Origin of the sequence: Lysinibacillus mangiferihumi (assembly GCF_003049665.1) — a bacterium.
Taxonomy (GTDB): Bacteria; Bacillota; Bacilli; order Bacillales_A; family Planococcaceae; genus Lysinibacillus; species Lysinibacillus mangiferihumi.
Window position 1 is genome coordinate 54,887 of record NZ_PYWM01000019.1, and the last position, 45,730, is coordinate 100,616.

Sequence of the window (45,730 nt, forward strand, 5' to 3'; positions counted from 1 at the left end):
GCATTACTTTTCAATGAGAATAAGGTTTTTGCAAATTTTACGGAAGATGGGTTTATCTATAATGATAATACAACGGGTATAGTACCAGAAATGTATTATCCAGGTGGGGTAACAATTTACGGAGATAATAATCCCAGTCGAAAAGATTTGGTCATTCCAGATACGCTAGGTGGTAAGCCTGTCACAAATATATGGTATGAAACATTTAATCATAAACAACTGACCTCCTTAGTGCTATCAAATAATGTAAAATTAATAGGCTACAATGCATTTGATAATAATTTACTAACTTCAGTAGTATTCCCGAATCAGCTTGAATGGATTGGAGATTTTTCTTTTGCGAATAATAAGCTATCCAGTATAACAATACCTGATACTGTAAAAAGAATCGGCCAGGGTGCATTTGTTAATAATGATTTACAGACAATAACGATTTTAAGTCGAAATACAATTGTATTACCAAATGCTATACCTAAACAAACGAAGATTTTGGGAACAATTCCATCAAAGGCAAAGGAGTATGCTGATCAAAATGGAAATCCATTTGAGTATTTAGGATTTACAATTACCTACGATGGAAATGGCCATACAAGTGGCAGTGTTGCAGCAGATTATATAGACAAGACAACACAATCATTTACTGTGAAAAAACAGGAGTCATTAAAGAAAGATGGTTACGTTTTTACGGGATGGAATACAGAGCGGGATGGTAGCGGCACTGATTATCATGTAGATGAAGTAAAAACAATGACAGGAGATTTAACACTTTATGCTATGTGGTTGCCGCAGCAACATGTAACGTTTAACACGGATGGAGGGAGTAAAATTCCACCACAATTCGTGAACGATCAAACATTAGTGGTGGAACCACCTGCTCCAACAAAACAAGGGCATACATTTGAAGGTTGGTATAAAGAGGCAGCACTAACAAACAAGTGGGATTTTATGAATGATGTAGTAAGCAGTCCAATTACTTTGTATGCGAAGTGGAAAGTCGTTCAACATGAAGTGACGTTTAATACAGGTGGAGGAAGTGCTATGCCATCACAACTAGTTGATGACAACACAGTACTGATAGGGCCATCTGTTCCAACGAAACAAGGTTATATATTTGCTGGTTGGTATAAAGAGGCAGCGCTGATCAACCAATGGGATTTGACAAATGATGTAGTAACGAGTGCAACAACATTATTTGCCAAATGGAAAGTCGTACAATATGAAGTGACGTTTAATACGAATGGAGGCAGTGGAATCCCCTCACAGATGGTCGATATTAACATGAAGATAAATGAACCCACTATCCCAATAAAACAAGGTTATACATTTGGTGGATGGTATAAAGAAGCAACATTGACAAATGGGTGGGATTTTAAGAAAGATACGATAACAGGTAAGACAACGCTTTTTGCAAAGTGGTTTGTTAATAGTTCTCCAGATAGTAGTAATAATAGTAGTCATTCATCACCGCAAAATGTTACAGTATATTTTGAAACAAATGGCGGGAGCGTATTAGGTCACTTGTCTGTAGCGCATGACACAAAGATAGCAACGTTACCGATTCCTAAAAAGGAAGGTTATACATTTGGCGGCTGGTATAAAGAAGCTGCTTTAATCAATGAGTGGGATTTGACAAAAGACCGTGTGACGCAAGAGACCAAGTTGTATGCGAAATGGATTGCAAACATAGCGTCAGAGCCGACACCAGAACCAGCTCCGGAACAACCGAAACCTGAACCGGAATTACTAAAACTGTCCTTTCATGATATTGCTGGTCATTGGGCAAAAGAAATGATAGAAGAAATAGCTAGTCAAGGGATTATAACAGGGTATCCAGACGGTTCGTTTCGTCCGAATGAATTCATTCAACGACAGCATGTGGCGCTGTTATTCTACCGTGCTTTTGAGTTCGAGCCCACACGCAATGCTATTACATTTTCGGATGTAAATGCAAACCATCCATACTATGAAGCCATTACGACATTACAACAAGCAGGAATAGTCGATGGTTCACAGGGGAAATTTAATCCTAATGCTTTAATGACGCGTGCACAGTTGGCAAAAGTCGTGACGCTTGCGCTAAAGATAGCATTAGGAGGCACTAGCACATTCCAAGATGTTCCTCCAACGCATTGGAGCTATGCGTATATCGCTGCATTAGCAGAACTTGAAATTGTAATTGGCGATAACGGTAAATTTAAGCCAGATGAACCCGTTACGCGAGCACAGATTGTAGCCATTCTATACAGAGCATTGAATCTTCGTTAGATTCTACTAAACTCATCGACTAATGAAGTAAATGAAACTCGTATTTTGATTAAAGTTTTATCAAAATACGAGTTTTTGCTTTACTTGTAATGATAGGTTAGAGTTCAAATATAAAATGGAAGCTATATATATAATTTACAATAAATGTGTTATACTTATTTTGTTTTACAAAAAAAGAAAAAGGGGGAAATAACATCTATTTGGTGTGATATGTATGAGCGAATTGAAAAAGGTTTTTGGGAAATTAAATAAAATCGATATGTTTTCACCGTATTTCTTTTTGCCATTTATTTTACTGCTATATTTTTTTATTAGCTTATTTGATTGGCATAAATTTGAACAATTCGGTATTCATGTATCTATTTGGTCGGCTGTAATTTTAGCCGTTATTTGTTATTACATAGGTGTATTTTTAATCGATAAACTAGAGTGGACAATTCCATCGTTCGGTCTGTCGTTTTTAGGAAAGTATGTAATTCATTTTATCGTGGCCTTAACAGTGCTTGGGTTAGGCTCTTATTTCTTGATGATTTATAATGGTAACTTGGGGATTACAGATGAAGCCAATCGACGTAATTTAGACCCGAAGTTAAGCTTCTTTAGCCAATTATTATGGTTTGGTGTTTTATTGCTGTTATCTTATAAAATGATAATGGAAAAAACGATGACATGGAAGAAAGCAATAGTATACGGCCTGATTTTTGCTGTTGTAATGTTTCTATTTTTATTAATGGCCTATCGTACGCCGCTCATTATTATGCTATTTACAGGGATTATTGTTTTCCACTATGTTGTAAAAAGAGTGAAGTTAACGTGGTTTTTAACGGCAATATTCGTTATTGGCGTAGGTTTCTCATTGTTTGGTTTTATTCGTGTGATTACAGAGGATACGTCAAATGATTTTAATAAACGTGAACAACCGAATGTTGAACTAACGGCTGAGGAAGAAGAAAAACTATTAACGGCTGAACAAAAAGTAAACTTAACACCGAAATGGGTGCGTGCATTAAATGCTGAAGCAGTGACAAGTCATATCGTGTTAAGTACCATTATCGAATACACAAAAGAAGAAGGTTACTTAAAAGGTGAAATCCATCAAGGCATTTTTAGTACAATTTTACCTGGCGAGCAAATCTCACCACGTATGAAAGTTACCGAGGTCGTTAATTCAATTACGGTCGAACGAGGTATATTGGTCACACGTGAACAGCGAACAACTACGCCAACTTTTATTGGTCAATTATTTTTAGACGGAGGCTATTTATTAGTAGCAATTGGCTTCCTATTATATGGCGTATTAATTTCTCTAATTTATAATAAAGTAAAACAAAATGGCATACGTAGTTTCCATACGGTTGCTTACGCATTCACGATTACTGTGTTTACAGTATCCATGCACACCGGTTTACTGGATTTAATATTTGTTCTAATGCTTGGGTTCGTTATTATAGCATCATCAATTTTGCCATCTAATAGGCAAAAGTTGAATAATTAAAATAAATAAAACTATCCGCTAAAGTTAATGGTAATAACTTTTTCAGGATAGTTTTTTTTGTGCGTGATTCGCTTAATACAAAAATGGTGGCTGGGGCATAAGAGAAAAAGTGTTAGATTGAACCCAATCAATCTAACACTTTTTTGCTATGCCGTTGTTGTCCGCTACGGCGGTGCTTTCCGCTCAGCACAGTAAGCCGCAACCCTCGCTACGCGCGGAATGCCCGCGTCTTACATTATGTGCTGTTCCCGCCGGAGTCACCTCCTCCGCTACCAACAACTAGTGAACATTTCTAATTTTTTTAATTGCAAAATCAAGAATAGCTAAGGTCTCCATATAGCAAAAATTTATGAACAGCTTTCCTCTGTTCCTTAAATTTTTTTAGTTTTGTCCTAGCCTCTTATTAATAATCAAGTAATGCGCTCAAAAAATGTAATAGTCTTATCCATATCTGTCACATGTTGATTACACGAATTGCTGTCTGCACAAATGTAATTGCTGTGATTTGTATAAGTGCCGACGATATTTCCTTTAATGGATGTAGTAAATAGTCCAATATCAGCATGACGATTACAGATTGCGCATATGCCACGAATTGTATGATGGGCGAAAGTGCCTTTGATTGCCTTTAATTTATCGTCTTGCTCTATAATGACATATTTTCGATTGGTACCATAATCATCCCAAGCGAAATAGCAAATTTGTTGAAAATCGATTTGTTCAAGATTCGGCAATTTTAGCTTCTTTTCTTTTTTAAACAGGTTTTTGATAGTGCTTGCTGTAATTGGTTTAAATGGGATAACATACGATTTTAAGTCATTTAAATAGGCTTCACCTGTTCCACGTTCTGTTACAGATAAAATAGGCTCTATGAGTTGTGCTTGCGCAGGCGTCATGACAACTTTTTCGGTAATTTCTGTTTGTGCAAGACCACGCACAGTCAGAATGACGTTTTTATCTTGTGTAGTAGCAAGTGTTTGTAAAATTTTATTCATTTGTTGCTCAAGTAAATGATAGTTAGCAACCGTTAAAAACGGCTGAATTGCTTGTTCTTCCATGTGAATTCACTCCTGTAAATTAGGCTTTTTTTATTTTAGGCCTAAAGAGATCATCCATTTGTGGGGTTTACCTAGACCTCTTCGACCTGATAATTAATGGGTCTAGAGCAGGCATTACAAAAGAATGCGACCATTTCGATTCCTCCTTGTAAAGCAAACTATAAATATTTTAACATTAAAAGGGAACGAAATAAAGAAAGAGCGGTGGGGGAAGAAATAACATGCTATGTAAGGGGAGATAAACTTGTGCATTCAGGTTTTTACAACACGCAGGCATAAAAATTTGGCTCATATAAAAAGAGCTACATTTAGGTAGCCCAACTTATGTCAGCATTGACATAATAAATTTTCCACATAGCATAAATATTGCATAGACAAGTAAAGCGCTTAGTACGGCAATGCTAGGCTTATACCAGTTTGTTAATAGAAAAGCGAGCACAGTGAAAAGTAACATGCCTACCGCACCAAAGACCGTATTTTGTAAAACATTGTGAAAGGTGTCAGCTTTCATATGCTTCATTTGCATACCCATGTTAATAAGTGTGAGGATTGGCAAGGCTGTAATAATGCCCGATAAAAATAAATACTTAGACTTACTTAAAAGTAAGGCTAAAACCATAATGGTCCCGCCAACAATAAAATAGATCAAATATAGCAATTGTAACCCTCTGTTTCGTACTCTCTTCAAGTTTAGTAGTGTAATAATACTGCACATAGCTCCTGCTTACAAGGTCCTACCCATGTATGTAGCAAAAAGCTAGTAAAAATAGATGTTGATTTGAAATAAATAGCGAAATTCAGTAGTAGGATGGTAGGAAATGCAAGAGTGTATACCATAATATAGGTTTGATGCAGATTAAAAACATCCAAACACGAATGTGGCGGGGGGTTTGTACTGTAAGCGCAGTAATGAAAACGTTTCAAGGTCAGTAATAAACAGAAAAAGACAATGATTTGATGTTGAGAGGGATGGGGTGTGTTAGATTCTAATCCTGTGTAAAATAAGTGAACGATTGCAAGTATTAAAAATTTTATCTCTTTACTAGAAATCTCTTTTAATATATCGTTGTATACGATATAATCGTGAGTGACGATATATTAAAGGAGTAAAAAGTATGATACAAGATATAAACTATTATTTTACAAATATTTTCTATCATCTCCATACAACACATGAAGATAATATTTCCCATCAAAGTGTGCGTATTTTACAGATGATTCAAAAGGAAGATGAAGTGACGGTTCGAGATATTGCAAAATTATTAAATATCTCGCAAAATACTGCTTCAGAGCATGTAAAAAAGCTAGAACGACATGGCTGGGTTGAGAAGATTCGACTAGCCAATGATCAACGTAAAGTGAAGCTTTTTCTTACAGCGGATGGATTACAGGTTGTAAAGAAAAATACGGAATTAGATGATAACAAACTAAAGCAGGCGCTACTTCTTTTATCAGAAAAAGAACAACAAAGTGTTTTAGAAGCATTTCAGCTATTAAGCGAGGTGTCGAAATGATTTATACAGTTGTAAAAATTATATGTTCTGCTGCGATTATTGCAGTTGTTACAGAAGTTGCTAGAAGATTTCCTACATATGGTGGTATGATAGCCGCACTGCCACTTGTCAGTATTTTAAGTATTATTTGGCTAACCGTTCAAAGTGAACCAAATGAGCATATACAGCGATTTACGGTTGGTGTGATAGTTGGACTTCCTGCAACAATGGTTATGCTATTTGTTATGTATTTGGCAATGAAATCGTCTATTCATATTGTCTTTGCTATAGGGCTAGGAGTAATGTCATGGGCAATATGTTTAGGTATTCAAAAAGCCATCGCTGGTGTATTTCATATTTCAATTTAAAGTAGGTAGATTATTATGCCAATCATTCATCGTTCACAAGTTTCAAAAAGGATGTTCAAGCGTTTTTTCAAACACATTGGGGAAGTACGGAAATGGTTATTTCCAGTGGTATCTATGATTGTAGTACATTAGAAGGTTTTATATTTGTAAATGACAATCAAACAATAGTAGGTCTAATAACCTGTGAAATTTGTGGAGCTGAATGTGAAATTATTTCACTTGATAGTATGGAAGAAGGGAAAGGAATCGGTTCATGCCTTGTAAAAGCCGTGGAAGAACAAGCACGTCAGCATCACTGTACTGTTGTTTCACTCATCACTACGAATGATAATTTACATGCACTAAAATTTTATCAAAAACGAGGCTATTCCCTCGTAGAAGTTCTACCAAATGCGGTAGAGAAAGCAAGAGCATTGAAACCGGAGATTCCTTTTATCGGCCATGACGGTATTCCCATTCGCGATGAAATACGGTTGCAAAAAACATCTGTCTCCATATAAGACAGATGTTTTTTATAGTTCACGCATGTATTAGTAAAAATTCTGTTCCGCTGCCTTATTTGTCGTTTATACTAATGGTGAAGGTTGAAAGTGAGGAATCTAATGAAAAAAATATTATTTACCCTATTTTTTAGTGTGTTAGTAGTGGGAGCGGCTTTTATCATCTATTTGAAAAGCAATCCACCACTTGTTGTCAATGGTTATACAAGCGCTGATGGTAATCCGTCTATTCGATTAATAGAAATTGAGAATAAAGGGCTAAGAGAGCTACAACTACAATCGATACTTGTCGATGAAAAGTTGCCAGACAATGCCAAGCTAGTCATCAGTAAATCAGAACCGTTTGAAGTTGGCACAAAAATTGATAACAATGCTAATATGACATTTCATAAACTAACACAAGTGCGTATTTTTCCTAGTCAATACATAGATCGTCAGGCAATTGGTAAACAACCGCAACATTACGCATTACAAGTACATGCGACAGCAATTCAAAAGATTACGATTCAATACAAATATTTAAACATACCATTTACATTAACGGCAGAGCTTCAATCAAATGCCTAACAAAGAAACGGTGACATATCGAAATCGTCATCTATCAATGGGTTCATCCAATTGTTTTTTTCTCAAATTTTGTCATATCTATTAGGCGCTTGTCTTTTCATAAGATTGTTTGATGAAAAAAACCTGTTATTCCTAAATTGTGGTAATCTAATCGTAATAGTTACTGGAATGATAGGAGGGGTCTAATGGGTTTAGTCATTGTTGGCATCATGGCTGTTATTAGTATTTTAGTGTCCATCTTCATAATTGTTCGGAAACAGTCCAAAGGTGATATAAGGCTACAAGTTGAAGCAATCTGTGAAGGGAAAAATGAATTAGATCAAGCAATAATGAGAATCTACTTTACATTTTCGATTGGCAAACTAGCTAGCAGAAGTAAAGAAATTATTGGCAGTATTGATTGGTCAGAAGGCTGGATGCCTGTTAGCTACAATTTGAAAGAACATGGGAGCTATCAAGAAGAACGTATCCCTACTTTGACAGAAGATAAGTACACTACTTTTGAAATAGATGCGACAAATGCGATAGATGACCAAGGGAGCGGTGAGGGTTACGTCGTTTTAGTGTTAGAAAAACCGACACAGACCATGCTATCAAGAGCAGGTGTGATGTTAGTCGTAACAGCTAACTTAGTATCCTATCAATTATCAGATTCTATCAGTTGGCATAATGAAGTAATAGTGAACCATATTTAAATTAGAAAAGCTATTCGTAAGGATTAAAACTTATGAGTAGCTTTTTTGTTTAACAAAATGCGTAAAGACAAGACGATAAAAATTTTTTCAAAAAAATGTATGCGTTTTACATGTTGGTACGCCCATATTTTAGGGATTTCGAGAATGGAAAGAATTTTTTTCAATTATTGACAACTTTTGAGATGTCCGATATAGTGAATACCAATTTCATGAAACCATGAAAACAGCTATGATAAGGACGAGAGTTTTGATGAACGATTTACAGAGAGGGGAGCCTAGGCTGAAAACTTCCTAATGCAGCGTCAATTCTTACTACCTTTGAGCAGTGCTAGGAAACTTGCACCGTTATTTGCAACGTTACTGCAAAGACAATGAGCCGCTAGTGCATCTAGTGGGAATTTGGGTGGAACCACGGGTAAATTACACATACTCGTCCCTATTTTTGGGACGGATATGTGTTTTTTTAATTTTTCAGTAAAGGAGAAAAGATCATGTCAAATCAAGTTATCAGCATTCAGTTTCCAGATGGAAAGCAACAAGTATTTACAAAAGGTGTTACACTAACCGACATTGCACAGGCGATTAGTCCAGCGCTGCGCAAAAAAGCAATTGTAGGAAGTGTCAACGGAACCATCACTGATTTGACGCGCCCTATTTTGGCAGATGCCCAAATCAAACTATTTGATGCTAGCACACACGAAGGAATTGAGGTTATTCGTCATTCCACAGCTCATTTATTAGCACAAGCGATTAAACGCTTATATCCAGAAACACAATTTGGCGTAGGACCAGTAATCGAAAACGGTTTTTATTATGATATTGAATTATCACATTCTCTTGTGCCAAAAGATTTACAAAAAATAGAAAAAATGATGAATCGTATTGTGCAAGAAAACATTCAAATACAACGAAAAGAACTAACACGTGAAGAGGCAATCCGGTTGTTTCAACATGATAAACTGAAATTAGCATTACTAACTGATATTCCAGAAGATGACTTAATAACGCTTTATGAGCAAGGTGATTTTTATGATTTATGTCGTGGCCCGCATGTATCCTCAACAGGTAAATTACAGCACTTTCAATTAATGCATGTATCAGGGGCATACTGGCGCGGCGATAGCCAAAACCAAATGCTTCAGCGGATTTATGGTGTTGCATTTGCTACAAAAGAAGAATTAAATGATTATTTTATCTTTTTACAAGAAGCAGATAAACGTAATCATCGTACATTAGGAAAAGAACTCGAATTATTTATGTTTTCAGAAGAAGCTCCAGGTATGCCATTTTACCTAGCTAATGGCCAAATACTTCGAAATGAATTAGAATCTTTTTTACGAAATTTACAAACAAAATATGATTATCAAGAGGTTCGTACACCATTTATGCTGAACCAGCGTTTATGGGAACAATCAGGACATTGGGACCACTATAAAGACAATATGTACTTTACACAAGTAGATGCCCAAAGCTTTGCATTGAAACCTATGAACTGTCCAGGACATATGCTGATATTTAAAAATGCAAGACACTCATACAGAGATTTACCGATTCGTATGGCGGAATTTGGACAAGTGCATCGACATGAGTTTAGCGGAGCATTAAATGGACTGCTACGAGTTCGAACTTTTTGCCAAGATGATGCCCATATTTTTGCCACACCACAGCAAATAGAAGATGAAATCAATTTAGCGTTGCGAATCATCGATCATATGTATCAAGTATTTGGCTTCCAATACGAAATTGAATTGTCGACGCGTCCTGCTGATTTTATGGGGCATATTCAGCTTTGGGATGAAGCGGAATCGGCATTGGAAAATGTCCTGAAAAATGCGGGTTATTCTTATAAAATAAATGAAGGAGACGGAGCGTTTTACGGCCTAAAATTGACATTCATATAAAATAAAGGATGCTATTAAACGAAGTCATCAATGTGCAACGATTCAACTGGATTTCCAACTGCCTGAGAAATTCGATTTAACATATTTAAACGAACAAAACGAAAAAGTAAGACCTGTCGTAATTCATCGTGCTGTTTTCGGTTCGATTGACCGCTTTTTAGGTATTTTAATTGAACATTTTGGTGGAGTCTTTCCGACATGGTTAGCACCACAACAAGTTATGGTGATAGGAGTGGCTAAGATTCACCAAGAATATGTTCAGCAAGTAGTACAAGCACTAGAAAAAGAACATATACGGGTGAGTGAAGATAACCGACAAGAAAAGTTAGGGAAAAAAATCAGAGAAGCTCAATTGAAAAAAATACCGTATATTCTCGTATTGGGCGATCATGAATGCAACAATCAAAGTGTAACAGTGCGGAACTATGGTCAACAAGTGTTGAATGAAAAACCGTTACAGCAATTTATTGAAGAAATTAAGCTCGAAATTAGCGAAAAAGCGTTGCCCAATAATTAAATGCAATAAAATAGAAGCCTGATGAGATAGTTCAATCAGGCTTTTATTATTTTTCATAAAATGATTTAGTATGCACATGTATTAAAGTAAGAATTTTCGTATAGATAGATACAAAAGTATAATCGTTACTTCTAGATATGTTTTTTCATGCATATTATATAGTGTAGATAGAAGATTAATTCATTTATTATTATTGAGTAGTGGTAGATTTTATTATTGGTGAGTAGGTACTATCCCCTATAAGTAAATTTTTTGTTTCTGCATCAATCACTGCATATTTATAAAATTCTTCTTGTGCATGTTGGCGATAGGAAGCCAAGAAATACACTTGTCTGTTTGGATGAATCATTGTGTGATTAGAGAGATCCATTTCTTGACTGACAGTATTTGTTTTCGTATTAAAAAATTTACGAGTTTCTGGCACGTCTTTAAATAATATTTTTTCACGCATGCTGAATGTTGCACCATGATACTCTTCATAGAGTGATTTATCTAATTGCTTATAAAATTCGTCTTCTACAAGAAAAGTTTGAAAGTGATTACTAGGGTATTTTAGCGTAGTGTTTGTTGTTGTGATTGGTTCACAAATAGTAACTGTCGACTCTTTTGGTATAGGCTGTGAGTGTGAAAATAGATTAGAAAAAACGACCATGGTTAAAAGAAGTACTTGCACAATTTGGCCTCCTATAATTAAGCGTTATAGGTAGATTTCCCAATTTCTTGTTATATATACGTTTCATGACAATAACATACAGAATTCAGGGAAAAGGCGACATAGCTTTTTAACTAGTGAAGAAATTGAATGAAAAACCAGCCAAGAAAATATTCTTTTTGACTGGTTTTATCCAAAATGCGCGTTTTTTATAAAATGTATTGATAACGCCCCCTCCTTATTAGGAAGCTTGTTTAAAATATCTGTTTAGCAACACATCTAGCTCTTGGCTATAATCAACTACAGCGGGGTGTGTAAATCCTAAATCTTTTGCCTTTTTATACATAATTCTCCTTTTAATCTCGATTTCAAACTTCAAGAATTGTTTAAACAATAAATTTACCAACTTTTTCTCCTCCTAATTTTTTCTACATATTCTTGATTTAAAATTCTCATGGCTTCGATTCAGCTTTTTCATTGTATATCAGTTAAAACAAAAAAATTGTCACATTGTGTATAGGAAATGAAATTCGTAATTTAGTCACATATAAGTCTATATATGGATCATAATAATAAAGGATAGACTATATTCATTTCTCCATATTTTCAGCTTTTAAGTTACATAATTAGCGAGTATAACGACTTTTTCTTTAAGAAATCGTTAAGAACTTAACGCGTACGATGCATGTCTTTTTTACTAGATGAATTATTCTTCCTACCTAGAAAAGAAATTGCTAATAGTTACATTCATTCATATATTGTCGCAATTTATCAAATCCTATTATTTGCTGTTTAATTATTAGGGATTTTTCTTTTTTAAAATATTGAACTGAACAGTTTATAAACAAATGTTCATAATGTGATGGTCTTGGGAATCGAAATGCTCAAAATACGATAAATAGCAAATGAGTAACGCACACATTCATTGAATGTGTGCGCTTTTTTAGCTACTTGGGGGCCATTCTTCACGTAATAGGCCAAATAAGAGAATATCGTGAAATTTGCCAAAGCGGAAAATTTCATTCCGTAGTATCCCTTCTTTTGTAAAGCCACATTTTTCATAAGAGCGAATGGCTCCTACATTAAAGCTGAACACTTGTAGTTTAATTTTGTTGATTGCAATGTAATCGAATATGAAGGTGATAAGTGTTTGCATTGCATCTGTTCCTAATCCTTTCCCTTGCCATTTTTCACTTAATGATATGCCTACTAAGCAAGTGCTGTTTGTCCAATTGATAGAAAATACACCACATGATCCAATAAGCTGTTGCGTCGTCTTTTCAAAAATGCCGAAGAAAAATTCTTCTTTTTTTTCACTAATACTTCGAAAGAATGAAGAATGGTCTTCAACTGTATGTGGGAATGGTATCTCGTCATTAGCAAGTAATAAAGTAGGCTTTTCATTCTCTATTTTTATATACTCTTCTAAATCAGAGGATGCCATTTGTTTTAATATAATTGATTGTCCATTTAGAAAATCTTTAAAATATTGTTCCATATAAAATCTCCCTTATCTAAGGGTGCAGTTTGTGTACTATCCCTTTGAAAATTAGTTTTTTTCAAACAACGTATCTACTGCATTGATTACAATCATATTCACAGCTCCTTTAATTTGAATAGTATAATAATAGCATAGTTTGGAATTTTAAGTAATTACATGAAAAAATAAAATGCAATCGAGCCCTGTCAAATGATGGTTGGGCTCTGCTCGTGATTTCTAAAATATGTTAGAATTTAATGATAAATAATGTACTAGTTGGAAGAAGGGGGATAATGCGGTTAAAGTTTTATGATCCATCAGATTATTATTCATTAATTGAACAATATATGTTATCACAGGAGCAACTTCTCTATACACTGTCACCAATGGCGAGTCTTAAACTCTCTGAAACAGATGTCAATCGGCATGCCATTTTAGCGAAGAAAGGTGAGAAGCTTGTCACTTTTTTTGTTCTTCACGAAAATGAAGGAGTAAAACCTTATTCTGAAAATAACCAAGCAATTTTAATTCGTGGATTTTCAACAGATATGCATGAACAAGGAAAAGGGTATGCCAAAGAAGCATTACAATTATTGCCTACATTTGTACGACTCCATTTTCCGACAATTAATGAATTAGTGTTAGGTGTTAATTTTTCGAATACAGCAGCTCAGGCGCTATATAAAAAATGTGGCTTTGTGGATGAAGGCATATGTGCAGTTGGCATCAAAGGCGAGTTGAAAGTGATGAGCTATTATTTACAAAGTGATCATTGAAATGAGGGAGAATGCGGATGCACATAATAGAAGCAAGTATGGAACACTTCACTCATCTCTGTGCATTGGATAAGGAAGTAATAGGCGACTATTCAAGAAGTGATCGCATTAAGCATGCAATATTAGAAAGACGATGCATGATATACAAGATACAAAGTTGTATTGCAGGATTTTTAATTTTTACAACGGATTTCTTTGATTGTAGTTTTATTTCACTAGTTATAGTCAAACCGTCTGAACGTAGAAGAGGTGTTGCTACAGCACTATTAGCAGATTTTATTGAAAGAGCACCCACTGCCAAAATTTTCTCTTCCACGAATCGTTCCAATACAAAGATGCAAAACGTATTTAACGCTGCAGGATTTAAAAGAAGTGGCTATATAGAAAACTTAGATGAAGGTGATCCAGAAATTATTTACTTTACATTAAAATAGAAATCTTCGTATTATCAGTTCTTTACGAGCGTTAGGCGGGGTACTAGCAAAATTCGCTCCCTTTATCTCTGTCATAATTTTGTAACATTAGCTATTAATTAGTAAGGATGCGCTTAAAAAATGGGCACTTAATGTTTGACGTGACGTTCTATTATGGAGAGGCAATTTACAGCTTCTACAAAAAAAGGATGTTGGAGGTCATTGTGTTGAGTACTGAAAATTTAATAAGCTTAAGTGGGTATTCGTTATTTTTTGCTTTTATCTTGCTGTTAATTGCGATTTTACCGTTAGGATTAGCAGTAAAATCTGCAGGGCGTTCGTTTAGGAGACTAGGTCTTATACTTACATATTCTGCTTTCATCTTGCAATTAGTGTATTTTATTTTAAGATGGATTGCAGTCGAGCATGCACCTGTTAGTAATATGTATGAGTTTATGATGTTTTTTGGCATTATGCTAACAGCTAGCTTCCTCATTATTCATTACTTATATAAACAAATTGTCGTAGGGTTATTTGTAATTCCAGTAGTCCTAATTATTTTGGGCTATGGAAGTGTTTTTACAAATGAGGTGAGACCTCTTGTACCTTCGTTACAAAGTAACTGGTTAACAATTCATGTTATGACAGTAGCGTTTTCAAGTGCTATTTTATCGATATCATTTGCAACAGGTATTATCTATTTACTGAAATCTTTGGATGTTCATAAAAGGACGATTAGTACTGTTGCGTTAGAGTTCGTTATGTACTGTTTGATTGTGGTAATTGGATTTAGTGCTACAGCGACGGTATTTAGTGTAACGACGGAAGAAGTACACATTCAATTTGAAAATGCGCAAGGTGTGAAGGAAAAGGCAGTCTATACGATGACACCACTTATTGTTAATAAAGGTGCGGTCTCAGAAAGTGGAGAGACAATCGGCTGGTTGAAGATTACGCCATCAATTGATGCCAAAAAGTTAAATTCCATCGTATGGGCATTTATTGTAGGGACCATCTTGTATGGTGCCATCCGACTGTTCTTTAGAAAGCCACTCATCGTGCTATTAAAACCATTAACAAGACGTGTACAACCCGCTTTAATGGATGAAATTTCATATCGGGCGGTAGTGATTGGCTTCCCATTGTTTGCCTTAGGCGGTTTATTATTTGCTATGATTTGGGCACAAATTGCATGGGGAAGATATTGGGGGTGGGACCCAAAAGAAGTCTGGGCGCTCATTACTTTTTTATTTTATGCGGCTTTTCTGCATCTTCGTCTGTCAAAGGGATGGGAAGGAGAGAAAACAGCATGGCTATCTATTGTAGGTTTTGGCATCATTGTCTTTAATCAAGTTTTCGTTAATTTAGTCATTGCTGGTCTGCATTCTTACGCATAAAAAATAAGGAAATGAAAAGAGACATCCGTAAAGGATGTCTCTTGGACTTTGAACTGTTAATTCTTGAACGAGAATTAAAGTTTTACAACGTTTGTAGCTTGAGGGCCACGGTTACCTTCTTCAACGCCGAATTCTACTTTTTGTCCTTCTTCAAGTGTTTTGAAACCTTCAGATTGGATAGCAGAGAAGTGTACGAATACATCGTTTCCACCTTCTACTTCGATGAAGCCAAAACCTTTTTCTGCGTTAAACCATTTTACTGTACCTTGAGTCATTTAAAAAACCTCCAAAAATAAATTCAACAATCATATTCCTTCAATCAGTATAAAATAATACCATAATCAGAAGCTCGCTAGAACACGTTACTATTGAATACGTGGTTTCATTGTTTACGATGAAGCAATTTAATTATTACTTTCATTATATAACAGATTCATACATTTATCCAGCAAATGCCGTTTTTTAGTAAGAAAAAATTACATAATATCGTTTTTAACTATAATGATAATAAAAAATGCTAAAAAACAAAGGTATAAAGTGCTTGATATACTAAAAAAACACTAAAAATCGTTTTATATTACCGTTTATTTGACTTTTGATATAACTTTATAAATGACATGTAGAAGTTATTGGAAAAATCTGAGTGACTGTCACCAATCAATTAGTCGATCCATGCTTTTTCTTTGGCAACAATCACAGCTTCAGCACGTGATTCCACATGTAATCTGACAAAAAGTTTTGATAAATAATTTTCCACTGTACGCTGGGTAACGCCAATTGCAGAGGCGATGGCTTTATTGGTACATCCTTGAGCGACCAGCTGCAAAATTTCCTGTTCTTTATGACTTAGTAATACTTCCTGCTTAGCATTGGAACGATTCGAGTGCTGTTGGACAAAGTCTAAAAAATCTACTGATAATAAAATTTCCCCCCGCAAAGTGGCTTGGATTGTTTGAATTACCTGTTCTTTTGTAGCGAGCTTCGATAAAAGTCCATCTACTTTTTTTTCTACAAGAAGCTCGTAATAATCGGATAATTCGTAGCCTGTATAAAGAATAATTAGCGCTTCAGGCTGTTGTTTCTTAATCATTTCAGCCAGTTGAATGCCGTTTAACGGTTTCATATTAATATCAATTAAATAGAGCTGAAAGGGGTGTGATTCCATTCTAGCCAGTACATTGGCGCTTTCTTGTTCTGTTTCAATATGGACATTTTCTAGATCTTGTAATAATGTTTTTGTTCCGTCTAAAACGACTGGGTGATCATCTATTATCAATATTTCAATCATTTGTATGGTTCCTCACATTCCTCTTGAATTTGAATATAAATATGCATGCCATCATTTGGTTTGGAGGTAATGGTCATATCTCCGTTAAAGGCTCGAACACGTTCTCGAATGCCGTTAATGCCCATAGAAGCGGAGGATTGCATTAAATCTTCAATATTACAGCCGATACCATTATCATCGTATTGGAGAACAAAACCGTGGTTTATAGCAAGTAGTTTAAGTGAAACTTTAGATGCATCGGCATGTTTAATAGCATTATTTAGCAGTTCTTGAACTAGGCGATAGACAACTAAATGTAAAGTTGGATCTTGGAACTGAACCCGATCAATTTGTGTATTTAATAGAAAGTTTGCACGTATTTTCACTTTTTGTACCAGTTTTTTTAATGCCATTTCTAAACCGAAAGTATCAAGTAAAGGAGGGCTCAGATTTTCGCAATACTCCCGTAAATCTTTCGAGGCATTTAACAGTTGTTCCCGAATATCTAATACTTTTTTTTCCTCAATAATAGGAGAGCTAGCGATAACATCTAATTCTCTCGCTAAATGTAATTGCTCCTGTAAAATAGTGTCATGTAATTCCTGTGCTAAAATACTCTTTTCTTTCTCAATAATATTCCATAATAATTTATCAAGCCAAGGAAGTTGGGTGTTATGGGTGTCTTTCATATGCTGAATATCTCGTACTAAATCTTCAATTAGTTTTAAACTATCGATAAACATAGAGACGTATAAAGCTAGTAACTCCAACCATAGAAGTTCTTCTTTATGCAAAGTGTGTCTAATTCGTAAAAGAATCTTTTCATCTACTGTATCATGGATCAAAAGTTGTGTCAGTTGGCTCTCTACTTGAATTTCACCGCGAGAAAATGGGACATCTTCCACGATTGTTTCAAGCGTAAATGCAGTTGTCCCGAGTTTTTCAGTAATTTCATATTTGAGACTTGTAAGTAATTCCTGTTGGCTTTTAGCTTTACTAATACGTTTAACTGCTGCATATAAATTATGGACATAATCACCAGATGATGAAAATATAATTTTTCGATGTTTAAAGTCAAGTTGCTCCTTTACATAAAAGCTTGCAATAAAACCAATAAAAATAATGATAAAGAAAACAATCATCATTTCAATTGAAAGATGGTCCAAAAACAGTATAGCTAATAAAGACGACAAAATGAATGAACTGAAAAAAGCGAGTGATGAATAATAGCGAAAACGAGATAATTGGTATTCAATATCAAATAAGCGTTCGTTCACTTGAATAAAAATAAAGGAAAAAGGTATAAACAAAATAAATAAAACACTAATTTCAGGTCGTATTATCGCGTTATACCCTAAAATTTCGGGTACAACAAACAACAATAGAAATGGCAAAAATGGGACGATACAAGAAATAGCGATTAAGCGTATTTTAGCTAATCGGGTTTGTAAATAGCTCGTTAATAATATATAGATTGCATAAAGTACCAGTACTGCAAATAGACTGACCGTTACAATAGGGGTAATAACACTAAATTGTGGAATTAGCATTTCAATGAAAAAACAACATAGAATAACAAATGGAAGAAAATAGAGCCACTTTACATCTATATACTTCCATTTTATGTGTAAAAAACGGTAATATTGTTGTAAAAAATGAATGATAAGTACTAAGCATAAAACTAAACAGATACCGTTTATAATCATACCAATGATATTTCCTCTACTTGAAGCCCCTACACTTGTATAAGCTAAAGAGCAGGTTAATAAAAATAGCATTAGTAATTTCGTAATTAAAGTATGGTTATTTCGCTGCCATAAATAGATGGCAACGCTTAAACAAAGGATGAAATAAAACATTGGAAAAACAATTTGTAAATATAACTCTTCAGGTAAATCCCGATGTTTAATTTGGACTGTTTGAACAGTACCATCTGGTTTTAAAAGTGTTAGCTCTTTAGCGGTTGTAATATAATTATCTGCTTGGGAAGAGCCAAAACCTTTAGCGGGCTTTTGATCGATTGACAGGATAATATCACCTTGTTCAATCTTTTTTTGTTGAGCCCATTCTGAGTAATAAGGATGAATAATAACAGGTAGTGTACTAGACGTATCGACTAAAATACTAATATACGGACCACGAATGGCAACACCAAGTACATAAATGCCAAGAAGTAGATATGTTAAAAAAATACTAAAAGTTAATTTGCTCATAAAAGACGCTCTTTAATTTTCATAATCATAGTATAGCGCTCCGTTTCATCATGAAGTATCTACTATATTATCCATAATTTTTAATTTTTTTGGAATACCGAAATAAAGTGTTTCGGAAAACCACTAACATTTTTTCGGAATAACGAAATAGTGTTTTCGGTATAAGTTGTGATAATGTGAATCTAGCTTAAGTGACGGAAAGGGGGAGCATGTGTGAAATGGAGTGTGCTGTCACTAATCCTAATTTTCCTAGTCGCCATGTTGGCGTACCCAAAAACGACATTTGCTCAAACTTTAAATAAAGATGCAATAGAAGTAGATATTTGTATCATTGGAAGTGATAATCATTTTGTCTATAAAATCCCGAAACAGTTACATAATGATACACCTTATTATGAAATGAAAAATGATATCGAAGCTTCCTTAGCTAGCCATTGGAAAGTGCAAGGTGGTCATGTTGAAACGAATCATTCGAATGTAGCGTATACATTTTTTATCGAGGATTTATTTCAAGAAAAACAAGATGGTCATTTGAAGATATCTATTCCATATCGCACTTTAGTAGGGATGTTTCGTGAAGATGAAGCGATTCAATTACGTATTATGGCGAGTAAATTAATGAATTGGCAAGTAAACGCAAAAGAGTGGGCAACACTTGGATTTGTTCAGCCACTGACTTTTTTGAGTGAAAGTGAATATGTCTACAATGGGGCTGTTAACGAATTGTTGCAACAACGAGTTGCCCATTTTGATGGGGCAATCGCTAAGCGTCAAATGTTGTTACGCAGTGTTATGTATTTTAGCTTTATTATTGTTCAAATTTTTGCATGCTTGATTTTATCGAGAAGTTTAAAAAAACGAATCATCCAACACCCTGAAGAAATGCATCAATTTAGAAAACTAAATTATATGTACCAAATCATTCCTTTATTTATTGTTATTGTGCAAATTATATATTTAGTGATGTCTGGACTGCTAACAGCATTTGGCCTTTACTTTAGTCCTGGCATTGATTTGTTGTTTATTATTGGGCCAATTCTTTTTACAATTATACTGTTGCCGATGTTTTTTGTTCCGACAGAAAATGAAATTGCAAAAGAATTACAACATAATAAAATGGGTTCACACTTAGAATAGTATCGCTGTTTGTAATTGATACAATAAAATGCGATGTAGCTGTTGGAAAGTAGTTTGTTTTTGTAATTCGACGTTCACACCTCAATATTAGATGGTATAATGGTCAACAGCATATTTGAAGGAGCTGGTGACAAATTGACGCATCCAGAGACTGCGTATTTAAATTTACTGCAACATATTTTAGAAAATGGGATTAAAAAAGAGGACCGTACGGGGACAGGTACGTATAGCATCTTTGGCCATCAAATGCGTTTTGACTTAAGTCAAGGCTTTCCGCTTTTAACGACTAAACGCGTACCATTCAAACTTGTGGCTAGCGAGCTTCTTTGGTTTATTAAAGGAGATACAAATATTCGCTACTTACTAAAACATAATAACCATATATGGGATGAGTGGGCTTTTAAAAAATGGATTGAATCCGATGAATATAATGGACCTGATATGACGGATTTCGGTCGTCGATGCTTAACGGACGAAGCGTTTAATATTGTTTACCAAGCTGAGCTCGCATCATTTTGCGACCGTATTTTAACGGATGATGATTTTGCAAAAAAGTACGGCGATCTTGGGAATGTCTATGGCAAGCAATGGCGCAATTGGACAACGTCAAACGGGGAAAGTCTTGATCAATTACAAGATGTTATTCATCAAATTAAGCATAATCCAGATTCGCGCCGTATTATTGTCAATGCATGGAACCCTGAAGATGTTATTAATGCAGGTGCTAAAGGGAGTAAAGCGGCTTTACCGCCTTGCCATGTCATGTTTCAATTTTATGTGGCAGAGGGCAAATTAAGCTGCCAATTAATGCAACGTAGTCTAGATACATTGCTTGGCTGTCCATTCAATATTGCCTCTTATGCATTATTAACACATTTAATTGCCCATGAATGTGGGCTTGAAGTCGGCGAATTTATTCATAGTATTGGCGATGCACATATATATGCAAATCATGTGGAGCAGGTGAAAGAACAGCTTTCTCGTGAGCCGCGGGAACTACCAACCTTGAAAATAAATCCAAATAAAACGTCGATTTTTGACATAGAACTTGAGGATCTATCCATCGAGGGCTATAACCCACATCCAGCAATTAAAGCACCGATTGCCGTTTAGTCAAATGTAAGCAGCAGCCATTTTGGTTGCTGCTTTTTTTGTTGACATGGATTAGGTCCAAATAATCTATTTTGATAAATAGGCAAGTTGGTGGATGTTTCGATAGGTGCCTTCTATTATAGTATTTATGGTATTATAAGGTATATTTTCTAATAAAAGCTTTAGGGGTGGCTGGGTTGAGAGAAAGAATAGTGCTACAAACGACAACAAAAGCAAAGTTTCTTCGATTACGTGAAAATATACAAGGGGAGTCCTCGTCCCCAAAAGATCAGCAGCCTCAACAGGATAGTCCAGCTATTACCACTACATTAACACAAGAACAATTAGTAAAAATGATGCAAATTATTGAGGAAATCCGTGTGAATGGTACTAAATAAAAATGTAAGCGCCTTCGATAAATGAAGACAACGCTAATTACCTTAACTCTTGTCCGGTTTTATCATAAAAAGTAAACAATGCAGGAAACGTATTTTCTGCATTAGGAGGTAGTTTAAATGTTTTCATAAATGGTGCAGAAGTATCAACTTCGACTTCTTTTTCAAAATTCATCCAGTTTGTTGTCAATTTGATTTTGGCAACATTGCTGTCTAATTCGTGTACATATAGTGTGCCATAGTTGCCTTTATTGGTTTTATATTGTCGATAGGTTACTGAGGGAGCTGTTGCTAAATAAATAAATTTAAGTTTGCCATTCCACCCTTTATTAAAGCGTGCATGACCATACTGACTATCGTTTATTTTCAACTGGACTAACCACATATTTGTTTCTTCTATTCGTTCAAAATGCATGATTTGTATGCTACTGTCGATAAATTCTTCTAAAAATTCTTTCACTGTTGTTTCGGATGATTTTAGATGATAGTCGTTATAATAAGAATTTCCGTAAATGAAAAGTCCTAATAATAGTAATGGTGAAAATGAGCATATTACAATTAATATTAATTTGATTTTCATGCAAAAAATCCTCCTGTCAATAAAAGTTTTCACATTTAATCTTTATTCAATTATATCGATTTTTACTTTTACTCGTCTATCGATTATATTTTGATGATGATTTCTAACTTGTGTAGTAAGAAATCATCACTATAAATCCAAGCACCTTCTAAGCTATAATAGCGAAGGAGGTGTTTTTAGATGAACGTAATTTTTATAGAAACAATGACAGGGACAGAGCTTTTACAGATGGTATCACATGATGTGGCTGGCATACTAGCTGCAGCTCAAGGAGAAAGTGTAACGTTCCCCGTTGGTCATTATAAATATGAATTTCACAATCTAGATTTCTATGAAGAAAATGGTCAAATCCAACAAGAGCTCGTTATTTATATGACAAAAATTTAAATTCGATAGCGGGTGTATTTTTGTGAATAATGAACAGGTTAAGATATGAGCAAATGACTTGTGATTATCTTAACCTGTAACTATAATAGTTACAACAGGTGGTGATTCGTATGGTCAATAGTCGATTTTCAGTCGCTATCCATATACTTTCGCTCATTGCTACAACATCTGATAAAAGTCAGCTTACATCTGATTATATTGCAGGTAGTGTCAATACGAATCCCGTAGTCGTACGACGAATGATTGGGAAATTGAAAAAAGCAGGCTTGTTAACATCTCAGTCGGGTATCGCTGGTTATGGCCTTGTTATTGAACCAAAGGATTTGTCATTGTTAAGCATTTACCGAGCGATTGACGGTCCAGAGCAACTATTTGCAATACATGATGAACCGAATCCTGCATGTGCTGTCGGCCGACAAATACAGCATACGTTGGAAACGGTTTATCTAGATGTTTGGCATGCAATGGAAAAACAGTTACAAGCACAAACGTTACAAGATGTGCTAGATCAACTTCGTTAAACGTAACGAGGTCGGTCTTACTGTATTCAACCTGTAACTAAAACAGTTACAACTAATTGTAGGAGGAATTTATAATGAAAATAGGCGTTATTGGAGCAACAGGAAAAGCAGGGCAAAAAATAGTGGAGGAAGCATTACAACGTGGTCATAACGTTACAGCCATTGTTCGTTCAGCTTCTAAAGTAAAAGAGGATATTCAAGTGATGGAGAAGGATGTATTGGATTTAACACAAGAAGATGTAAAGGGTTTTGATGTTGTTGTGAATGCGTTTGGTGCACCACTTGGACAAGAAACATTACATGTTGCTGTAGGTCGTCATTTAATCGCTACCTTTAACGGCATTGCCACAAAACTATTCGTAGTGGGGGGAGCAGGCAGCCTATTTGTAGACCCAGAAAAAACGATTCGTGTTATGGAGACGCCTGATTTTCCGGAAATGTTTTTGGCAACTGCAAAAAATCAAGGTGAAAACTTGCAAGACTTACAAGCATCTAATATTTCGTGGACATTTTTAAGTCCTTCTGCTCTATTTGATCCAGAGGGGCCACGTTCAGGTAGCTATACAACAGGAATAGATCATTTGTTAGTGAATGCTTCAGGTGAAAGTTATGTCAGCTATAGTGATTATGCGATTGCTGTGTTAGATGAAATAGAAAATCCGCAACATAGTAATAAACGTTTTACTGTTTCTTCAATGAAATAATCATGGTACCGAGCGTGCGAATTGCGCTCGGTTTTTATGTTTTATCAGATAACTAATATAAAGTTTGGTTAAATTAATAAATCCTTTTTCTGTTCCATCAAATATTTACTTTTGTTAATATATAATTTTATACCTTCCTTTCTTCACTAGACAATGACATTTATCTTTTGGTACACTGTCAATTGGAATGAGCTTCCAAGAATAGACATTTTGGTTGCTTCGAAAAGTTAAATTCGTGAAGATTATGATGCGATATGTTACTTACACCATTCTGGATATGTTTGGAGAAACAATTAAAGGTCATCGTAATATGAGCAGCTCCTATGTACTTTATTGTAAAGTTATGAACATCTTAAATACTGATGAGTACAGGAGGAATTTGTCTCAACTGTCAAAGCCTTTGAAGATATCAAAGGGATTGAATAGTCATTCTGATTTATATAGGTGGAAAAAGCAGTCATTTATTAGAAGGTAACTACTTTGTAAATAATTTGTGAAATGGAAAGGACTTTGAACAAGCAAATGCAAGATAATACGAAAAAAAAAATTATAGCAGTAGCAACTAATTTATTTTTAACGAAAGGTTATGAAGATACAAGAATATCAGATATTATAGAAGGCTTAGGTCTTACAAAAGGTGCTATTTATCATCATTTTAAATCAAAAGAAGATATATTTAATGCGGTTGTTGAAGAAATAGGAAATAAAAATATACAGTTATTTGATGAAATAAAAAATGATTCAAGCTTAAACGGAGTAGAAAAATTATCAAAGATTGTGCATACGAGTTTTAGTAATAAGAATATTGATATGATAATAGGCATATCACCAAATTTATTAGATAGTCCTAAATTACTATCATCATTTATTAATGAAATAAATGATGTAACAATACCCAAATATATTTATCCGATTGTTAATGAAGGCGTTGAAGATGGGAGTATTCATACAAAACATTCTGCTGAATTAGCAGAAATGATAGCTGTATTGTTAAATATATGGTTAAATCCACTTATTTTCAAAAATGAGACTTCAAGTATATTTAATAAGATTGAAATTATGAATGCAGCATTAGATAAATTTAATATACAACTATTTGACAGCTCATTAATTGAAAAAATAAAAAAAGTAGAAAATAAAAAAATTTAAATATAGAAACGCATAAAATTAGTTATTTAATGCTAATTTTATGCGTTTTTTATCGCTATAATAACTGTAAATATTACCTAAAAAATTGTTAGGATTATTGACGCGCATACCAAGAGTATGTTATTCTACCTAAAACATACTCTTGGTATGTGTATGGAATTTTATAAGAGTGTTGTTAGTAGCAATGTTTATAGGTGCAATAATAACAATTGTGGTTAATTTAAAAAATGACTTTGCGTGGAGTAGCTTGAATATATTAAGCTTTAATACTAATTTATTTTCTTTATATTCTATTGGTTTATTATTTTCTTTTATTACTACTATATTACACGAATGTATGCATATGATATTTGCCAATAATATTAGTAACATCAAAGGCGCATTAAATTTATCAATAAAAAAATCAACAGCATATGTCTCGCTTACTCATATATGGACTTGGACTCTACCATCTAGAATCATTGCAATATCTGCCGGCGTAATACTTGATACTATTATATTAGCTTGGTTAGTTGCTTTAAGAACCATTTTTGACAGTGAAATTTTAGAACTATTTTCGATTATAATGTTTTTAAGAATAATTTGGCAATTCCGATTTCATAAAAAGTCAGATGGAAAATATTTTATCATGATGTTAATAGACAATCCGCTTATCGATATAGATTATAGAAATAATAGATACTTATTAGATAAGTATGAAAAATTCTTGTGGAAAACATGTTTAATAATAGGCGTATTAGTAGATTTATATTTATTAATATTTTGGTTATTACCTTTTATATATCAATTATGTTTATTGATAGGGGATTTATTATGCTGGATACAAATTTAAGTGTAAAAAATGTAAGTAAGTACTTTAAAAATAATATAAAAGCAAATAACAATATCTCGATAGAATTTCAAACTCACGAGATAACAGCATTAATAGGACATAATGGAGCAGGTAAAACTACTTTACTCAATCAAATAGGTGGATTAATTATTCCGTCAGAAGGGCAAATTCATATTAACAATATTGATGTAATTAAAGAACATTCAAAAGTAAGAAAGTTAGTATCTACTATGCCGCAGTTCCAAGTGCCACTTAAAGGAGTTTCTATGTTGCAAGCGATAGAAAGTATAGCTATGATAAAAGGATTTTCGAGTAAAGTATCCAAAAAGAAAGCGGAAGAAATAATTTCTAGTTTGCAACTTGATAATTGGAAAAATATCGAAGGTGAAAAGTTATCGGGTGGATTACAGAGGCTTACATCATTTGCTATGACTGTTATTGATGAAGCACCAGTCATTATTTTAGATGAACCTACAAATGATGTTGATCCAATTAGACGGATTCTTATGTGGAAATATTTAAGGAAGCTTGCTGATAAAGGTTCTATTATCATTATCGTTACACATAATCTTTTTGAAGTAGAAAAATACGCTGATAGGTACATATTATTAGATAAAGGTTGTGTAAAAAAAGATATTAATATTTCGAATAGATACTCACAAAATATAAAACATATGCTATGTGTTTATGATATAGACAATATTGATATATCTATGTTTTCTAGTGATTTTGTGACGAAATACGATATAGAGCAAAAAAAATTAACCGTATCACTGAAGGAGGAAAATATTTATAGAGCTATTACTATAGTGCTGGAAGTATTAAAAAATGGAAAAGCAACAAGTTATGATTTGAAAATAGAAAATTTATATGATAATTACGAGGATATGATAAATGAGTAGATACAATAGTTCTATAGGATTATTGAAATGGAGCTTAATCAGACACAAATTTTATATACCAGTATTTGTAATTGTGCAAGTTGTATTATCATTAGCTGTAATATACGGTTTTTCTTTTATAACAAATGCTAAAGATTATATTTCAAGGTCTTTTCTTTGCACTGGTGCGATAACGATAAATATATTAGCGGTAACTTGTGTTTTAGCACCACAGATTGTTAGTGAAGCCAAACAAAATGGTGTTTTTAATTATCAGAAAACTTTGCCAATATCACGCGTTGGTATATTGCTATCAGATCTTTTGATATGGGGGTTAATTCCACTACCAGGTATTCTTTTGTGTATGTTTATTGGCGCAATTAATTTCGATATGAAAATATACTTAGATTTTATAGGTGTGTTTAGCTTATTATTTGTTATTTTGTCATTGTTACTTCTAGGTTTTGCAATCGCATATTTACTTCCTCCGAATGTAATGACTTTAATCACACAAGTTATTATGATAGTAGGACTATTATTTTCACCAATTATTTATTCGGAAGACAGACTACCAATATGGCTATCTTATGTATATAATGTTTTACCCTTTGTTCCAGTCAGCAATATTATAAGAGCAAGTTTATTTCATTTAAATGACTATAATATGACACATTATCTAGTTGTCATGGTGTGGGGAATAATATCTTTTGTAGGTGCTATGTTTATAATTGCAAGGAGGAAATAGGTGCATGAAAACTCTGTTAATAGAAAATTTAAGTAAAAATAAAGGTGCTAAATCAATATTAAAAGATATAAATTTATCTATAGAGGCAAATAAAATATATGGGATTATTGGGAATAATGGAGCAGGGAAAACCACGCTATTCAAGGCATTGTTAGGACTAATTAAGTATAGCGGTTTAATAACTATAGATGATTGTGTATTAAAATGTAATAATTCAAGAGAATATTTAAAAACAACGGGCTTAGTTATGCCGTTTCCAGATTATTATGATAAACTTTCCATTCGTGAGGTATTTGAAGAACATTTATTTTATATGAATTGTAAATTAGATAAAGATATAGATACAATACTTAATGATGTTGGTTTAAAAACATCGGTGGAAACAAAAATAGAAGAATTATCACTTGGAATGAAACAAAAATTAAATATAGCTTTAGCTTTGTCGCATAATCCGGATCTATTGGTACTCGATGAGCCATTCAACGGACTTGATAGAAAAGGAATTACAATGCTTAAAAGTATAATTATTGCGTTCAAAAAACAAGATAAAGTGGTTTTGATATCTAGCCATTCTTTTGGTGAACTCGATGATATTATTGATGAAGTAATCGTTTTAGATAATGGAGAAGTATTAGCCACAGATAGCATTCAAGTATTAAGACAAAAAGCTATAAATAGTTTAGAAGATTATTATTCGCTGTTATGGAAAGGAGATAGAAATGCAAAGTAGTTTTAAATATGAAGTTAGGAAAATGAAAAAAGTCTTCAATAAATTATTTTTATGGATACTAATCGTACAAATCTTTTCCCTAATCTTTTTTACAATAGTAGGTAAATTTGAAGTTAATGACTCGGATGACATATTGCAAAATGGAAAAGGTATTATTACCTTGTCGATAACGGTAACTTTGACAGTAGTTACAATATATGCAGTAATGCTTATTAACAGAGTATTAATTATAAGGTATATAGGTAATTTTAGGGAAAGAACCTATGCCTATCCAACAGGAAGAGATCAAATGTTCAGAGCTAAGATATATGCTTTTATTTATAAATATATGATTGTGTTTGTTATATCTACCTTGCTTATTAATACAGCGTTTTACCTATTTTGTATTATAACATCTTTTATTAATTTCACAACACCAGTTTATGTTTTTTTACCTAATATAGTTTTACTTTCGGTGTTTGTAAGTATTGCTATAATCTTAATATCTGGTATATGTGGAATCTATTATCAATCTACTAATATATGCTTAATTACATCTATAATTTTGATTGTTTTGATTGGTAATCTAGTGGCAAATGCTTATAATTTGGATGCTTTATTTGTGCTAATCATAAATGTTGGTTTATGTGTGATTAATTTTAGCTTAATTAAATTTTTAGAGCATCATATTCGGGTTGATGATTTATTACATAAATAAAGTATTTGCATTAAGTGGTAATTTTTATATTACGTTATGTACGAATGAAGTTTAATTGAGATATGGCAGTAAGTTTAATTTATATGGTCTTTATAGTATTTGACAGTCTGTTCTACGGTGGCTGTCGTAGTATTTTGTCAATTATCTAAGTAGAATGTTCTAGACTTTAACACTTAGCGGGCATCTTTTCCTTTTATGATAGTGATAATATATATACACCGCGTTGGTCACTGTTCAGCGTAATCCCTTTGAGTAAATAAGTAAGTTGGGCTACCGTATGCAGCTCAAAATGAGTATCGTAAGTAATATTGGTTTCGAGCCTCTGGAAAGGCGCGCTTGCTTCAAATCAGGATTTAATAAATACGCTGTGCTTGTGTGAAGTTGTCCTGTTTGTTTCCGTTATTTCACTTTCATGCGACTTTGCCAACCATACTTTTGCATGATGCGATGAACGACTTTATGATTGAAGCGACTAACTGTACAGCTACTTTTCCAACAACTCCTCAGCAACTCTGCGTACTTCTTTAGATTCTCCTTAAAACAACGGTTTATTTACCAATGATAATTTCGTGTATTCATTGTCAAGTTCTAATCTATATGCAAACAGCAATTCTAAAATTCAAATTAGAGTATTTATTTTTTATTACAATTGCACAACATCCATTAAGAGTGTATTTCAAGGCTCAGTCAATTGTGGTAATTTCGTGATATTATAAATAATTTTAAGTTGATAAATGTTAAGGAGCGCCGTTTTTCACAGCTAATCGCCATTTACAGATAAAATATATTGTTAAAATTGAAGGGATTTTTGTTTTCTTGAGAAATGACTGTTTACAAGACGGCATTTATTAGCTACTATCAGTGTGAGTATTAGTTCAAAGGAGACGACAATAATGTCCACACAACGTATAGAAAAAGATTTTTTAGGTGAAAGAGTATTACCAGCAGATGCTTATTACGGGATTCAAACGCTTCGTGCAACAGAAAACTTCCCAATTACAGGCTATAAAATTCACCCAGCCCTAATTAAAGCAATGGGTATTGTAAAAAAAGCAGCAGCATTAGGTAATATGGAAGTACACCTATTATCAAAAGAAATTGGAGAGGCTATTGTCGAGGCTGCACAAGAAGTCATCGATGGTAAATGGGATGCTGAATTTCTAGTAGACCCAATCCAAGGTGGTGCAGGCACTTCTATTAATATGAATGCGAATGAAGTTATTGCGAACCGTGCTCTTGAAATTTTGGGTAAAGCAAAAGGGGACTATCAAACGATTAGCCCGAACAGTCATGTTAATATGTCACAATCAACAAACGATGCCTTCCCTACAGCGATTCATATTGCTGTATTAAATTTAATCGATGAGCTTCTGGTGACGATGGAGAATATGCAAGCCGTATTCCATCAAAAAGCAGAGCAATTTGCACATGTTATTAAAATGGGACGTACGCACTTACAAGATGCTGTACCAATTCGCTTAGGACAAGAGTTTGAAGCTTATTGTCGTGTAATTAACCGTGATATTGTTCGTATCCGTCAAACACGTCCAAACTTATATGATGTCAATATGGGGGCAACAGCTGTCGGTACTGGGCTAAACGCTTTCCCAGACTATATTAAATCTGTAGACCAACATCTAGCTGAAATTTCTGGCTTACCATTAAAAGGTGCTACACATTTAGTAGACGCTACGCAAAATACGGACGCTTATACGGAAGTGTCAGGGGCACTAAAAATTTGTATGATCAATATGTCTAAAATTGCGAATGACCTTCGTTTAATGGCATCTGGTCCTCGTGCAGGTTTAGGAGAAATTATTTTACCAGCACGTCAACCTGGTTCATCTATTATGCCTGGTAAAGTAAATCCTGTAATGCCAGAAGTGCTAAACCAAGTTGCATTCCAAGTAATTGGGAATGACCATACAATTTCTTTAGCATCTGAAGCGGGTCAATTAGAATTAAACGTAATGGAACCAGTGCTTGTATTCAACTTAATTCAATCAATTAGCATAATGAATAACGTTTTCCGTGCATTTACAGAAAACTGTTTAAAAGATATCGAAGCAAATGAAGAACGTATGAAGGAATATGTAGAGAAAAGTGTGGGTGTCTTAACAGCAGTCAATCCACATATCGGTTATGAAGTAGCTGCTCGTCTTGCACGTGAAGCCATTCTTACAGGTCGTTCAATTCGTGAACTTTGTATTGAAGCAGGTGTCTTAACGAAAGAGCAATTGGATTTAATTTTAGATCCATATGAAATGACACATCCAGGTATTGCTGGTTCTAGTATGATGAAATTAAAATAATTTTTAAGAAGCACTTTGTTTTATGCAAAGTGCTTTTTCTGTAGACAAAGGGCATCGTTATGCCCTTTGTCTTTTTTAGTATACCAATATACATATAAAAGATGGGCGTATTTCTATCAATCTTAGGATAAATAAACTATAATAATGGTATTATAGTAATATTATAGTTAGGGGATTTTGGTATGACTTTACGAAAAAAAAGTATTTTTGGGTTTTCATTATTAAATTTAATAATGATTGTAGTATTAATTATAGATCTTGCTAATTTAACAGCATTAGCATGGCTATCTACAATATTAACGATCATTGGTATCTCCATTACTTTATCCTATATCTTCTATGTTAAATATAAAGTGATTCAACCTATTAACCAATTATCTAATGCTGCGAAAGCAATTTCAGTAGGTAACTTTGACGCTGTTGTTATTACAGCACAAGACAATAGTGAGATTTCGGAATTAGCTAAAGCTTTTATAGAAATGAAAGAGCAATTGCGTACGATGACACTAACAATTGCCAACAGTTCGACAGATTTATCTGCCAGTATCGAAGAGTTGTCTGCAAGTACAAATGAAATTACAATGGCTGTGGAAGAAGTTGACCATCAAATGGAAAAAACGTCAAATGGCCTTAAACAAGCCGCACAATCGGCAAACAATAGTGCTGTTGCAATGCAGGAAACAGTAGATGGCATTGAGCGTATTTCGATTGCCACACAGGATGTTTTCAACCACGCGAAAGAAGCGAATGATATCGCAGGAAATGGTGTAGAAATTTTGCATGTTGCGAAAAATCAGATGGAGTTTATTTCATCGTCAACAGATAAAACGAGTACCTTAATAAAACACTTATCAAATAAAATGACAGATATTAAAAAAATGACAGAAATGATTACAACGATTACAGATCAAACGAATTTACTTGCTCTAAATGCTGCGATTGAAGCGGCACGGGCTGGAGAACATGGGAAAGGTTTTGCGGTTGTTGCGGAAGAAGTTCGTCATTTAGCAGAGCAATCCAAGCACTCTGCCATTCAAATTGTGGATCTTGTAGTAGGTATTGAAAATGATACGAAACAAGTTGCTGTGGCTGTGGAAGAAGACTTAAAAAATGTTCAACAGGGGGTCTATGTCATTGATGAAGCAACAAAATCTTTTGGCAATATTTCGCAGCACGTTAGCCAAATGACCGACCAACTCGAAGGCATTTCGTCAACTGTAAATTACTTGTCAAATCGTGCAAATGAGGTAGCTAATCTCGTGTCAACAATTGCAGGGGGTATGGATCAATTGTCCAGCTATACAGAAGTTGTGCTACAATCAATGGATGAACAAACGGCTTCCATGCAAGCAGTCAATCAAGTTTCGCAGGAATTAACGATACAGGCTGATGATTTACAAAAGATTACAAATCAATTTCATGTATAAATTAACAACGGATAGTTATTTAGGTGATAGACAGTCATTTTAGCAAGCGAACATACATTTAGGCTGCTGTTTGACTTTAAAATACCACTACTTTACAATATAATGTAATAGTTTAGTAGGGATTTACCAATAAATTCCTTAACAACTGAATAGCGTGTAGTAAGAGGTGTAAATTGCATGCAATTTACTTAAAAGGGAAGTCGGTGTAAATCCGACGCTGTCCCGCAACTGTGAATGTGAGCGTCTTTTCAAATTATGACCACTGTCAAACGACGGGAAGGTGAAAAGAAGCGATGACCATAAGTCAGGAGACCTGCCTGTTACGAGTACACACCATAAACCTACGAGGAATAGGAGGTGGCATGTTGACAAAACAGAATAATCTGTTCGTCACAGTACGTCAAACGACCAACACCAAAGGATGTAAAGGGATACGGCATCTAGCCAGATCGCTTCCATTGGTGCACTGTTTGATGTTATCGGATGAATGATATTTTTAAGTACGATAGCCATAATCACGGATTTCCTCTACATTTTTAGGAAATCCGTATTTTTTATGTAATCGATACCTTTGTTTTGAAAATATGTACGAGAAGAGGTGCAAGTATGACAAAAATTCAGGTATGTTCAACACGAGAAAAGAAAAATGTTGATATGAAGATTTGTAAGCAACCGCGCATGGAAGTTGCCAAGCAACGAAAAACGAGAATGGTCATTGAGGCGCTAGTTGATCAGTTTTTAGCCACAGGGCTTATTCCGCACGATCGATTGTTTGACTGCATTTTTTATAATAAAGACATTATTTGGATTCAAAATGATGTCTATGAAGGATACCTATTTGCAAAAGCAAGTGTGGCGGATGAATTGAAAACAAAAAAGAATGGTTTTATGATGTATATGCCGACCAATCCGATTGTTTACGAAGTAAATGAGGAAGCCTATCATTTAATTACACGCATCGATTCAATTCGAGCTAAACCCAATTTGGATCGCCTTAATGCAGAGCCAAAACCTATTTTAAGTGCGGCAAGAGTCAATGATTTACTATGTTCGATGGTAATGCGTTTTTATCAAACGTATTTGCAAGATTTATCGTTATTAATTCAGGAAAATCAAGATTATAGTAAAATACAACATTTAATAGACTATGTAGAGCGTGAATATGCTCAGTTTTTACAAAGTGTAAAAGAATTAAATGATTATCATTTAAATTGGCATCCGCGTGGCAATGGTCATCAATTGTTGCTGCAACGCATTGAGCAATTACAGATTTTAAAAAGTAAACCTGGGTCGGTTCTTGTGGATTTCTCAAATCATCATGGGTATGTGATTGTGGAGTCAGCGAATTCTTTGAATAGGAAAACGAAAAAAGCGTTGTAAATTTTTATATCTGTATCGATATGCATACTATGCAATATTCGATTTTTTCTGAAAGGCATCGAGAAAATTCGATGCCTTTTTATTTTATAGACAATGCATGGCTGCTTTTGCCTCATACCATGGAACTGAATAGCCTTTTCCTTTCGCACAAAAAATACTCGACGACGTATAGTCAGGATCAGCCTGTTTATTATAATTGATTTGTGCAATTATTGCCTCGCTATTATGACATATATCATAGCCATCGAATTGTAAAGATAAAGAGCCTTTGCCGTTTGTGTAAGTAGCAAAAGTAGTACTATAGTGCATAAATGTTGCAACCGGTACACGTCCTGTTAAAATGACTTGCTCCTCTGACAAGATCGGCGAGTCGAAAGTACCGTCTGCTTGTTGGATATCGTTCATCATTCGACCGATAAAATCATTGGATGCTTTCATTTTGAAGCGGTAATAGGGCTCAAGTAAGATATTTTTGGCTTGTTCTAGCCCTTGTCTTAATGCACGGAAAGTAGCTTCCCGAAAATCTCCTCCTTCGGTATGCTTAATATGAGCTCGTCCTGTCAACAGTGTAAAGCGAATATCAGTAACAGGAGAACCAGTTAATAGACCGTGATGCTCGCGTTCAAATAAATGTTTTTCGATAAGGCGTTGGTGACCTACTGATAAATCATCAGCATGACAGGCATTAACAAACGTATTCCCAGTTCCGCGGATGTTCGGCTCCATGAATAAGTGTACCTCGGCATAATGCTTGAGCGGTTCGAAGTGTCCGTAGCCTGTTACAGTCGTTGCAATAGTTTCCATATACAAAATTTGAGGTTTATCAAAGTTAATAACAAGTGAAAAGCGATTTTTTAATACTTCAGCAAGTACTTCAAGTTGTATGACACCCATAATATGTACATGAATTTCTTGGAATTTTTCTTGCCAAACGACGCGTAACGATGGCTCCTCGGCTTCCAGTAAACGAAAAATCTGTAAAATTTCCTTTATATGCTGTTGCCCTTCATACAGTACTTTTGCTTGTAATGTAGGCACAAGTTCATAAGGTTTAGGCATTACTGTACTTCCTAAAATGTCTCCTGTCTTCGCCAGGCTAAGCCCTTTCACTGCAAAAATGTCTCCTGCTTGTACGGCTTGGGTTGTCTGAAAACGGCGCCCATTATACAGCCTAATTTCAGTTATTTTTTCGGTAACATCGCCAAATGTAAAGTCATCGCGAGTATGTAATGTTCCTTGTAAAGCTTTTATAAAAGTTAAGCGTTGTGTGCCATCATGGCGAATTTTAAATACTTCCCCTTGAAAGGGTGCTTGATGGTCGAAGTGTGTCTCTGTTAGGAGGGGAAGCTGTGATACAAATTCCTTGATCCCGATATCTTTTAAAGCAGCACCAACAAAGCAGGGAAATGCTCGCTCTTCTTTAATCATCTTTTGTAACTGTGACAGGCACGTTGAGGCATCGAGTGTATCTGTTAAAAAGGCCTCGAGAAGTTGTTCATCGCGCTCGGCTAACCACTCTGCAATATTGCTTTGTACAAAATCATTGCGTAATGGGGCATCGATTAACAGGATGTTGTCGGAAAAGTCCTTTTGTAGTTGGTTCATAACCGCATTGATATCCGCCCCTTCACGGTCGATTTTATTAATAAAGAAAAAGGTTGGTATATGGTATTGACGGAGCAACTGCCAAACCGTTTCTGTATGACCTTGTACACCCTCTACTGCACTGACAATAATGATGGCATAATCCATTACACGTATGGCACGTTCCATCTCAGGTGAAAAGTCTACATGCCCAGGTGTGTCAATCAGTGTATATGTATCATTTTCTATTTGCATCCGTCCTTGTTCCGCAAAAATGGTAATTCCTCGGGCTTGTTCAATTGCATGATTATCTAAAAATGTATCTTGATGATCGACTCTTCCACGAGATTGGATACTATTTGTGTGAAATAATAATTGCTCACAAAAAGTTGTTTTTCCTGCATCGACATGTGCGAGCACACCAATCGTTTTATACATAAAAAATCCTCATTTCTAATGTAGTCTCTTCTCATTGTACCAGAATGATCGCTCAAACATTTCGTGACAAATAGTTCGCATTCATGTTTAAATAGTGGTAGTTTATTAACAAGTATCATTTATGGATTTTTTTGTGTGATTGAAATCAAAAATACCTTCTGCTAGTCTATTTTTATAACTAAAAACTGCTATATATTGGTGCAAATGGCTTTAGTCATTTGCTTAAAAGGGAAATCGGTGAAATTCCGATGCTGTCCCGCAACTGTAAATGGGGAGTTTATACAATAGTCACTGTAGTTGAACTATGGGAAGACGTATAAGCGATGAACCTAAGCCAGGATACCTGCCAATATGTATTTTTTACTTAACACCACGAGGATGGTGATAGTGATTGTTTAAATACCCAATGTATTTATCACTATGACACCCTCTTGGAAACAAGAGGGTTTTTTTATGTGCTAGTAGCAAGGAAATCATTGATTTCTTACTATAACAAATGACAAATTACATAATCAAAGGAGAAATGAGACCATGAACAAATGGAAAGCCATGTGGCTAGTTGTTGCCATTGCGATTATAAGCATTTTAGGCGCTTGTAGTGCGAAAGACAATTCGCAAAGTGCCGCACAAAGTGAGTATATCGAACCTGCACAAAGCGAGACGACAGAAGTAACCATTGACAATAATGGTACTACACAAGTTTATACAGAAGCACCTAAAAAGGCGATTAGTTTAAATCAGCATGTAACGGAAATTATGTTAGCTTTAGGCTTAGAAGATTCAATGGTTGGTACAGCCTATTTGGATGATAAAATTTATGAACCTTTACAAGCTGCCTACGAAAAAATACCAGTAATAGCAGAGCAGTATCCAACAAAAGAACAAGTGATAGATAGTGAAGCCGATTTTTTATACGCTGGATGGAAAAGTGGCTTTAGTGAAAAGGGTGTTGGTACACCAGAAGAATTAGAGACACTTGGTATCCACACATATTTACATCAATCTTCAAGTATAACGAAACCAACGTTAGATGATATTTTTATGGATATTCGCAATATCGCAAAAATTTTCCGTGTTGAAGATCGAGGAGAAGCATTAGTCGATCAAATGACAAAAGAAGTTGATGCAGTGCGTGCAAAGTTACCGCAAGGAGAAAAGGAGCTACGTGTGCTTGTCTATGATAGTGGAGATAAGGAAGTCTTTACTGCTGCTCAAAATTTTATGAATGAGCTTGTCACTGTCGCTGGTGGTAAAAACATTTTTGGTGAAGTTGAATCTGGATGGACAACTGTCTCAAAAGAGGAAACAGTAGAACGCAACCCGGAAGTAATTGTCGTGATTGATTATGGTTCTCAAAGTGCTGAAGACAAAATACATTTCCTGAAAAATGATCCTGCATTAAAGGAAACAGATGCTGTGCGTAATGAGCGTTTTGTCATTTTACCACTTTCAGCTGCTTCAGAAGGGGTTCGTGCGGCAGAGGCTATCAAAATTTTGGCTAAAGGATTCTATCCAGAAAATTTTTAATAACTTCAGAGAGCTAGCTAGATGCTAGCTTTTTTAAGGAGAATAAAAAATGAATGCATTTCGTTCAAATATACCAGAACGTACATTTGAAAAATTAAATATAGATGGTCAATTTACTCGTCTAGCAGTAAGTCCAGGTATTATCAATAAACATTTTACACCCGCGCAATTTCAAAAAATTGCAGAAGTCGTAGGGGACAGTGGGGCCATTAAATATTCAGCATCCTATAATATAATGTTGTCTATCCCTACGCAAACAGTTCAAGACGTTATAAGTGAACTGCAAGAAGGGGGCTTATATATGACACCATCAGGCTCCATCGTTGCGTTCAAGGCTTGTGATTTTTGTGATGGAGAGAGGATGGAAGCGGCGGAGATAACAGAACAATTATACATTGAGTTGCAGGGACAAACGGTGCCTTCAAGACTGCGTTTAAATGTCAATGGCTGTGCATCCGCTTGCTATAATGCTGTCTATGATGATATTGGACTTGTCTATCAAAAAGATAGCTTCGATGTTTATTTAGGTGCTATTCCAATGGGGGCAAAAGCACAGGCGGGTACACTATTTGCTAAAGGCGTTTCCGTGCAAGAAATAGCCAGCTTTTTACAGCGTATAATTGGGGTATATCAACAACATGCACGGCCAAATGAGCCGTTCTATAAATTTTATCGCAGAACGAATACTGCTGAATATTGGCAAATAATGCATAATGTAAAATAAAGTAAAGTTATCCTTTTCGTTGTTTATGTACGATGACAGTATCGTTATCCAAAATGATAGATAGACTCTATGGAGCGAAGAACGGGAAGCAACTTGTACTCAAGTGTTAGATTGACTAATGTCAATTTAACACTTTTTCTTTTTCTTAAATTGGACATATATACCGGCAGTTTAGTTGAATAAATCATATGCCATGTGCTCACGCTAAGTCGATTACATTTTAAGGGGATGTAGAAATCTTTAATCGTTTATCAGCACAAAATGGTGTGTTTCGATTACCGCCAATACAGCGCAAAAATAATAAAGAGTTAGATGTTGCTATTGCAGATCTTGAAGCAAGAGGATTTCGTTTAGTAAGGCGTGGAATTCAAAATGAGAAAAAGCAACCCCATTCATCATACAATAAAGTTTGGGCTATTATGGAAAAATTGATGACTTGAAATATAGGAAAAAATAACAAAAAGCTGCTTTGATTTCTCTCAGCAGCCCTATAAGTAGTGAAACACTACGAACTTATATTTTGTGTTTTTATTGTCATTCTATACTTTAAATAATGCATAGACATAATTAAAGATTTTGACAAACTATTTTTGAATGATAGTAACTGTTACGAACAGAAAAAATTACGGGTATCCACAAAAGAATGAATTTGTATTGATTGATGCTGGCATGCCAAAAAGTGCAGAGAAGATTATTTCAGTAGTTGAAGAGTGTTTTGGTCACGATTGTCAACCTAAAGCAATAATATTGACACACGGATATTTTGATTATGTTGGTGGTATTATCGAACTAATAAAGCATTGGCATGTGCCTGTTTATGCACATAGTTTAGAACTTCCATATTTAACTGGGAAACAAAACTATCCATATCCAGACTCTTCTGTCAGCAATGGATGGATAGCGAAAATGTCACCTTTTTTCCACATGAAGGGATTAATTTAGGGGGAAATATAAAAGAAATTCCTGCTGATGGTAGCATTCCTTAAATGCCGGGTTTTCGTTGGATTCACACCAGGACATATCTTTATTTAGAGAGGGAAATCGCACACTAATTGTTGGGGATGCTTTTGTTACTGTTACCGAATATGTTTTCAGCGCATTCGAGTAATAATTTTTGATAACAACATTGGGAATTATTACAAAACATGGCGTCTGTATGCTCGAAAAAGAGTTAGATTGACTGAAGGAAGGTGATTTAACACTTTTAATTTTAATGAAATGGGCGTCATAAAAAGTGCACCTTTAGTATTGAGAATTTTCATATTATTTAATAAAATATACATATAATTTGTTGTTCAATAGTATTATAAAGAGTTTACTATCAACTTAATAATATTAAAATATTGTTCCTGCTGTTTTTTCCTGCCATTGGGATTCCACTCTGATTAAAAATAAAACTTATACTTTCACTCTTGCTTTTGGATGTTGAGTCAAAACTTATAGTTTTTTTGCCGAATAAAATATGGAAAGGAGCTAAGATTAGATGAAAAAAATTGTTTCATTCTTTGTAGCATTGTCAGTTTTAGTTTCTTCACTCTTTTTTGGGGGAGGTACAAAAGCTTTTGCAATGTCAGATGAAGAACTTTTAAATGCTGAACAACAGTTAGGAGCTTACATTTATTATCAAGACAGAAAACCATTTGTTAATATTGAAAAAGTAAAATCAGATGGTTTAGCAGAAGAATACATAGAAATTAGTATGATGGTGAATCACATTAGTAATAGTTACGCGAACTATCAAGCAAACACTACAATGAATGCTAAAAAAGGGATACCTATTTGGGGAAATTGGTGTGGTCCTGGACATGGTTCTGGTACGCCACAAGATGTATTAGATAGAGGTTGTCAAATACATCATAAGTGCTATGAAGATAAAGGTTATTTTAGCTGTTCTTGTGATTGGGAGCTTGTCGCTTATATAAATAGAAATTTTCATAGAATGGGACTCAAAGAAAAAATAGCTGCAGCTGCAATAAAACTATATTTTAGTAACACCGTATGTAATCCTTTGAAATAGGGAATGGTTAAATTGGTGAAAGCTTTAGCTGCTTGTATGATTATTATTTCTTTATTACTTTGGGTTCCTAATATAGTGTTTCAAAAAGCATCATTTTTCTGGATTTTCACGTTTGTTTTCTCCGCAGTAGGTATTGCCTTATCTGTTTATGTTAAATCAAAAATTTTAATTATTGGGAATATCCTCACATTCTTTAGTTTTTTTATCCTAATGTTTTTAGGTTATCTTTTCGTTTTCTTGACAAAGTAATGGAAGATTGATTCAAGAAAAAAATAGTAGACAAAGTTGAAAGGCTTGGCTTTGTCTACTGTCAGCGAGTGACTTTACTAGAGTCACTCTTTTTTAGTTTAGCTTTTGAATAAAAACAACTTTTAAGTAGTTGAATTCAGGATGCTCACGTGGTACACGGAAATCCTTTGGTAAACCATATTCTTCAACGATTTTATAACGAATATTCGTTTCTTTAAACGCTTGATCGATAAAGCCTTTAAACTTTTTCATACCAAAGCTTGCATTGTTTGTAGAGGCAACAATAATACCATTCTTTTCAGTAATCGCGATTGCATCCTTCAATAATTTAGGATAATCTTTGGCAGTTGAAAACGTAATTTGTTTTGTTCGTGCAAAGCTAGGAGGATCTAATACAACAAGGTCAAATTTTAACTGATGGCGTTGTGCATATTTGAAATAATGGAATACATCCATTACTTTAATATCTTGTGCTTCATAGTCAATATGATTGACACTAAATTGCTCAATTGTTTTTGCTAAACTGCGTTTGGCTACATCGACACTTGTCGTTTTCGTAGCTCCACCTAGTGATGCTGCTACAGAAAACGCACCTGTATACGAAAATGTGTTTAATACAGTTTTAGCTTTTGAATAGCGATCACGAATAGCAAGTCGTACTTCACGCTGGTCGAGGAAAATACCTGTCATAGCACCATCATTTAAATGGACAGCGTAATTCATGCCATTTTCCTTAACGATTAGTGGAAACTCACCAGGTGTGCCCATTACAAAATCGTCTTGTTCGATATATTGCCCTTTACTATCAAAACGTTTTTTCTCATATATCGCTTTAAAGTTTACGCTTTCTGAAAGTGCCTCATAAATAGCCACTTTAAATGAATAAATGCCAGCACTATACCAACTTACCATATAATAGCCATCGAAGAAGTCAATTGTCATACCACCGATGCCATCACCTTCGCCATTAAAGACACGAAAAGCAGTCGTATTAGGATTGTTAAAGAATAATTCACGATTTTGAACGGCTTTTTTAATTTTTTTTGCAAAAAAGGTCTTGTCAATTTCTTCATCGGCATCGGTTGTTAACAGCCAGCCAATGCCTTTATTTTGGATACCATAATAGCCAGTCCCAATAAACCGGTTATGAATATCTAATAGACGAAGTAAGGCACCTTCTTCAGAAGGTAGTTTACGTGTATCAACGGCATCTTTTGAAATCAGCGGATAACCCTTTTTTAATGGTCCTGCAAATTGATTGTTAATTTGTAATGCAATAGTTTGTGTCATGTTGTCATCCTTTAAAAAACATTTTGCTCTATTATCGCATTGTTTAGTGGCATTACACAAACTTATTTCACGAATGTCGCAATTTTTTCATACTCAGCCTCGTATATGGTGTAATGATTCAGCTTAATCATTAGATAAATAGAATAGTAAAGTAGAGTTTGCCCATAACTACTATGTAATTCTTTCTTAAATTAGCTAAATTAATAGGGATTTATCTCTATAATTTTTGATGCAATATTTGCGATAAACGATTGATCATGTTCGACAAATAATAGGGTAGGTTTAAATTGTTCTATCATGGACTTGATTTGTTTTTGATTGAAAATATCTAGATAATTTAGAGGCTCATCCCAAATGAAAAATTCCGCCGGTGTCCCTAATGACTTAGAAAATTCTACCTTTTTCATTTGACCATAGCTCATTTTTTCAATCGGAATACGAAATACATCACGTTCAACACCTAAAATACGTAGGTTTTGTAAGAGAAGTGTGTAGTCAAGGTGGTGTGCAGTAGCAAAATCTTTTAATATACCTTCATTGTCATTGTAATGTTGGCGAATAATACTTTTAGTAATGCCTTGGGGAATTGTAAGCTCACCATTAATAGTGCCATAAAAATTGCTGTTAATTATATAATTTAATAGTGTCGTTTTTCCACTACCATTTGGTCCCACTAATGCAACTTGCTCACCTTGGTAAATTTCACATGTAATTGGTTTGAAAAGTAATCTATCATTAAAAGCTAAGGAAAAATTTTTAGCTCGAAGAACGGGGTCTCGATGATTGAACAAACAATTAATCGTAAGAGAATCGACACTTTCGATATTTTTTAGAAGCTTTGTTTTTTCTTCAATTTTTGATAGCATCCGCTTCTCGATTACTTTCGATTTTTTCATCATACGAGCTGCTCTTGCATTTTCAAACGCATCATTTCCAGAATTTCTCTCTCTCTTTAGAGCCCAATTAGCCTTTTCCTTTGAAGTTTTTTTCAAACGCTCAATTTCTACTTTTATTTGATTATTTTGTTCAATTTCGTATTGATCTTGCAATTGTTTTTGCTTCTCATATGTTGAAAAGTTTCCTTTAAAAGTATTTAATTGATTTTTTTCAATAACTATAATATGATCAACCACTTCATCTATAAAATGTCGATCGTGGCTCACTACAATGTAGCCTTTCTTTCTCTTCAAATATTCAGATACTATTTTTCTGGAATTTATATCTAAATGATTGGTAGGCTCATCCAAAAGGGGATATTTTGACTCTTCACAAAAAATTGCTGCTAACAAAATTTTTGTTTGCTCACCGCCTGATAATTGTTCAAATGGTTGCCATAAAATCTCTTTATCTAAAGACAATAATTGACATTCCCGTTCTAGTTTCCATAATTCTAAATCCATAATTTCTTCAATTGCATAGTATGTTAAATTCTTTTTATTCAAAATAGTTTGAGGGAAATATACAAAATCTATATCACAAATGATATCACCTTCATAAGGATATTTTTGCATAAGTAAGTTTAAAAACGTTGTTTTTCCCCTTCCATTTCTACCGATTAATCCAAGACGCCATGTAGTATCAATATTTAAATTGGTATGACGAAAGATTGGTTGATCAAGTGTATCAAAGCTGAAATTCAGATTTTTAATTTCTATTTTCATAATTAGATGACCTCCAAGGGAGATGATGTGATTATTAAAGTTGTATACATTCAATAATTTGGTGTGTATATGCATTTAAATATAAAAATCCTACTAAAAAAATAGAACATAGGCACAACCAATTAAAAAATGCATTTTTTGTAAAATTTTAATTCTTCCTTCTTTTAATTTCTGTTACTCATAGGGGAGTCAGGCAGGGTTTCAGGAATTGTGGAGTATTTTTTGCTTAGTATTATAGAAAAAAATAATAAAATAAAAGAAATTATTAATAAAATAAACCATGATAATTCAATAGAGACAGTATTTGCTATGAATAAAAAAAGTGCGCTTCCTATGGGTACTGTGAGCTGAATAATGGAATAAAAAATACTAGTTACTGAACTTAAAGAGTTTTCAGGAGTAATAATCATTATAAAAGAATCAATCCTAGGATTTGACAAACCTAAAAAGTATCCAGATAAAAAGGTAAGTAACAATAATGAATATTTATCTTGAATGTACATTATATTAAGAATTATCCCGCAGGTTAATAAGATTTCCATTATTAGATTAAACTCTACAGATTTATTTTTAAAATAGCTTAAAGGCACTAGAGCACCTAGAATTAATCCAAAACTTTCAATTGTTCCGAACAAGGCAATTGTGAATCCAAATGAACCAAATTGTAGATGTTCATATTTGTTATATGACAGAGGAATTAGAGAAAACTGCGCTGAACTAATTAGATTCATTATAGAAAAGATAATTGTGAAATGAAATATTTGTCGAATAGAGTTCAAAATTCTCAAATTGTTTAGGGAGTCTATATAAAACTGTTTTACTATTTTTTTAAGGCTTTTATTTACAAATTTCTCGTTTCTTGCAAAAGAAACAACCTCATAAAAATTTTTCCGATTTATCCAAAATAAAATAACAGATAGTGTGAAGAAAAACGCATTTAATAATCCAAATAAGCTATAGTTATACTTTAATAGAACGATTAAAGTTGCACCAAATAATTTACCAGTCAAATCTATTATATTCATAACACCAGTTTGAAAGGATCTAGCAGATGTCAAATTTTTTTGCTCAACTATATTTTTAGTAATAGGTAAGGTTAGGTAGGTACTATAAGTACCTGATAAATCACTAAGTAAATTAATTAATAGCACAATCCCGAAAACTATCCAACCTTGAGAAAAATCTACTACTATAGCGAATATAAAATAAAGTGAAGCTTGAAAAGCTCTTATTTTAATTATCATTTTGATTGGGTCTTTAGTTTTGTCTGCAGCATATCCCAATAAAAAATCTGATAAAAAAGGTAAAGTGGAAATAAATGTAACAGCACTGATTGCTAATTCTGGATTTGGAAAAGATTTTGCATATATGATAAAGACAATATCAAATAGGGTAATGCCAATTACACTTAAAATATTTGATGTTAATAGATATCTGAAATTTCTGTTTTCAAAGAATATATTCATTGTTCTATATCCTTTTTAAAAAATGTCAAAATCTTATTTTGAACATAGGCAATCCCCGCATTACCTGATTTAATGTCGAAAGTAAATTTATTATAGGTTTTATCTGGGATATAAGTGCAAAAGTGATTATTGATATTAAACGTTTCAACATTTAATAAAATAGACATAGCCTCATCTAACAATGAATTTAAGGAGAAAGTTTTACCTACTTTGTATATTGTATAGGCAATTCCTGTTAATCCATCTAAAAAACCAGGGTATTGAGCCCACTTATCTTTTGTTAAAGATTTAACGCAAGGGAAAATAAATTTGTCTTTTAGTTCAATTTTTAATTTATTATCTATGTCATCGATTAAATATAATTCTAATGCTACATAAAGAAATCCTGACAGTCCGTCCATTATATAAGGTGAGGATGTATTACCTCCAATAGAAATTGGATAATAAAGTGTTTCATCGGTTTCCAATTGAATAATACAGTCTTTTATTTTATTAATAATAGACAAGCATTTATTTAAATTTTTTATATTTTTATTCCTGCTATAAAGTAATAACTCAAAATATGCCAGACCAAGATAACCTTCAAATAAACCTAAATGTTCTCCTTTCTTAAAGGGTAATTGGAATGTCAACACAAAACCATACAAAATTTATAAGGGCTGTTGCTTAAACTCCGCTGGCGTCAGATATCCAAGTGTTTGATGAATTCGAATGTTGTTAAACCAATTTACATAATCCCAAAGTTCAA

42 protein-coding genes, 3 pseudogenes and 2 riboswitches (1 of these 47 only partly in view) are annotated in these 45,730 nt (G+C 34.1%); of the genes and pseudogenes, 30 read left to right on the plus strand and 15 right to left on the minus strand.

What is annotated here, in order from left to right; translation table 11 throughout:
* Both C9J37_RS17140 and C9J37_RS17145 read left to right on the plus strand, forming a co-directional pair.
* Positions 1-2,265, plus strand: the 3' portion of a protein-coding gene (locus C9J37_RS17140; protein ID WP_107896318.1) for an InlB B-repeat-containing protein. Its footprint begins 48 nt before the window's first position; the window shows 2,265 of its 2,313 coding nt (coding positions 49-2,313); the start codon falls outside the window, past its left edge; it ends in the stop codon at positions 2,263-2,265.
* A gap of 214 nt (positions 2,266-2,479) precedes the next feature.
* On the plus strand, positions 2,480-3,760 hold the full coding sequence (locus tag C9J37_RS17145; protein ID WP_107896319.1) for an oligosaccharide repeat unit polymerase: 1,281 nt from the start codon (positions 2,480-2,482) through the stop codon (positions 3,758-3,760).
* A 410-nt stretch (positions 3,761-4,170) separates the two neighbouring features.
* Here the strand turns inward: C9J37_RS17145 and C9J37_RS17150 are convergent, their stop codons facing one another.
* Positions 4,171-4,818, minus strand: a complete 648-nt coding sequence (locus C9J37_RS17150) for a FusB/FusC family EF-G-binding protein (protein ID WP_107896320.1) — start codon at positions 4,816-4,818, stop codon at positions 4,171-4,173.
* A gap of 322 nt (positions 4,819-5,140) precedes the next feature.
* Positions 5,141-5,476, minus strand: a complete 336-nt coding sequence (locus tag C9J37_RS17160; RefSeq protein ID WP_235617155.1) for a DUF3147 family protein — start codon at positions 5,474-5,476, stop codon at positions 5,141-5,143.
* Positions 5,477-5,933: 457 nt separating this feature from the next.
* On the opposite strand from C9J37_RS17160, the gene C9J37_RS17165 reads away from it, so the two are divergent.
* From C9J37_RS17165 to thrS, 6 genes and pseudogenes are all read left to right on the plus strand, one after another.
* Positions 5,934-6,332: a MarR family winged helix-turn-helix transcriptional regulator gene (locus C9J37_RS17165; protein WP_107896323.1), complete on the plus strand. Its 399-nt coding sequence runs from the start codon at positions 5,934-5,936 to the stop codon at positions 6,330-6,332.
* The gene (locus tag C9J37_RS17170; RefSeq protein ID WP_107896356.1) at positions 6,332-6,679 is read left to right on the plus strand and encodes a DUF3147 family protein; all 348 of its coding nucleotides are present in this window, start codon (positions 6,332-6,334) and stop codon (positions 6,677-6,679) included. The genes C9J37_RS17165 and C9J37_RS17170 overlap by 1 nt, the downstream gene beginning before the upstream one ends.
* Positions 6,680-6,723: 44 nt before the next feature.
* Positions 6,724-7,179: pseudogene (locus C9J37_RS17175) on the plus strand (GNAT family N-acetyltransferase); the annotation flags it as partial.
* Positions 7,180-7,281: 102 nt separating this feature from the next.
* On the plus strand, positions 7,282-7,746 hold the full coding sequence (locus C9J37_RS17180; protein WP_107896325.1) for a hypothetical protein: 465 nt from the start codon (positions 7,282-7,284) through the stop codon (positions 7,744-7,746).
* 185 nt (positions 7,747-7,931) lie between these two features.
* Positions 7,932-8,441 (plus strand): hypothetical protein, encoded by a 510-nt coding sequence (locus C9J37_RS17185; RefSeq protein WP_107896326.1) that lies wholly within the window; start codon positions 7,932-7,934, stop codon positions 8,439-8,441.
* A 491-nt stretch (positions 8,442-8,932) separates the two neighbouring features.
* Positions 8,933-10,859: pseudogene (gene thrS, locus C9J37_RS17190) on the plus strand (threonine--tRNA ligase).
* A gap of 190 nt (positions 10,860-11,049) precedes the next feature.
* Here the strand turns inward: thrS and C9J37_RS17195 are convergent.
* The 3 genes from C9J37_RS17195 to C9J37_RS17205 form a co-directional block, all read right to left on the minus strand.
* Positions 11,050-11,532, minus strand: a complete 483-nt coding sequence (locus C9J37_RS17195; RefSeq protein WP_235617156.1) for a hypothetical protein — start codon at positions 11,530-11,532, stop codon at positions 11,050-11,052.
* A gap of 220 nt (positions 11,533-11,752) precedes the next feature.
* A complete protein-coding gene (locus C9J37_RS17200; RefSeq protein WP_024364089.1) occupies positions 11,753-11,917 on the minus strand; it encodes an aspartyl-phosphate phosphatase Spo0E family protein in 165 nt (54 codons plus the stop codon).
* Between the two features lie 537 nt (positions 11,918-12,454).
* Positions 12,455-13,009 (minus strand): GNAT family N-acetyltransferase, encoded by a 555-nt coding sequence (locus C9J37_RS17205; protein WP_107896327.1) that lies wholly within the window; start codon positions 13,007-13,009, stop codon positions 12,455-12,457.
* Between the two features lie 275 nt (positions 13,010-13,284).
* Between C9J37_RS17205 and C9J37_RS17210 the strand changes: the two genes are divergently transcribed.
* From C9J37_RS17210 to ccsB, 3 genes are all read left to right on the plus strand, one after another.
* A complete protein-coding gene (locus C9J37_RS17210) occupies positions 13,285-13,767 on the plus strand; it encodes a GNAT family N-acetyltransferase (protein ID WP_107896328.1) in 483 nt (160 codons plus the stop codon).
* Positions 13,768-13,778: 11 nt separating this feature from the next.
* Positions 13,779-14,201 (plus strand): GNAT family N-acetyltransferase, encoded by a 423-nt coding sequence (locus tag C9J37_RS17215; RefSeq protein ID WP_107896329.1) that lies wholly within the window; start codon positions 13,779-13,781, stop codon positions 14,199-14,201.
* Between the two features lie 206 nt (positions 14,202-14,407).
* On the plus strand, positions 14,408-15,577 hold the full coding sequence (gene ccsB / locus C9J37_RS17220; RefSeq protein WP_107896330.1) for a c-type cytochrome biogenesis protein CcsB: 1,170 nt from the start codon (positions 14,408-14,410) through the stop codon (positions 15,575-15,577).
* Positions 15,578-15,651: 74 nt separating this feature from the next.
* Here ccsB and C9J37_RS17225 read toward each other — a convergent pair whose 3' ends face one another.
* The 3 genes from C9J37_RS17225 to C9J37_RS17235 all read right to left on the minus strand — a co-directional run bounded on the left by C9J37_RS17225 (position 15,652) and on the right by C9J37_RS17235 (position 19,057).
* Complete coding sequence (locus C9J37_RS17225; protein WP_010859201.1) at positions 15,652-15,852, minus strand: cold-shock protein; 201 nt, start codon at positions 15,850-15,852, stop codon at positions 15,652-15,654.
* Positions 15,853-16,238: 386 nt separating this feature from the next.
* Positions 16,239-16,865, minus strand: coding sequence for a response regulator transcription factor (locus tag C9J37_RS17230; protein WP_107896331.1), 627 nt, complete (start codon positions 16,863-16,865; stop codon positions 16,239-16,241).
* Positions 16,862-19,057, minus strand: a complete 2,196-nt coding sequence (locus C9J37_RS17235; RefSeq protein WP_107896332.1) for a sensor histidine kinase — start codon at positions 19,055-19,057, stop codon at positions 16,862-16,864. The genes C9J37_RS17230 and C9J37_RS17235 overlap by 4 nt, the downstream gene beginning before the upstream one ends.
* A 213-nt stretch (positions 19,058-19,270) precedes the next feature.
* On the opposite strand from C9J37_RS17235, the gene C9J37_RS17240 reads away from it, so the two are divergent.
* The 3 genes from C9J37_RS17240 to C9J37_RS17250 all read left to right on the plus strand — a co-directional run bounded on the left by C9J37_RS17240 (position 19,271) and on the right by C9J37_RS17250 (position 21,684).
* Positions 19,271-20,194, plus strand: a complete 924-nt coding sequence (locus C9J37_RS17240; protein ID WP_107896333.1) for a hypothetical protein — start codon at positions 19,271-19,273, stop codon at positions 20,192-20,194.
* Positions 20,195-20,293: 99 nt separating this feature from the next.
* Positions 20,294-21,307 (plus strand): thymidylate synthase, encoded by a 1,014-nt coding sequence (locus tag C9J37_RS17245; RefSeq protein ID WP_201262184.1) that lies wholly within the window; start codon positions 20,294-20,296, stop codon positions 21,305-21,307.
* Between the two features lie 176 nt (positions 21,308-21,483).
* Positions 21,484-21,684, plus strand: coding sequence for a hypothetical protein (locus C9J37_RS17250; RefSeq protein ID WP_107896335.1), 201 nt, complete (start codon positions 21,484-21,486; stop codon positions 21,682-21,684).
* A gap of 37 nt (positions 21,685-21,721) precedes the next feature.
* On the opposite strand, the gene C9J37_RS17255 is transcribed toward C9J37_RS17250, so the two are convergent.
* Complete coding sequence (locus C9J37_RS17255) at positions 21,722-22,261, minus strand: hypothetical protein (RefSeq protein WP_107896336.1); 540 nt, start codon at positions 22,259-22,261, stop codon at positions 21,722-21,724.
* 180 nt (positions 22,262-22,441) lie between these two features.
* On the opposite strand from C9J37_RS17255, the gene C9J37_RS17260 reads away from it, so the two are divergent.
* The 12 genes from C9J37_RS17260 (at position 22,442) to C9J37_RS17310 (ending at position 34,026) form a co-directional block, all read left to right on the plus strand.
* Positions 22,442-22,648, plus strand: coding sequence for a hypothetical protein (locus C9J37_RS17260; protein ID WP_025219612.1), 207 nt, complete (start codon positions 22,442-22,444; stop codon positions 22,646-22,648).
* 110 nt (positions 22,649-22,758) lie between these two features.
* The gene (locus C9J37_RS17265) at positions 22,759-23,169 is read left to right on the plus strand and encodes an Rrf2 family transcriptional regulator (RefSeq protein ID WP_024364101.1); all 411 of its coding nucleotides are present in this window, start codon (positions 22,759-22,761) and stop codon (positions 23,167-23,169) included.
* A gap of 74 nt (positions 23,170-23,243) precedes the next feature.
* Positions 23,244-23,873, plus strand: coding sequence for an NAD(P)-dependent oxidoreductase (locus C9J37_RS17270; RefSeq protein WP_107896337.1), 630 nt, complete (start codon positions 23,244-23,246; stop codon positions 23,871-23,873).
* A 510-nt stretch (positions 23,874-24,383) separates the two neighbouring features.
* On the plus strand, positions 24,384-25,022 hold the full coding sequence (locus C9J37_RS17275) for a TetR/AcrR family transcriptional regulator (RefSeq protein WP_201262185.1): 639 nt from the start codon (positions 24,384-24,386) through the stop codon (positions 25,020-25,022).
* Between the two features lie 172 nt (positions 25,023-25,194).
* A complete protein-coding gene (locus C9J37_RS28035; protein ID WP_167397343.1) occupies positions 25,195-25,854 on the plus strand; it encodes a hypothetical protein in 660 nt (219 codons plus the stop codon).
* Positions 25,836-26,756, plus strand: coding sequence for an ABC transporter ATP-binding protein (locus tag C9J37_RS17280; RefSeq protein WP_167397344.1), 921 nt, complete (start codon positions 25,836-25,838; stop codon positions 26,754-26,756). The genes C9J37_RS28035 and C9J37_RS17280 overlap by 19 nt, the downstream gene beginning before the upstream one ends.
* Entirely contained in the window at positions 26,749-27,480 is a 732-nt protein-coding gene (locus C9J37_RS17285; RefSeq protein ID WP_107896339.1) for an ABC transporter permease, read from the plus strand. The genes C9J37_RS17280 and C9J37_RS17285 overlap by 8 nt, the downstream gene beginning before the upstream one ends.
* A 4-nt stretch (positions 27,481-27,484) precedes the next feature.
* Positions 27,485-28,210, plus strand: coding sequence for an ABC transporter ATP-binding protein (locus C9J37_RS17290; protein ID WP_107896340.1), 726 nt, complete (start codon positions 27,485-27,487; stop codon positions 28,208-28,210).
* Positions 28,200-28,907, plus strand: a complete 708-nt coding sequence (locus C9J37_RS17295; protein ID WP_107896341.1) for a hypothetical protein — start codon at positions 28,200-28,202, stop codon at positions 28,905-28,907. Before C9J37_RS17290 ends, C9J37_RS17295 begins: the two co-directional genes overlap by 11 nt.
* Positions 28,908-29,800: 893 nt before the next feature.
* Positions 29,801-31,219 (plus strand): aspartate ammonia-lyase, encoded by a 1,419-nt coding sequence (aspA, locus tag C9J37_RS17300; protein WP_024364103.1) that lies wholly within the window; start codon positions 29,801-29,803, stop codon positions 31,217-31,219.
* Between the two features lie 182 nt (positions 31,220-31,401).
* A complete protein-coding gene (locus C9J37_RS17305; RefSeq protein ID WP_107896342.1) occupies positions 31,402-32,646 on the plus strand; it encodes a methyl-accepting chemotaxis protein in 1,245 nt (414 codons plus the stop codon).
* Positions 32,647-32,793: 147 nt separating this feature from the next.
* Positions 32,794-32,981: riboswitch (cobalamin riboswitch) on the plus strand.
* 271 nt (positions 32,982-33,252) lie between these two features.
* Positions 33,253-34,026: a hypothetical protein gene (locus tag C9J37_RS17310; protein ID WP_107896343.1), complete on the plus strand. Its 774-nt coding sequence runs from the start codon at positions 33,253-33,255 to the stop codon at positions 34,024-34,026.
* An 84-nt stretch (positions 34,027-34,110) separates the two neighbouring features.
* On the opposite strand, the gene C9J37_RS17315 is transcribed toward C9J37_RS17310, so the two are convergent.
* Positions 34,111-36,048: an elongation factor G gene (locus C9J37_RS17315; RefSeq protein WP_107896344.1), complete on the minus strand. Its 1,938-nt coding sequence runs from the start codon at positions 36,046-36,048 to the stop codon at positions 34,111-34,113.
* Positions 36,049-36,227: 179 nt separating this feature from the next.
* Positions 36,228-36,413: riboswitch (cobalamin riboswitch) on the plus strand.
* 166 nt (positions 36,414-36,579) lie between these two features.
* Between C9J37_RS17315 and C9J37_RS17320 the strand changes: the two genes are divergently transcribed.
* The 4 genes and pseudogenes from C9J37_RS17320 to C9J37_RS29045 all read left to right on the plus strand — a co-directional run bounded on the left by C9J37_RS17320 (position 36,580) and on the right by C9J37_RS29045 (position 40,316).
* Positions 36,580-37,575: an ABC transporter substrate-binding protein gene (locus C9J37_RS17320; RefSeq protein ID WP_107896345.1), complete on the plus strand. Its 996-nt coding sequence runs from the start codon at positions 36,580-36,582 to the stop codon at positions 37,573-37,575.
* 49 nt (positions 37,576-37,624) lie between these two features.
* Complete coding sequence (locus C9J37_RS17325; RefSeq protein ID WP_107896346.1) at positions 37,625-38,299, plus strand: precorrin-3B methylase; 675 nt, start codon at positions 37,625-37,627, stop codon at positions 38,297-38,299.
* Between the two features lie 633 nt (positions 38,300-38,932).
* Positions 38,933-39,392: pseudogene (locus tag C9J37_RS17330) on the plus strand (MBL fold metallo-hydrolase); the annotation flags it as partial.
* Positions 39,393-39,782: 390 nt separating this feature from the next.
* Positions 39,783-40,316, plus strand: a complete 534-nt coding sequence (locus C9J37_RS29045; protein WP_235617157.1) for a phospholipase A2 family protein — start codon at positions 39,783-39,785, stop codon at positions 40,314-40,316.
* A gap of 342 nt (positions 40,317-40,658) precedes the next feature.
* Here the strand turns inward: C9J37_RS29045 and C9J37_RS17345 are convergent, their stop codons facing one another.
* The 5 genes from C9J37_RS17345 to C9J37_RS17365 form a co-directional block, all read right to left on the minus strand.
* Positions 40,659-41,855, minus strand: a complete 1,197-nt coding sequence (locus tag C9J37_RS17345) for a class I SAM-dependent rRNA methyltransferase (RefSeq protein ID WP_107896348.1) — start codon at positions 41,853-41,855, stop codon at positions 40,659-40,661.
* Positions 41,856-42,055: 200 nt separating this feature from the next.
* Positions 42,056-43,519 (minus strand): ribosomal protection-like ABC-F family protein, encoded by a 1,464-nt coding sequence (abc-f, locus tag C9J37_RS17350; RefSeq protein WP_167397348.1) that lies wholly within the window; start codon positions 43,517-43,519, stop codon positions 42,056-42,058.
* A 161-nt stretch (positions 43,520-43,680) separates the two neighbouring features.
* Positions 43,681-44,982 (minus strand): MFS transporter, encoded by a 1,302-nt coding sequence (locus C9J37_RS17355; protein WP_107896350.1) that lies wholly within the window; start codon positions 44,980-44,982, stop codon positions 43,681-43,683.
* Positions 44,979-45,614, minus strand: a complete 636-nt coding sequence (locus C9J37_RS17360; protein ID WP_153063500.1) for a lanthionine synthetase LanC family protein — start codon at positions 45,612-45,614, stop codon at positions 44,979-44,981. Before C9J37_RS17360 ends, C9J37_RS17355 begins: the two co-directional genes overlap by 4 nt.
* Before the next feature lie 18 nt (positions 45,615-45,632).
* A partial coding sequence (locus C9J37_RS17365; protein ID WP_153063501.1) for an IS3 family transposase occupies positions 45,633-45,730 on the minus strand: 98 nt, incomplete at its 5' end.

Bases quoted from the DNA above. Each gene is read 5' to 3' on its own strand.
- C9J37_RS17145 (WP_107896319.1), top strand. From the start codon at position 2,480: ATGAGCGAATTGAAAAAGGTTTTTGGGAAATTAAATAAAATCGATATG.
- C9J37_RS17150 (WP_107896320.1), bottom strand. From the start codon at position 4,818: ATGGAAGAACAAGCAATTCAGCCGTTTTTAACGGTTGCTAACTATCAT.
- C9J37_RS17165 (WP_107896323.1), top strand. From the start codon at position 5,934: ATGATACAAGATATAAACTATTATTTTACAAATATTTTCTATCATCTC.
- C9J37_RS17180 (WP_107896325.1), top strand. From the start codon at position 7,282: ATGAAAAAAATATTATTTACCCTATTTTTTAGTGTGTTAGTAGTGGGA.
- C9J37_RS17185 (WP_107896326.1), top strand. From the start codon at position 7,932: ATGGGTTTAGTCATTGTTGGCATCATGGCTGTTATTAGTATTTTAGTG.
- C9J37_RS17205 (WP_107896327.1), bottom strand. From the start codon at position 13,009: ATGGAACAATATTTTAAAGATTTTCTAAATGGACAATCAATTATATTA.
- C9J37_RS17210 (WP_107896328.1), top strand. From the start codon at position 13,285: ATGCGGTTAAAGTTTTATGATCCATCAGATTATTATTCATTAATTGAA.
- C9J37_RS17215 (WP_107896329.1), top strand. From the start codon at position 13,779: ATGCGGATGCACATAATAGAAGCAAGTATGGAACACTTCACTCATCTC.
- C9J37_RS17225 (WP_010859201.1), bottom strand. From the start codon at position 15,852: ATGACTCAAGGTACAGTAAAATGGTTTAACGCAGAAAAAGGTTTTGGC.
- C9J37_RS17230 (WP_107896331.1), bottom strand. From the start codon at position 16,865: ATGATTGAAATATTGATAATAGATGATCACCCAGTCGTTTTAGACGGA.
- C9J37_RS17235 (WP_107896332.1), bottom strand. From the start codon at position 19,057: ATGAGCAAATTAACTTTTAGTATTTTTTTAACATATCTACTTCTTGGC.
- C9J37_RS17245 (WP_201262184.1), top strand. From the start codon at position 20,294: ATGGTCAACAGCATATTTGAAGGAGCTGGTGACAAATTGACGCATCCA.
- C9J37_RS17255 (WP_107896336.1), bottom strand. From the start codon at position 22,261: ATGAAAATCAAATTAATATTAATTGTAATATGCTCATTTTCACCATTA.
- C9J37_RS17260 (WP_025219612.1), top strand. From the start codon at position 22,442: ATGAACGTAATTTTTATAGAAACAATGACAGGGACAGAGCTTTTACAG.
- C9J37_RS17265 (WP_024364101.1), top strand. From the start codon at position 22,759: ATGGTCAATAGTCGATTTTCAGTCGCTATCCATATACTTTCGCTCATT.
- C9J37_RS17270 (WP_107896337.1), top strand. From the start codon at position 23,244: ATGAAAATAGGCGTTATTGGAGCAACAGGAAAAGCAGGGCAAAAAATA.
- C9J37_RS17280 (WP_167397344.1), top strand. From the start codon at position 25,836: ATGCTGGATACAAATTTAAGTGTAAAAAATGTAAGTAAGTACTTTAAA.
- C9J37_RS17285 (WP_107896339.1), top strand. From the start codon at position 26,749: ATGAGTAGATACAATAGTTCTATAGGATTATTGAAATGGAGCTTAATC.
- C9J37_RS17290 (WP_107896340.1), top strand. From the start codon at position 27,485: ATGAAAACTCTGTTAATAGAAAATTTAAGTAAAAATAAAGGTGCTAAA.
- C9J37_RS17295 (WP_107896341.1), top strand. From the start codon at position 28,200: ATGCAAAGTAGTTTTAAATATGAAGTTAGGAAAATGAAAAAAGTCTTC.
- aspA (WP_024364103.1), top strand. From the start codon at position 29,801: ATGTCCACACAACGTATAGAAAAAGATTTTTTAGGTGAAAGAGTATTA.
- C9J37_RS17305 (WP_107896342.1), top strand. From the start codon at position 31,402: ATGACTTTACGAAAAAAAAGTATTTTTGGGTTTTCATTATTAAATTTA.
- C9J37_RS17310 (WP_107896343.1), top strand. From the start codon at position 33,253: ATGACAAAAATTCAGGTATGTTCAACACGAGAAAAGAAAAATGTTGAT.
- C9J37_RS17315 (WP_107896344.1), bottom strand. From the start codon at position 36,048: ATGTATAAAACGATTGGTGTGCTCGCACATGTCGATGCAGGAAAAACA.
- C9J37_RS17320 (WP_107896345.1), top strand. From the start codon at position 36,580: ATGAACAAATGGAAAGCCATGTGGCTAGTTGTTGCCATTGCGATTATA.
- C9J37_RS17325 (WP_107896346.1), top strand. From the start codon at position 37,625: ATGAATGCATTTCGTTCAAATATACCAGAACGTACATTTGAAAAATTA.
- C9J37_RS29045 (WP_235617157.1), top strand. From the start codon at position 39,783: ATGAAAAAAATTGTTTCATTCTTTGTAGCATTGTCAGTTTTAGTTTCT.
- C9J37_RS17345 (WP_107896348.1), bottom strand. From the start codon at position 41,855: ATGACACAAACTATTGCATTACAAATTAACAATCAATTTGCAGGACCA.
- C9J37_RS17355 (WP_107896350.1), bottom strand. From the start codon at position 44,982: ATGAATATATTCTTTGAAAACAGAAATTTCAGATATCTATTAACATCA.